Genomic DNA, 41,459 nt, shown 5'->3' on the forward strand with positions numbered 1-41,459 from the left:
AGTATAATGGATGACCAGCGATATGCAAGGGTGGAAAAGGCTTGGGACGGTAGCCTTGCGGAGAGCAGCTCGCGGGTTACAGCAGTTGCAGTCTCGCTCCCTGCGACCACCCGCGCCTTGCCTATGCCACGACCGCGGGATCATATGGCGCCAAACGGAGCCGCCCCATGACTGCCACCACCATCAATGATGCTGAAATCGCCAAATTCACCGCGATGGCCGAGGAATGGTGGGATCCCAAGGGCAAGTTCAAGCCGCTGCACAAGTTCAATCCCGTGCGCCTCGGCTATATCCGCGAGCACCTGCTCGCCCATTTTGATCGCGACGGCACCGCCATGCGCCCGTTTGAGGGGCTCACCATCCTCGATGTCGGCTGCGGCGGCGGATTACTGTGCGAACCTTTGGCTCGGCTCGGCGCGACCGTCACCGGCATTGATGCGGCCGAGCGCAACATCACCATCGCCCGGCTCCATGCCGAACAGTCGGGGCTGAGCATCGATTACCGCGCCACCACCAGCGAGGCTCTCGCCGCCGAGGGCCGCCTCTTCGACATGGTACTCAACATGGAAGTGGTCGAGCATGTCGACAATGTCCCGCTCTACATGAAGAGCTGTGCCGACCTGGTAAAGCCGGGTGGGCTTGCCCTGACCGCCACGCTCAATCGCACGGCGCGCGCCTATGCCTTCGCCATCGTCGGCGCCGAACGCATACTGCGCTGGCTGCCCAAGGGCACGCATGACTGGAACAAGTTCCTGACCCCCGACGAGATCAAGACGCTGCTGACCCGGAATGGCCTGCGCGTGACCGGCGAGACTGGCGTGGTCTTCCATCCCCTGGCCGATGAATGGCGCCAATCGCGCGACATGGCGATCAACTACATGGTGATGGCAGAGCGCCCTGCCGCCGCGCTATAGCTGGCGCACAACCAGCGGAGCGTCCATGTCTTTCAAGCCGTTCGCCGTCGCCCTGTTTGCCGCCATCGTGCTGGCAAGCCCCGCCTTCGCGCAGAGCGAAGAAGACGTCATGAGCCAGATCGAGACCCTGCACGGCAAATCGGTCGAGTTCGGCGAGGCCTTCGGCCTGCTGCAGGACGCCTTCCTGTTCGGCGACCCCACAACCATCGCCGATCTCGGCGCCTATCCGTTCGAAGTGGCCGCCAATGGCGAACTCTACGACATCTTCGGGCCGGAAGACCTGGTCGACAATTTCGATGTCCTGCTGACCCAGGACACCATTGACGCCCTTTCCAGCCAGGATTTTGCCGATCTCATCGTCAACAGCGATGGCGTCGGCTTCGGCGATGGCGTGCTGTGGATGAGTTTGGTCTGTGTCGATGATAGCTGCAGCGACAGCTATTGGGGCATAATCCGCATCAACAACTAGGCCTTGCGCCCGAGCCAATCTGCGCGTTCCTCGGGTGAGAAATGCTCTATGGCATAGCGCAGCATGACCCGCGGCATGCTTGTCGCGTGCCGCTCGAGGAATGCCTCTACCCGCGGCCTGTCATGCATCGCCACTGTCCGCAGCATGCCGCCCACCACTTTGTGGATGAGATCGTGTGCGTCACTCACCAGCATTTCGGCGATCGCCATCACGTCATCGAACTGGCGCGGCTTGATGAAGGCCATGGTCGCGAACATGGCCGTGCGCCTTTCCCATAGATTGTCCGACCGGGCCAGGTCATAGAGCACCGAGCGGTCCCTGTCCCGCAGCCAGGCGCCGAGCACCTGATGCGCGCCTAGGTCGACCAGGTCCCAGTTGTTGATCCGGTCATGCCGTCGCAGATAGAGCTGCGCCAGCGCCTCGCGCCGCTCCGCCGTGGTCTTTTTCAATGCAAACTGCTTGGCCATGATCGAGACGGCCCCGGCCCGGGCCTCGTGGATATCGCTCTCGAGCAGGGCCTCGATCTCATCCGGCTCCATGCCGACGAAGTCCTTGGCCAGCGCAAAGACCGTCCCCATGCGCACGCCGATGAACCGGTCGCCCGCGCCATAGTCGCCCGCACCGGTCTTGAAATAGCGGCCGATCTTGGCCAGTTCCGCGTCGGACTGGTTGGCCCACAGGGCAGCGATGAAAGCAACGGCAGTCGGCGTGGTCATGTCGAGGGCCCAGAGATTCGCATCAACACTAGGCGTCGCGCTCGGCTTCTATGTCACGCGCCAACTCGCCAGCCTCCTCGTCGGACAGGTCCGTCTCGCTCAGGTCGCCCAGTGGTTCATGACTGCGATCCGTACCATCAGGCGCGCCGTTATCGCCTTTGCGCTTCGACTTGTCTTCGGCGACCTTGCCCCGCCGCGGCGGCTTATTGCTGGTCATTGTATCGCCCCTTGTTCCGGCCCACACTGCGGGTCAGGGCGGCGAATTCGGCCGCCTCCTCCCGCGCATTGGCGGCGCGCAACAGTCGGATGGGAAAGGCCACGGCGTCCCTGTTCGCCGGCGTGAGATCCTCAATCGCCCGGTCATCTCCGGTAATGGCCGCCTCGGCCAGGGCCAGAGCCTGCTCGATTTCCTCACGCGAGAGGATTTCCTTGTTCACCAGGCACCGGTTGACTGCGGCTACGGCCATCAGCAGCCCCTCGATCTGCAGGTTTGCAGCATTCATTGCGTCCTCCTCCACTCGCCTACCAACGCCCGGCAATGCAGAGCGATGCACCGCCTGCGCAGAACCGCCATTGCGGCCCGTCCCGCGCTCAGTTCAGCAAGCACAGCCTATCCCCACCTTCCAATCCGCTCCACCCCTCACCCACGCCACCCAGATAGTCTGTACCGTACGGTACGGTACGGTTTTCGATTGATCCCATTCTGGAATGGGTCTAGTAAAGAACGGCCGCGCCATCTCGACCGGCGCACTGAATTCCAAGGACATTTGTCATGCCTGCATACCGTTCACGCACCACCACCCACGGCCGCAACATGGCCGGCGCGCGCGGCCTCTGGCGCGCCACGGGCATGAAGGACGGCGATTTCGGCAAGCCGATCATCGCCGTGGTCAACAGCTTCACCCAGTTCGTGCCGGGCCACGTCCATCTCAAGGATCTGGGCCAGCTCGTCGCCCGCGAAATCGAGGCTGCTGGTGGCGTGGCCAAGGAATTCAACACCATCGCGGTCGATGACGGCATCGCCATGGGTCACGACGGCATGCTCTATTCGCTGCCCAGCCGCGACCTTATCGCCGACAGCGTCGAATACATGGTCAACGCCCATTGCGCCGACGCCATGGTCTGCATTTCCAACTGCGACAAGATCACCCCCGGCATGCTCAATGCCGCCATGCGCATCAACATCCCGGTCGTCTTCGTTTCCGGCGGACCGATGGAAGCCGGCAAGGCCATGCTCAAGGGCAAGCTGCAGGCACTCGACCTGGTCGACGCCATGGTGATGGCCGCCGACGATCACTATACCGACGAGGAAGTTCAAGCCGTCGAAGAAGCCGCCTGCCCCACCTGTGGCTCCTGCTCGGGCATGTTCACCGCCAATTCGATGAACTGCCTGACCGAGGCCCTGGGTCTCTCCCTGCCCGGCAACGGCTCGACCCTGGCGACACACTCCGACCGCAAGCGCCTGTTCCAGGAAGCCGGCCACCTGATCGTCGATCTGGCCAAGCGCTGGTACGAGCAGGACGACGCCTCCGCTCTCCCCCGCACCATCGCCACCAAGGCCGCGTTCGAGAATGCCATGACGCTCGATATCGCCATGGGCGGTTCGACCAACACCGTGCTGCACATCCTGGCCGCGGCCCACGAGGGTGGCGTCGATTTCACCATGGACGACATCGACCAACTCAGCCGCAAGGTTCCCGTGCTCGCCAAGGTCGCGCCGGCAAAGGCCGATGTGCACATGGAAGACGTTCATCGTGCTGGAGGTATCATGGCCATTTTGGGGCAACTCGACCGCGCCGGCCTGATCAACCGCAAGGAACCGACCATCCATGCGCCCACCATGGGCGATGCTTTGGACAAGTGGGACATCTCCCGCACCAATTCGGAAAGCGTGCGCAACTTCTTCATGGCCGCCCCCGGCGGCGTGCGCACCACCCAGGCCTTCTCCCAGTCCAACCGCTGGGCCGAACTCGATCTCGACCGCCAGAACGGCGCCATAAGGTCGCCCGAGAATGCCTTCTCCAAGGATGGCGGCCTCGCCGTGCTCAAGGGCAATATTGCCATCGACGGCTGCATCGTGAAGACGGCGGGCGTCGATGAATCCATCCTCAAATTCACCGGCAAGGCCCGCGTCTTTGAGAGCCAGGACGATACCGTCAAGGCCATTCTCTCCAATGAAATCAAGGAAGGCGACGTGCTCGTCATCCGCTATGAAGGCCCGCGCGGCGGCCCCGGCATGCAGGAAATGCTCTATCCGACGAGCTATCTGAAATCCAAGGGACTCGGCAAAGCCTGTGCCCTGCTGACCGACGGCCGCTTCTCCGGCGGCACCTCAGGCCTCTCCATCGGCCACGTCTCGCCCGAGGCCGCCGAAGGCGGCACCATCGGCCTGGTGCGCGAAGGCGACACCATCGAGATCGACATCCCCAACCGCAGCATAACCCTGCTCGTCTCCGATGACGAACTGGTGCAGCGCCGGCATGAGCAGGACCAACTCGGCTGGAAGCCGGCCCACCCGCGCAAGCGCAACGTCACCACCTCGCTCAAGGCCTATGCGGCTTTTGCCACTTCGGCAGCACGGGGCGCGGTGCGCGATACGCAGGCTATTGATAAGCTCTGGAACTGAAGCGGGCCTAACTGGAATTCCGCTCGCTGAAGGTGCAGTCGACACCCTCCCCCTCGCGGGCTTCGTGCCGTCCCAACGGGCAAATCGCTCCAGTGGAGCGATTTGAGGCAAGAAGGATCAAGGGTGGGGGGCGTTTGGCCCCAATATCCGGGCTCTCGACACCCCCTCCCAGCCTCCCCCGTCGAGGGGGAGGTGCCGCTCCACTCCGCGGCAGGTCGGGGCCACAATCTCCCCGAACCATTCACGACAAACACGTGACAAGCACCTCATCCGGTGCTAAACGCCGCTCAGCCGTCCGGCGGTCTGCCAAGACTGCTGGTCTGGTCAGGTTCGATGGCGGGGATTCCACCCTCCCCATCGAACCGACCCTAATCCCCGAAATTGTTGCTTCTTCAGGCGATGCCCAGCTCGGCGCGCAGCTTCTTGGTGAGTCCGGCGGCCACCAGCGCGTGCGAGCGGCCGATATAGGCCACGAGGTCGCCCTCGCCCAATGGCGAGGACTGCTGCACCGAGACCCATTGCCGCTTGGCGAAATAGGCGGCCTGCGCCACGCCATCGAGCGCGGTAAGGATATCGAAACTGGCTTCGCCGCACTTGAAGACCAGTCGGAGCGGCGCTTGATCAGAGAGCAGGCAGAAGACCTTGCCACCCACCTTGGCGACGCGCGCCTCCCATTGATCGACGAAGGTCACGCCCGGCAGGGCACCCAGCTGAGTGCCGAATCCCGCGCGATCGAACAGGCTCAATTGTGTTCCTCGGGCAGGTCCGGCAGCGGCATGAAATCCACGCCGTCTTCCGCCAGCGCGATGACATCGTCCCGCGTAGCCTCGCCATAGATGCCACGGGCCTCAACTTCCTCGAAGTGGATCTTGCGGGCCTCCTCGGCAAATTTGTCGCCGACATAATCGGCCTCGCTGATCACCTTCTGCCGATAGGCCCGCAGCAGCGCGCGCAGCTGGACCGCGTCCGGTTGTGCCGAGCTGAGCGAGACCTTTTCATTGTCGGTACGCGCCACCGCTGGCGCCATCAGCGCCTTCTCGATTCCCGCATCCCCGCATACTGCACAGGTCACGATGCCACGCGCCTGCTGCTCGTCGAATGCGGCCGCATTCTTGAACCAGGCGTCGTATTGGTGGCCCTTGGAGCAATGGAGCGAATACTGGATCACGGCAACGTCTCATGAGCCGGAGGGCTCTGCTGATTGATCATATAGGACACGGGCTTACGGCTGCAACGTGCCGGGCACTGCAAAGTTTCGTGCATTGGCCAGAGCGGGGATGCGCTCGCGCGCATCGGCGACCAGACTGGCATCAATGTCCGCCACCAATATGCCCGGCTCGTCGTGGTCGAGCTCGGCGATAATGCGCCCCCAGGGGTCGATGACCAGCGAATGACCGTAGGTCGCCCTGCCATTGGCGTGCTGTCCGCCCTGCGCCGCCGCTATGACATAGGACCCGGTCTCGATCGCCCTTGCGCGCAGCAGGACGTGCCAATGCGCCTGCCCCGTCGGCACGGTAAACGCCGCCGGCACTGCGATCAGGTTCGCCCCGGCATTGGCAAGGCTATTGTAGAGCTTGGGAAAGCGCATGTCGTAGCAAATGCTCATGCCCAGCGTGAAATCGCCGAGCGGCGCCGTCACCGCCGCTTCGCCACCGGCATAGGTGGCACTTTCCCGATAGGCGTTGAGCCCGGCAATGGTCGCATCGAACAGGTGGATCTTGTCATAGGTCGCGGCGATTCCGCCGTCCGGCCCGAACAGCACCGAACGATTGGCAAACCGGCCATCCTCCAGCGGCACCGCCAGCGAGCCGATATGGATATGCATGCCATACTGCCGCGCCAGTTCCCCTACCAGCCGCAATTGCGGATGGCCCTCGAACGGCGCCGCCACGCTGGCCAGTTGCTCGCGATTTTCCGGGAAGATCATGGTGACTTCCGGCGTCAGCGCATATTGCGCGCCCGCCGCGGCGGCCTCGGCAAGCATGGGCTCAAGCGCGGCAAGATTGGCATCCGGGTCAAGCCCGGAGCGCATCTGGATGGCGGCGATCTTCATGGGATTATGGCTTTCGCATTAGTCCTGCAGCAGCGGGTCGAGTCCGCCCCGGCGATCCAGCGCCGCCATGTCGTCATAGCCGCCGACATGGGCGTCGTCGATGAAGATCTGCGGCACGGTGCGGCGTCCATGCGCCCGCTGCGTCATCGCCTCGCGTCGCTCGGGATCAAGCACGTTGATCTCGGTATAGTCGGCCCCCTTCTCAGCCAGCAGCGACTTGGCGGCGTGGCAATAGGGGCAGGTCGGCGTGGTGTAGATTTCAATTCTGGCCATCGGCATTTCTCCAAGGGGAGACGGGCGTTTGTTCTTTATATGGGCAAGTCAGCGCCAATGACAACGCGGGCGAAGGTCACGACATCGACAGCCTCTACGCCCGCCTTGAGCAGCGTGCGCGTCACCGCCTTGACCGTGGCCCCTGTCGTATAGACATCGTCCACCAGCACCACGCGTCTGCCCCTGGCGCGCACCAGGATATCGGGATGAACAGCAAAGGCGCCCGCCACATTGCGCTGCCGTCCGTCGCCACTCAGCCCCACCTGCTGCCGGGTCTTGCGAGTGCGCCTCACCAGATCGGTATCCACCTGGAGCCCGGTCGACCGGCCCAGCGCCCTGGCGAGTTCCGCCGACTGGTTATAGCGCCGCTCCCGCTGCCGGGCTGGATGCAGCGGCACCGGCACCAGCAGCGGTTCACCCGCCCAAAGCTCATGCCCGGCGCCCGCCATCAGCCCTGCGCAAAACCGCGCCAGCTCTGGCCGGTCACCATATTTGAGCCGCGAGACCACCGTCCGCGCCACCTCACCATAGATCACCGCGGCCCGCGCCCGGCCGAAGGGCGGCGGATCGGCCAGTGCCTCGGCTGAGAGAGCCTCAGGTCCGAGCGAGACCGCAAAGGGCAGGCCCAGCCGAGGGCAGAGCGGAGCGGTGATCGGCCGCAGCGCAGCAAAGCACTTCGGACAGAGCGTATCGGGTGTCGCCGTCGGCGCATCGCAATTGAGGCAGACCGGGGGATAGGCCAGATCGAGCAACATGCCGCCAAGCCGCCGCACGCCACTACCGAAGCGCCGGTGCCACCCTTGGCTTTTGACAACCCCCTCGGCGCTCTCCATAAGCACGATAGTGCCACGTCCCCAATCGGCCGCAAGTCCCTCATGAGCCAGCCGCAAGCGATTTTCGATACAGCCCTGATCGCGCGCAACCTGGCCCGCCGGCCCGGCAATGGTGATTTCGTCACCGATCTGGTGCTGGCCGATCTCGCCGACCGGCTCGGCACGCTGATCCGCGAATTCCCCAAGGCCCTGATCATCGGCCCCGATGTCGACAAGCTGCCCGCCCTCGGCCAGACGGCCAACGCGAGCTTTCCATTCGAACGGCTGCCGGCCTTTACCGCGGGCGACGAACTGCCCGAGATCGTTGGCAGCGACTATAATCTCATCGTTTCGCTGCTGCATCTGCAGGTCGTCAACGACGTGCCCGGCTATCTGGCGCGGTTGCGCGCCCGCCTCGCCCCCGATGGCCTGCTGATGGTCGCGGCGCTTGGCGGTGAGACGCTGACTGAATTGCGCGAGGCTTTTCTTGCTGCCGATTCAATGGTTTATGGCGGCGCTTCGGCCCGCGTCGCTCCCATGATCCAGGTCCGCGATGCTGGGGCGCTGCTGCAGCGTGTGGGTCTGGCCCTGCCCGTGGCGGATGTGGAAACCCATGTCGTGCGCTATGCGTCGCCCTTTGCCCTGATGGCCGAGCTCAAGGCCCTGGGTGCCGCCAACCCCCTGGTGGATCGGCCCAAACGGCTGGCCACGCCAGCGCTGCTGACGGCCGCCGCCAATGCCTATGTGGCACGGGACGGCGATCCCGACGGCCGCATTCGCGCGACGCTGGAAGTCATCTGGCTGTCCGGCTGGGCGCCGCATGAGAGCCAGCAGCAGCCGCTGCGCCCGGGCAGCGCGACAACGCGCCTGGGCGACGTGCTGGGCAAGGCATAGCCTCCATCCGCCATAGCCGCAACATGGACTTCTGCGCGCCCTTGACCGTGACCACGCCAATGGCACACTGCCAGCACGGGAGCCCAGGGAGATGATAATGGCCGAATGCAAGGTGATCCGGGGCGGCGCCGCGTTTCATGGCAAGCAGGGCATGGACTATTTCGCCGGCATCTCGGCCGAAAGCGCTGGTTCGGCCGGCATCTGCATGCACATGCTGGTTCTACCGCCGGGCGGCAAGGCCAGGCCGCACTACCACGAGAGCCATGAAACGGCGATCTTCCAGCTCCAAGGATCGACCTCATTTTATCATGGGCCAAACCTCGAATTTCTCGATTCCGTCGCCCAGGGCGACTACGTCTACATCCCGGCGGGCGTGCCGCACCAGCCGTTCAACCCCACCGACCAGATCGCCCGCGCACTCATTGCCCGCACCGACCCCAACGAGCAGGAAAGCGTCGTCCTGCTGCCCGACAGCGCCAGCCGGCTTTAGCCCAGAAAAAAGGGCCGGTGTTTCCACCAGCCCTTCGCATTACTTTTGAAACTGTTCGCTTTACGCGGCAGCTTCCTCGTCGCTTTCGGCAGCGTCGCTTTTGACGCGCTTGGGGGACTTGGCCAGGTTCTTTTCGATGAGTTGAACCGCTTCGGTCAGCGTCAGCTTGTTGACGGCACCGATTTCGCGGCTCATGCGGTCCATCGCCTGCTCGAACAGCTGGCGTTCCGAATAGGACTGCTCGGGCTGCTCTTCGGAGCGATAGAGGTCGCGCACGACTTCGGAGATGGCGATCAGATCGCCCGAATTGATCTTGGCTTCATATTCCTGGGCGCGGCGCGACCACATGGTGCGCTTGACACGGGCACGGCCGGTCACGGTGGTCAGTGCCTGGGTGACCATGTCCTCCTCGGCCAGCTTGCGCATGCCGACGGATTTGATCTTGGCGACGGGCACGCGTAGGGTCAGCTTGTCCTGTTCGAAACTCAGCACGAACAGCTCAAGGGTCAGGCCGGCGACTTCTTGTTCCTCGATCGAGACGATCACACCGACGCCATGCGCCGGATAGACAACATACTCGCCAGTCTTGAACCCAAGCCGCTGCTGTGACTTCTTGGCTACCATAGTCATGGAACTCCTTGTTGACGCCCCAAAGTGGACAATTCCTTGCGGGAAGGTCCGTCCACTCCTACTCTTTTTACCAGCGCCCCGATGAAACGCTGCGCAGCAAAAATCCCATAGCCATCCAGGTCCGCTTTCCCCGGAGGTCCATACATCTGGCGATGTTGTCAAAAAAATCGTGCCTTAAGGCACGGGCTGGTGACGGGCTCAACTGCATATGGCAAGACCATAGCACAAAATTTCAGCAAAATCAAAAACTACGAATCAGGTCGCAATTTCGCGTCGCGCGCCGACGCACGCAATTGGGCCATGATGTGGCTGCGAGCCAATTTTCGGCTTGTCCACCGGATGTGCACAGGCCCGGCGGCTCTGTACTCAGTCGCCTTCGCCGGGCGCTTCGGAGAAATACTTCTCCAGCTTGCCCTCTTCGCCGTCCTTGTCCTTGGCCTCGGGCAGCGGATCGCGCCGTTCGGTCAGGTTCGGCCAGAGCGAGGCAAACTTGGTATTGAGGACCAGCCAGTCGTCCAGCCCGCTCTCGGTGTCCGGCTTGATGGCTTCGGCAGGGCATTCCGGCTCGCACACACCGCAATCGATGCACTCGTCCGGATGGATCACGAGCATGTTCTCGCCTTCGTAGAAACAGTCCACCGGACACACTTCCACGCAATCGGTGTACTTACAGGCGATGCAATTATCGGTGACGATATAGGTCATATCGGGCGACAGTCCGGCAGGGTCTCAACGCGTCCGGTGCTAAACCGTTTTCGCCTGCCCCGCAAGGCTGCGGCTGGCAAGCAATTGCCGCAGTCAGCCGCCATACGGGCATAATTTACCAACCGCTACGCTGCAGGCGAATGGCGGAACACCACATCCTCCAGATCCTAGCGCGGTGCATGCTTATCGACCACCGCACCGAGTCGCTCGGCCAGGGCGATGGAGCGGACATTGTTCGGATCGACATAACTCACCAGCGTTGGCAGGCCACGCTCGCCAAAGGCCCAATCGCGCAGGGCGCCCGCGGCCTCGCCCGCATAGCCCTGCCCTTCATGCCCTCCAAACAGCAGCCAGCCCAATTCCTTTTCCGGAAACAGCGGCCCATGATTGATGCCGACCTGTCCGACGCATTCGCCCGTCAGGCGCAGATCGACCATCAGCGCGCCATGATCGAACAGCTGCCAGCAGGCAACGTCGTGGCAGAACAGCCCCCAGGCCGCGAAAGAACTGTATGGCCCGCCCATATATTTCGCTCGTTCCGAGGTGAGCAGTTCTTCCATGGCAGGGAAGTCGGCAAAAACCGGCGGACGCAGGATCAGGCGGGGGGTGGTGAGAGTGGGGATAGAGGTCATGGGCGTCCTTCACCTCTCCCCTGGGGGAGAGGTGAGAAAGGCCCTACTCATCCTCCCCACCCCTTAGCTTGTCCGTCTCCCGCCTCTGCTTCTTGGTCGGGCGGCCGGCGCCGTCGCCACGCGGCGCGATCGCTGCTTCAAAGGGAGATTGCTCGGCTTTCGGCAGGACAGGCGGCGACAGGTCCTCGTAGAGTCCTTGCGCCTCGCTGGCCGGACCGCGCCGTGTGCCGGGATCGACAATGCGCCAGACAACGATGCGGCCATGCAAAGCCATGGTCAGCACATCGCCCGCGCCCACCTTGAGGTCGCTGCGATCCGTCCGTTCCGAATTGACGCGGATGGCGCCGGTCTCGATGACCTTCTGCGCCAGCGTGCGCGATTTGAGGGCGCGCGAGAAAAACAGGAACCTGTCGAGCCGCTCCTTGCGGACCGGTTCGCTTGTCCCTGCCAATCTTTACTCGGCCTTGCGGTCGCGCAGCGCCGCAAGCTTGGCAAAGGGGCTGTCCGGATCGAACGCCTTCTCTTTTCTCTCTTCGCGTGGCCGCTCGAACTTGGCCTTGTCGCCCTGCTGGTCGGCCGGGCGGCGATTGTCATTGCGACCCTTGCCCTCGAATTTCGGCTTCGGATTGAGGTGCTGGGCCTTGGAGAGATCCTGCACCTCGCCCTCGGGGCGGCGCGGGGCCGTGGGGCGCTGATTACGCTCGGGACGCTTGGCCTGCGCCTCGCCTTCCGGCCGGCGACGATGCTCGTGCCGCTTGGCATCGACACGCTTGCCGGCCGGCGACCACACTTCGTCAAATTCCGGTTCGGCCGATGCGGCCGGCACCGACTCGGCCGTTTCGGGCGTCGACTCGACAACCGTCGTGGCCGGAATATCGGCTTCGACCGACGGCGCGACATCAGCCGTCACCGCTTCGACCGGCGCTTCATCGACGGCATCGACACTGGCCGGGTTCTCGGCCAGCACTTCTTCCAGCGCCGGCGCCTCGGCCGTTGCCTCTGCCGCCACGGCTGGTGCCGCGACCTTGGGCGTACGCTTGACGCGATAGCCAAGCGAATTGAGGATCGAGGCAAAGTCTTCGCCCGAGCAACCCAGCAGCGAGGTCATTTCCACGGTAACGCGGAAGCCATTGCCCTCGGCAGCGCCGGGAGGCAGTTCGCCCTGGTGGCGGGTCGGATCGAGCGCGATCAGCGGCCGGATGATGTCGGCCAGGCGTTCGAGGATATCAACGCGCACCGCGCGCTTGCCGGCCACCTTGAAGCCGGCGATCTCATAGAGCCGCGTATCGACTTCAGGATCAACCACAAAGCTGGTGCGGCCACTCAGCACGATATGGGGAATATCGGTGACGCCGGCCTGGCGCACCCCGCCATGCTTGAGGGCAAACAGAATCAGCGCCAGCTCGCGCGGCGCCGGCTTGAGCGAGAGCGGCAGATAGATGTGGTAGGCGCCGAACTTGATGCCCAGCTTGCGCATCTTGCCGCGCACGTCCTGGTCAAGATTCTTGACCTCATCGGCCACCTGGCTGCGCGGGATCAGCCCCAGATGCTCGAACAGCTGGAATGCAATGCCGCGCGCCGCGCCTTCGAGATCGGCCGGTGCTTCCAGCGACATGACGCTTTCCAGCACCGTATTGATGTGGTGACGCAGCCAGAGGCTCAGCCGCTCCTGCACGCGTTCGAGATCGATGCCGGTGAGGGTCTCGTCGGCCAGCATGAGGATGCGCGGCCGATAGAGCGCATCGCCCTCGATCAGCTCGGCGACGATATCGCCCTTCCAGCGCATGCGCCCGTCGGTCGCCAGCACGAATTCCTCGTTCGGCGCGCCGGCAAGCCGGTCGGCACGATTGTGGATTTCCGGCGCCACCACCTGGTCGGCTGCAGCGCGCAACCCTTTGATGTCGGCGTCGCCATCATTGCGCGCCAGGGCGAAGCGGAAGCCTTCAAGCGTGCCGATGAGATGGCCTTCCAGCCGCACTTCGCCACGCTCATTGATCTCGGGAGATGCCATACGTTTGTCTTTCAGGTGACGAAGCAGCACGCTCGTGCGCCGGTCGACGAACCGCTGGGTAAGCCGCTCATGCAGCGCATCACTCAGCCGGTCTTCAATGTCTCGGGTCTTTTCGCGCCAATGTGAAGGGTCTGCAAGCCAGTTTTTGCGGTTGGCGACAAAGGTCCAGGTGCGGACCTGCCTGATCCGGTTGCTCAAAGTATCGATATCGCCGCTCGCATTGTCGCAAAAGCGCACCTGCTCGGCAATCCAGTCCTCGTTGACCTTACCGCGTTTGACTAAGTCCGAGTAAATTCGCGTGACGATTTCGCCGTGATTGGCCGGTGAAATGCCCTGATAATCGGGAATCTGGCAGCATTCCCACAGCAACCGCGCGCCGTCCAGCCCGCGGGCCAACTGCCCGGCTTCGTTGCGGGAAACGAATTCCAGCGCATGCTGATCCTTGGCGACGGGCACCCGGGTCAGGCTGCGGTGCTCGGGTGTCATCTCGAGGCTGTCGCGCAAGGCGTTGATCGATGAAAAATCCAGCTGATTGTTGCGCCATTGCAGCACTTTAATGGGGTCGAAGTCGTGCGTTTCGAGCGCCACGACCATTTCCTCGTCGAATCCCTCGGTGCCACCGGTGACCCCGAACGTGCCGTTTCGCGCATGCCGACCGGCCCGTCCGGCGATCTGGCCGAGCTCGGCCGGGGTCAGCGGGCGGCTGGTATGGCCATCGAACTTGCTGTCATCGGCAAAGGCCACGTGATGGATATCGAGATTGAGTCCCATGCCAATGGCATCGGTGGCGACGAGAAAATCCACGTCGCCATTCTGGTAGAGCTCGACCTGCGCGTTGCGGGTGCGGGGCGAGAGTGCTCCCATTACCACCGCCGCGCCGCCGCGCTCGCGCCGGATCAGTTCTGCAATGGCATAGACCAGCCGCGCCGAGAAGGCGACGATGGCCGAGCGGGTCGGCTGGCGCGAAATCTTCTTGGAGCCGGCATAGGTGAGCTGGGAGAAGCGCGGCCGGTCCACGATCTCGCAATGCGGCAACAGCCGCTTGATCACCGGCGCCATGGTGGCCGAGCCCAGCAGCAGGGTTTCGCTGCTGCCGCGCGCATTGAGAATGCGGTCGGTAAAGACATGGCCGCGGTCAAAATCGGTGGCCACCTGGATTTCGTCGATGGCGACGCAGTCGACGCGAATATCGGTGGGCATGGCCTCGACGGTGCAGACCCAGTAGCGCGGCCGCACCGGCACGATGCGCTCCTCGCCCGTCACCAGCGCCACCGCCCCTTCGCCCACCCGCTCGACGCAGCGCTGATAGACCTCGCGCGCCAGCAAGCGCAGCGGCAGGCCGATCATCCCCGAGGGATGGGCCAGCATGCGCTCGATGGCAAAGTAGGTCTTGCCGGTATTGGTCGGGCCAAGAATCGCCTTGACCGATTGAGGAGGCGCGAAGGTCATTGCGGGCAATGTAGGGGCTCGGATCGACGGATGCGAGGCCTGCCAGACATTGTCCCGGGAAAGGACAGCAATGCGACCCTTTTGTCATGATGGTTAACCATGCGAACAGGACGGGAACGAAACAGCACCGAATCGGCGCGACTCACTGAATCTGGCTTCGTTCACGGCTAGGGCTGGTGGCTACGGGTCGGCAGGGACACAAGCGCCGCACCCGGACCACCAGGACGCAGGCAAAACCGCCAAATCCGTTCAGCTTGCTTGCCAAGGGGTTAATTTGGCGCCGAATCGAGCATTGGTGGCTGAAAGGTAAATTCCTGCGGCTGAAAGATTCTTCGTCGTTCATCAATGCCAGGGCGGCATTGCTGGCCCGCGGGGCATCAGATTGAGGAAGTCGGCTGTTGACCGTGCCGAACTGGAACAGAGGCTGCTGACAGGTTCCGACAGGGCAAGTGTCCAGAACCGCCACCTCCCTGACTGCAATCGGATCCACCCATGTCCCAGTTTGACCTCGCCGCCCTGCCCGCTCCCTTGGGCGACTATTTCACCGCCGGCGACCGCCGCGCCATCATCGGCGCCTTCGCTCCCGACGCCCGCGTTCGCGACGAGGGCGAGAACCATGTCGGCACGGTGGCCATCGCCAATTGGCTAGACCGCGTCGAAACCCGCTACCAGCCGCGCTACGCTATCCAGGATGCCCAAACCTCTGGCGACCAGACCGTGGTCACCTTTGTCGTCTCGGGCACCTTCCCCGGCAGCCCGGCCACATTGCGCCAGCAATTCGTCATCGCCGGGGGCAAGATCACCAGCCTCGCCACGCTCTAGACTGTCCCATTCCGGCACGGCGCAGACGCCGTGGTCCCGCTCCCGTTCACATCTGGTCCAAAGCCGGAACGAACAGGGAGCGAATCGAGCGGAGCGTGCAAATGCGCCTTTGTTCACCGCAAGCAGTGGTGGTCGCCGGCCACCTGGACACAAGTCGTCGACGCGACGCCACCGGATCGTCCGGCATGCGCGAAAACCGCTTCATCTCCATTGCCAAAGGATGAAGATCGGCCGTTTTGGCCCGACTGTGAACGCCCCATTGCCGCAGATTTTCTCTGCGGACCCAGCGTGTTAACGGACGCGCATCCGCCATGCGGGCACTCTATCGGCCAAAATTGAGGAAAAACCCGTTGACCGTCCCATCGCGGGACGCGCGACCTACTGGGTCAGCTTGGTCAGTACCATGGACAGATCGCCCATATTGGTGCCCAGCAGCACGCGATAGGGGATGAAGTAGCCGGTCTCCAGCAGCGGCGCATACCAGATGATGATGCGGTTGCTTTCGGCCAGGTAAGTGGTGATGTCCGAACTGGTGAAATGCCCCGAGATCGGGTCATAATTGACGGTGCACAGCACGACCGGCCCCTGATAGCCGGTGCGCGGCGAGGTCGCCTCGTCGTCGCCGGCATAGCTCATGGCAATGTCGAAGCGCTCGACGCCGGTAAAGATGCGCGCCTGCCGCTGGCACAGGCTCTTGTCGAGCCCGTTGCCCTTGAGCACGAAGGTGGAGAGAAAATCGCTGACCCCGGTCAGGTGCCGGCGCTCCAGCGGCACCCGGTCGTAATTGTCGATGATCGGCGGCTCTACCTGGAATGCCGAGACATCGCGCCCGGCAAAGGAGACATCGACATTGAAGCTCTCCCCATTGGCGCGGGTTTCGAGGTCGAACTTGTCCGCCATCAGGTTCTGCCCCGACGACCGCCCCGCCGAGGTCGCCCTGGCCGTGCCGCTCGCCACCAGGGTGCCCAGGCCCGCGACATTGGCCGACAGATCGAGGCTATAGCGGCTGCCATCATCCTCGAGATCCACCGTCATGGCGGCAATATTGATCCCGCCCAGCGTCAGCACATAGCTGGCCGATGCATTGACCTCGGCCGCATTGACGCTAGTGCTGAGGATCACGGCCAGCGTGGCCAGGCAGGCATGTCGGAGCTGGATCAAGGGACTGAGGTCTCTGCGGTGAATGGCGCGAATCAATAATTGTCTCAAAACTGCCTCCCGCTTGTGGCCCATGCAAGGCGCTCGCAGGCGTTTGAGGCCGCTTTGCCTTGACGGCGGCGCCCGTTTTCTCTAAAGACCCGCCAGATTTCATAACAATCGAGGCCCGTCGCGGACTTCTCCGCCACGCAGGACCTTTACACAAATAGGATATCTTCCAAATGGCACGTCGCTGTGAATTGACTGGCAAGGGTGTGATGGTTGGCAACAACGTCTCCCACGCCCTCAACCGTACCCGTCGCCGGTTCCTGCCGAACCTGGTGAACGTGACCCTGCTGTCCGAGGCGCTGAACCGCCCGATCAAGCTGCGCATCTCGGCTGCGGCCCTGCGCACCGTCGAGCACCGCGGCGGCCTCGACGCCTTCCTGCTCAAGCAGAGCGACGACACGCTGTCGACGCTCGCCCAGGGCATCAAGAAGGAAGTCCGCGCCGCCCTCGCTGCCTGAGCGAACGGCCGGCACATCGAATTTTTGCCGCGTGGGGACAAGTCTCCGCGCGGTTTTGTTTTTGCGTCATGGTGGCGCAATCCCGCCCCGGTCTTTTGCCGGTAGGCGGTCACATAGAGGTGCATTCTGATGCTTGCTCGTTTCCTGGCGGCCGTGGCCGCCATGGTCGTGGTCGTCGCCGCGTCCAACGTTCTCGTTCTCTATCCCCTGCAGGTCCAGCTCGGTTCGGTCAATCTCGCCGACCTGTTGACCTGGGGCGCCTTCACCTTCCCCTTCGCCTTCCTCATCACGGACCTGACCAATCGCTATGACGGGCCGCGCAAGGCGCGCCTCGTCGTGCTGGTGGGCTTTGTCGTCGGCCTGCTTGTCTCGCTCTACCTGAGCTACAATGCCTTGCCCTGGAATACGGGGGGCGCCGCAGCCACGACGCAGCGCATCGCGCTGGCCTCGGCCACCGCCTTTCTCGTGGGGCAGTTGCTCGATATCGCCATCTTTTCGCGCCTGCGCGCCGCCCGCGCCTGGTTCCTGCCGCCGCTGGCCGGTTCGCTGTTCGGTTCGATGATCGATACGGCGATCTTCTTCTCGATCGCCTTCGCCCCGGCTCTGGCCGGCGTGGATGCGCTGTTCGGCCTGGCCGACGGCTCGCTCGGCTTCCCCGCCCCATGGCTCGGCGTTGGTCCGGACGTGCCGCTCTGGTTCTCGCTGGCCTCGGGCGACTTCCTGGTGAAGTTCCTCGCCGCCTTGCTCCTGCTGGCGCCCTACCGGGCCCTGATGGGCAAGCTAAAGCCGCTGCCGCCGCTTGCCGCACAGGCGGCCTAGGCTCTTTCCCTTCTCCCCTCGTGGGAGAGGGACGGCGGGTGAGGGGTTCTGCGCCATCCCATGCTTCTATGCTGATGGATGGCGCAGGACCCCTCATCCGCCCTTCGGGCACCTTCTCCCTCAGAGGGAGAAGGGCGATGGCCCCGACTTCGGGACCTATTCCACCAGGGCGAATTCCAGCAGCAGGCTGCGCTGCCAGTCGTTGAAGTTATTGTCCGAGCCGATGAGGATGCGCAGCTCGCCGTCGGGCGCGGTGTGCACGGTCAGCGATTCCATATTGTCGATCGAGCCGCCGCTGGCCGACAGTAGCAATTCGCCTGCCATCAGATTGTCCGGCCGCACTTCGGCGGCCGGCACGCGGCGCAGCTCCATTACAAAACTCAGCATCGAGACGCCCCGCTCCAGCACCAGCAGGTCCCCATTGGGCAGGAAGGCGCATTCGGTGGGGTTCACCACCGGGCTGTTCTGATAGGCGATCGGCCCCTTGTCGTTCTGCCCCAACAGCCAACCGCGGTGATGGCCGTCTTCGTCGAGATAGTCCTCGGTCAATAGCAGGGTCGAGCCGGCAATGGGGGAGGCCGGCGGCGCGATGCACACGGCTTCGAGGGTTTCATTGGTCCGGCGATCGGTGAGCCAGTCCGGGATTGCGACCTCGCGCGCCGGGCCGCCCGGAACCCCGTTGGTGAGCGCAAAATCGGCCACCCGCGTCAGATGCTCGAAGCTCACCCGCACCGCCACCGGCGCCCCATCGCGCAGCACCGTATCGACGCTTTCGGCATCGCGCGCATATTGGCGCGGCAACACCTCTCCCCTGGAGTTGAGCATCGGTTCGATGGCCACCCCGATAAAGCCGAACAGCCTGTCGGCATTGTCATAGGCCAGCTGTCCGGTAACGAAATTGCCGCGGTCGGTGACGAAGACCACCTGCTGGTCGGGCCCGGTGACGGTGAGCCCGGACAGGCCGCCAAAGGTGTCGTCCGGACTGGTCAGCGCTATGCCGCCTCGAAAGACCAGTCCGTCCACCACCTGGCCGACCGCGCTGTCCTTGAACTGGGTAACCTGCGTTGCCGTCACCGTCGCCTCGACCGCCGCGGCGGGCATTGTCCCCACCAGCAGCGCCGCAGCGATGGCGCCGAGCCGGGTCATCCGCGTCCGCGCCGGCGCGACTGGGCCGGCATTTCCTCGTCGAACAGCGCCGCCAGTTCGTCGGTCAGCGCCCCCGCCAGTTCCTCGGCATCAAGCAGGGTCACGGCGCGACGATAATAGCGGGTCACGTCGTGCCCGATGCCGACGGCGACCAGCTGGATCGGCGAGCGGGTCTCGATGTCTTCGATCACCTGGCGCAGATGGGCCTCAAGATAATTGCCGGCATTGACCGACTGCGTGCTGTCATCAACCGGCGCACCGTCGGAAATCACCATCAGGATGCGGCGGGCCTCGTGGCGGGCCATCAGGCGCTTGCGCGCCCATTCCAGCGCTTCGCCATCGATATTTTCCTTGAGCAGCCCCTCGCGCATCATCAGCCCGAGATTGCGCCGCGCATGGCGCCACGGCTCGTCGGCGGACTTGTAGATGATGTGGCGCACGTCGTTGACGCGGCCCGGATTGGCGGGACGCCCGGCCTCAAGCCAGGCCTCGCGCGACTTGCCGCCCTTCCAGGCGCGGGTGGTGAAGCCCAGGATCTCGACCTTGACCCCGCACCGCTCCAGCGTGCGGGCGAGAATATCGCCGCAGATCGCCGCGATGGTGATCGGCCTACCGCGCATCGAGCCGGAATTGTCGATCAGCAGCGTCACGATGGTATCGCGGAAATCGGTGTCGTTCTCGACCTTGAAGGACAAGGCCTGCATCGGATCGGTCACCACGCGGGTGAGCCGCGCCGTATCGAGCAGGCCTTCCTCGAGATCGAACTGCCAGCTGCGATTCTGCTTGGCCATCAGCCGACGCTGCAGCTTGTTGGCCAGCCGCGCCACGGCGCCGGCCAGGTTTTCAAGCTGCTTGTCGAGGAGGCTCCGCAACTGATCGAGCTCATCGGGCGGGCACAGATCCGCCGCCTTGACGATCTCGTCGAATTTCTGGGTAAACACCTTGTAGTTGAACTGGTTGGAGAGCTGCGTGCCGCCGTCCTTGGCGGGCGGCGGCATGGGCGCGTCTTCGCCGGCCTCGGCGGCGGCGTCCTCGTCGCTATCGGCCATGTCCGATTCCATGCCGTCGACATCGCCGGTCTCTTCGCTGTCGCCGGCCTGCTCGTCCTGCTCGCTATCCTGGCTGTCGTTCTCGCCTTCGCCCTGTTCGGGCGACTTGTCTGAGCTGTCGCCGCTCTCGGGCTCCTGGTCGTCGCCCTCCTCCTCGTCGGAGGAATCGGAATCCATCTCGCTTTCGGGTACGAGATTGAGGTCACGCAGCAGCGCCTTGGCCGCCTTGGAAAACTCGTCCTGGTTTTCGTAGCGTGTCAGCAGCTCATCGAGGGACTTGCCGCCCTTGTCCTCGATCTCCTTGCGCCACAGATCGACCAGCGCATGGCCCGAAGGCGGCACCGGTACGCCGGCCAGCTTCTCGCGCAGCAAGAGCCCCAGGGCTTCGGCAATGGGGGCATCGCCCTTGCTGTCGACTTCGGCGAAATTGGCGCGGAATAGCCGGTCTTCCAGCATTTCGCCGATATTGCCGACCATGCCGGGCATGCGCACGCAGCCCAAAGCCTCGACGCGGGCCTGCTCCAGCGCATCGAAGGCCGCCCTTGCCGTGGGGTCGATAGGCGAGCGCTTGCGGTGGGTATCGGGATCGTGGCTGGCCAGCCGCATTGCCATGGCGTCGCCCTGCCCGCGGGCAATGGCGATGTCGCGCCGGGTCGGCAGGCGCGGCAGGTTGGCCAGCCGCGCCTTGTCCGAAGTCAGCAGCGGCCGGTCGGAGGTGAAGGTGACTTCCAGGTCTGCCTTGGCGCCGATCGCGCGCACCGTCGCACCCATGGCGGATTTGAACACCTGGGTCTGGTCGGGCTTGTTGGCTTTGCTGCGCGGCGGTTGTGCCATGGTCTATCGGTTCACTCTGTGACCGGGAAGGAAGGCCCCCTCACCCGGCCCGTTGGGCCGACCTCTCCCCCGAAGGGAGAGGTGAAGTTGTGGCGCGCTCGGTGCCTCTTACCTCTCCCCCTGGGGGAGAGGTCGCCGCGAAGCGGCGGGTGAGGGGGCCTTACGTCAGGCCGTGACGGCCAGATTCGCCGAGCTCTCCGGCAGGTCCTCGCCAAACACGCGCTGGTAGAACTCTGCAACCACGGGGCGTTCGAGTTCGTCGCATTTATTGAGGAAGGTCAGCCGGAAGGCAAAGCCGATGTCGCCGCCGAAGATGGAGGCATTCTCGGCCCAGGTGATCACGGTGCGCGGGCTCATCACGGTCGAGAGGTCGCCATTGATGAAGGCCGAGCGGGTCAGGTCCGCCAGGCGCACCATGTTGCCGATGAGCTTCTTGCCCTTCTCCGTCTCGCCATAGGCTTTGTTCTTGGCCAGAACGATGCCCACTTCCTTGTCATGCGGCAGGTAATTGAGCGTCGTGACGAGGCTCCAGCGGTCCATCTGGCCCTGGTTGATCTGCTGGGTGCCGTGATAGAGGCCCGACGTATCGCCCAGACCAATGGTATTGGTGGTCGAGAACAGCCGGAAGGCCGGGTGGGGCACGATGACGCGATTCTGGTCGAGCAGGGTCAGGCGACCTTCTACTTCCAGCACGCGCTGGATCACGAACATCACGTCGGGACGACCGGCATCATATTCGTCGAACACCAGCGCAACATTGTTCTGCACCGCCCAGGGCAGGATGCCGTCGCGGAATTCGGTGATCTGCTTGCCATCCTTGAGCACGATCGCGTCCTTGCCGACGAGATCGATACGGCTCACATGGCTGTCCAGATTGACGCGCACCAGCGGCCAGTTGAGCCTGGCGGCCACCTGCTCAATATGCGTGGATTTGCCCGTGCCGTGATAGCCCTGCACCATGACGCGGCGATTGAACTGAAAGCCCGCCAGGATCGCCAGAGTGGTGTTGCGATCAAACAGGTAGTTCGGGTCGATCGGCGGCACGTGGCTGCTGGCTTCCCTGTAACCCATCACCTTCATGTCCGTGTCGATGCCGAACAGCTCCCGGGCCGAAAATTCGGTGTCGGGCAGATTGGAATACTCAGTCATGGCAAAGCTCTTGGCGGGAAAGGATCAAGGCGGGGAGGGCAGAAAAGTCGCGGGCTCTATAGCAGCATTGTGACGGTGGCGGTAGCCACCCCAACCTCAAGGCTACTTTGCAACGAACCCGGTTTTCTTGAGATGGGAATAGGCGGCGATGATGGTGCGCAGGCGCTCCTCGGAGGCCTTGTCGCCGCCATTGGCGTCCGGATGGTGGATTTTGACCAGCGTCTTGTAAGCGCGCTTGATCTCGTCCGACTTGGCCGGCCCGATAATGCCCAGCGTCTCCAGCGCCCGCCGGTCCTGCTCATGCAGCGGCTTGACGCGCTCGGTGGCCGGCTTCTGCGACTGCCGATGACGATATTTGGCAAACACGCCGAACGGGTCGCCAAACCGGTCACCCGGACGCAGACCAGCTGTCTGGGCCGAACGCGAAGTGCGCGTGCCCGGATTGCCGGTGGCAAAGCTGGAGCGACTCTCCGCCTTGGGCGGCGTATGCAGCGCCTCTTCCAGCTCGTCCTTTTCCATACCGGCGAAGAAATTGAACGCCGTATTGTAGTGCCGGACATGCTCGAGGCAGAAGTGGTGATACTGCCCCTCGTTGCGGGCACCCTTGGGCGCGCGGTACTCACCCGCCAGCTCGCAGCCTTCCCAGTCACAGACGTGCTCGATCGGCGCCGGTTTTTCTTCCCGGCGCGGCTTGATGCGAATGGTGTCGAAGAGCTTGGATTGCAGTTTCATTGCGCCTAGTTAAATGCCTGAACCATATAGAGGCCCGACGTCATGAGTGCCAGTGACACTATTACCGCCAAGCTCACCGAGAAGTTTGCCCCCGCTTTCCTCGATGTGATCGACGAATCGATGCAGCACCATGGCCACGCCGGGTGGCGCGAGGGTGGTGAAACCCATTTTCGTGTCAGAATCGCGACCCGTCATTTTGACGGGATGAGCCGCGTCGCGCAACATCGTGCCGTCATGGACGCTCTGGACGCCGAACTCAAGGGCCGTGTCCACGCCCTCGCCATCGAAGTGCTGCCCGCCGAAGGGCCGTTTGAACTGCCCAACCGGGTTTAGCCATGTCTCTAAAAGTCATCCGCCGCCTGCTGCCCGAGTGGGGCACGACCTATGGACCGCCGGGCGACGGGCCGTTTCCCGCGATTATGATTCTGCACGGCTCGGAAGGCGGCTGGGCCGGCTGGAGCCACCGCATGGCGGTAATTCTCGCGGCGCATGGCTATCTCGCCTATCCCCATACCTATTCACGCGACGGCAATGGTTGGAATGCCGGCTCGATCAAAGATGTGCCGCTCGACCGCACGGTTCAAGCCCTTGAAGCATTGCGGGCTTTCCCCTTTGCGGCCCACAGACTGGGGCTTTACGGGGTCTCCCGTGGGGCGGAGCATGCCCTGCTGGTCTCGACGCTGATGGCGGCCGATGGATTGAAGGGCGCTGACGCGATAGCGGTTCTTGCCCCGCCCGATGTCGTCTGCGGCGCTTTTGACGCTGCCTATTGGCGCGATAGTGGCGACCCCGGCTGGCGAGCCTGGGACCCGGCCCAGCGCGCTTGGACCTGGAAGGGCTCGTCGGAGAATCTCCTGCCCTCGACGCCCCTTGCGGTCGAACAGATCATCGCCCCGATCTTCATGGCCCACGGCACGGCCGACACGATTTGGTCGGTCGAAATGACCCGCCGCCTCGAACAGCGTCTCATTGCTGCCGGGCGCAGCCCCGAAGTTCACTATTTCGAGGGCAAGGATCACAACCTCGACAGCGCCAGCGAAAACGACATGCATGAAAAGCTGCTGGGGTTTTTTGAGCGGACTTTGGGGTAGCTCTTCCCTTCTCCCCTCGCGGGAGAAGGGAAGCGGATTCAGCCCCGCATCTCATCCAGGAATGCCGCAACCGCCTTCGGATCGACATTCTTCTCGATGAACGCCTTGCCGATGCCGCGGGTCAGGATGAAGGTCAACGCGCCGCGCGAGACTTTCTTGTCCTGGGCGATGGCCGCCATCAGCGTCTCGGTAGTGCCCAGCGCGCCGGGGATATCGGCCAAAATGGTGGGCAGGCCCGCTTTCTGCAAGTGCGCGGCGATGCGGCCGGTGTCCTGGCTTGGCGCCAGACCCAGCCGCGCCGAAAAGCCATGCGCCAGCACCATGCCCACCGCGACCCCTTCGCCATGCAGCAGCCGGTCGGAGTAGCCGGTATCCTTTTCCAGCGCATGCCCGAAAGTGTGGCCCAGATTGAGCAGCGCCCGCACGCCCAGCTCTTTTTCGTCCTCGATCACCACCCGCGCCTTGTGCGCGCAGCAGCGGGCAATGGCCTCGCCCCGTGCCGGCCCGCCGGCGAAAATTTCGGCCTGGTGCTCTTCGAGCCAGAAGAAGAATTCTTCATCGTCGATCAGGCCGTATTTGACCACTTCGGCATAGCCGGCCGCAAACTGGCGGGGGCTGAGCGTATCGAGGGTCGACAGGTCGGCCAGCACCAGTTTGGGCTGGTGGAAGGCGCCGATCAAATTCTTGCCATGCGGCGAATTGATGCCGGTCTTGCCCCCGACCGAAGAATCCACCTGCGCCAAAAGCGATGTCGGCATCTGCACAAAATCCATGCCCCGCCGGGCAATCGAGGCGGCGAAACCGGCGAGATCGCCGATCACCCCGCCGCCCAGCGCGATAACCAGATCGCCCCGCTCCAGCCGCGCCGCCAGAATGCCCTCGACCGCCTGGCCGAGCAAATTCCAGGACTTGGTGCTCTCGCCCGCCGGCAGTACGATCTCGGTATGGCCGAGCCCCGCTGCATCGAGCGAAGCCAGCAGGCGCGGCAATTGCGCCCGCGCGACCGTCTCGTCGGTGATGATGCCATAGCGACGCCCCGGAAAGCGCTCGGCCAGGATAGAGCCGGCATCATCGAGCAGGCTATCGCCGATCAGGATGTCATAGGCGCGTTCGCCCAAGGCGACGTGAACTGTGTGGGCAATGTCGGCCATGGTTAGTCCTGGCGTTGGAGATAGGCGAGCACGGCATCGATCACGTCGCCCGCGACCACGTCCTGCGGCACGTCGCGTGAAATGACCGTGACATCGGCCTCGGCATAGATGGGATAGCGATCCTCGATCAGCTTTTCGAGGGTCGCGCGCGGATTGCTGGTCTTGAGCAGAGGCCGGTTGGAGCGGCGCGATACCCGCTCGAACAGGATATCCACCTCGGCCTTGAGCCAGACGGTAATCGCCTCGGCTTTCACCAATGCCCGCGTCTCGCCATTGACGAAAGCCCCGCCGCCGGTCGCCAGCACGACGTCCCTGTCCTTGAGCACGCGGGCGATGACCCTGGTCTCTCCGGCGCGGAACTCGGGTTCGCCGCGCTGCTCGAAGATTTCGGGAATGCTCATCTGCGCCGCCTTCTCGATTTCCTCGTCGCTGTCGAGAAAATGGCGCCCCAGGCGATTGGCCAGCCGGCGGCCGACCGTAGTCTTGCCCGCCCCCATCATGCCGATCAGCACCAGCGGCTTACCGGCGAGCCGCTCGGCAAGCTGTTCGGCGCGGGCCTGCCGCAATGCCGCGTCCGGTCGGTTCAAAAGGCGCTCCCCTTACATTGCCGCTATCAAGCCGTCCCGACCTCTCCTGTCAAGAACTTGCGGCCCGACGCCCCACAACGCACTATGCCTACGGAAACGAAACCTTTTGCTGTCAAATTGCTCATAGTTTGACCGTCGGACCGCCATGCCCACCCTGATCCGCCTCATCATCACGCTGCTTTTCCTGGCCGGGCTGGTCTATGCCGGCATGGTCGCGCTGATTGCCTTTGTCGAGCCGACGCCCAAGGAAGTGACCATCCGCATCCCGGCGCGCGACCTGCTTTCGGGCGGTCAACCCGCTTTACCCGGCTCGGCCCCGTCGCCCGCAGAAGCGCCGGCGGCGGCACAAGCCAGCCCATGAGCGGCCATCTCATCGGGGCCTTTCTCGAGATGATGAGCGCCGAGCGCGGCGCAGCAAAAAACACCATCGACGCCTATCGCCGCGATCTTTCCGACTATGCCGGCTATGTCGCCGGCCGGCAGCAGACCCTGCTGACGGTGGGGCGCGAAACGGTCAACGCCTATCTCGACCGCCTGCGCCACGATGGTCTTTCGGCCTCGTCCTCGGCGCGGCGCCTCTCGGCGATCCGCCAGTTTCACCGCTTCCTTTGCGCTGATGGCATGCGCGGCGATGACCCCACCCGCATCGTCGCCAGCCCGAAAAGCCGCCGCGCTTTGCCCAAGGTTCTGTCCATCGCCGAGGTGGACAGGCTGCTCACTACCGCCGAGGCCGAAGCCAATGCCGAGGCCTCGCCGCAAAAGCAGGCGGCGGCATTGCGGCTCTATGTGCTGCTGGAATTGCTTTACGCCACCGGCCTGCGTGTCAGCGAATTGGTGAGCCTGCGCCGCTCGGCGGTGATGCGCGACACCAGCTATCTGACGGTCACTGGCAAGGGCAACAAGGAGCGCGTCGTGCCGCTCAACGATCGGGCCCGCGACGCCATCAAGACCTATGTCGCGACGCTCGAAGCCGGCCCCTTCCTGTTCCCGGCAACGGGCGCCGAAGGTTATCTGTCGCGTCAGGTCTTTGCGCGCGACCTCAAGAGCCTCGCCGGCCGCGCCGGCATCACCGCATCGCGGGTGGCCCCGCATGTCCTCCGCCACGCCTTTGCCAGCCATCTGCTGGCCGGCGGTGCCGACCTGCGCGTCGTGCAGATGCTGCTCGGCCACGCCGACATCTCGACCACGCAGATCTATACCCATGTGCTGGATGAAAAGCTGCGCACCTTGGTGGAGACCCACCATCCGCTCAGCGAGGGTTAACCGCCTCCCAATCGAGTAACAGACTGTTAGCATTGCGCGGTGCACTGCGTTATACGGCCGCCGAAAGCTTGACTCGCTGTTGCGCCATCGCCACTTTCCGGCCACTTTGGGGCGCAACAGCAGCGGCCTTATGATAGGGTCCGTAAAACAGACCCCTAACGGGCGGGTGGGATGCAGTCTTATCTCGATTTTGAAAAGCCGGTAGCCGATCTTGAGGGCAAGATCGCCGAGCTCAAGGCCATGGCCGCGACCGATCAGGCCGTGAGCATCGACGAAGAAGTCAACCGGCTCTCCAGCCGCGCCGACGAGGCGCTGATCGAGATCTACAAGCGCCTGACCCCCTGGCAGAAGACGCAGGTGGCGCGCCACCCGCAGCGCCCGCATTTTTCCGACTATGTCGGCAAGCTGATTACCGAATGGACGCCCCTTGCCGGTGATCGAAAGTATCGCGAAGACGCAGCCCTGCAGGCCGGTTTTGGCCGCTTCAATGGCCAGTCCGTCGCCATTCTGGGCCAGGAAAAGGGCAGCTCGACCGAGACCCGGCTCAAGCATAATTTCGGCATGGCCAGCCCCGAGGGCTACCGCAAGGCCGTCCGCATCATGGACATGGCCGACCGTTTCAACATTCCCCTGATCTCGTTCGTCGATACCGCAGGCGCCTATCCCGGCATCGGCGCCGAAGAGCGCGGCCAGGCCGAGGCGATTGCCCGCTCGACCGAGAAATGCCTCGAACTGGGCGTCGCCAATATCGCCATCGTCATCGGTGAAGGCGGCTCGGGCGGCGCCATTGCCATTGCCGTGGCCAACCGCGTGCTGATGCTGGAAAACGCCATCTATTCTGTGATTTCCCCTGAAGCGGGCGCCTCGATCCTGTTCCGTGACGCCGCCAAGGCGCAGGACATGGCCACTGCCCAGAAGATCACCGCGCAGGACCTGCTCGGCTTCGGCGTCATCGACGGCATCATCCCCGAACCCGCTGGTGGCGCCCATCGCCACCACGAGGCGGTGATGCAGGCCACCAGCGGCGCCATTTCCAGCTTCCTCGCCGACTTCGGCGGCCGCGGGCGCCTGGAAACCCGCGAACACCGTCGCGAAAAGTTCCTGGCGATCGGCAGCGCGCTCTAGAGCCTGAGCGGCACCCCCTCCTAAACCTCCCCCTGAAGGGGGAGGAACCTGGCTGGTGCTCGTCTCCAATTGTCCCCAATTCACCGAACGGCCCCTCCCCCTTCAGGGGGAGGCCGGGAGGGGGTGCTCCTATCCGCCTCCGCTCATGGAGAGGTAATAAACCAACACACTCGCGTGATATGACCCCGCTTCCAGCCGATTTTGCCGCATGGTAATGGTTCGTTCACCAGCAATTCTCATGCTGCGGTAACCACCTGGCCCTATGGGTCACCGCTCCATTGTTCTGCACCGGGCTGACGATCTTGACCGCCACTTTCCTTCGCAAGCTCTCCTCGGCCCTGATCCTGCTCTGGGTGGCTTTTGGCCTGGTCGCCTGTGGCGGCTTTCTGCCCAAGAGCAACGACAATCGCCACAACCAGCCGCTGTCCAGCGTGACCCAGGCCGGCCTGCGCAATATGGGCTCCTCGCCCGGCGAGGCCATGGTCATCCGCATCTTCAAGCAGGAACAGACCCTCGAAGTCTGGAAGCGGACGAGCGCGGGCCAGTTCCGCATGTTCAAGAGCTACGAGATCTGCGCCTATTCGGGCGATCTCGGCCCCAAGGTCAAGGAAGGCGACCGGCAGAGCCCAGAGGGCTTCTATACGATCACGCCGGGCCTGATGAATCCCCGATCGAACTATTATCTTGCCTTCAATACCGGCTTTCCCAACAAGTTCGACCGCGTCCACGGACGTACTGGCAGCGATCTGATGGTGCATGGCGACTGCTCCTCGCGCGGCTGCTACGCCATGACCGACGAGGGTATTGCCGAAATCTATGGTTTGGCCCGGGAAACCTTCAGGGGCGGCAATCCCAGCTTCCAGCTGCAGATCTTTCCGTTCCGTATGACGGCAGCCAATCTGGCCAAGCAGGCTTCGAGCCAGCATCTGAGCTTCTGGAAGGACATCAAGGAAGGCCACGACCTGTTCGAGCTGACCAAGGCGCCGCCAGCCTGGGACGTGTGCGACCGCCAGTATATCTTCAATGCCAGCAGCGGCGGCGCCCTCAACCCCATGGGGCCCTGTCCCGCCGTGGTGCAGATCGCCGCCTTGGCCGAAAAACAGCAGGCCGATGAAATGGCCTTTGCCAGCGCCGTCGAGAGCGAGGCCCAGAAGGCTGCCCGCATCGCCGCCGAGGCCGAGCGGCAGGCCGCAGCCGAGGCGGCAGCCAAGGAGCGCGGCGAAGCCATCAACGGCGCTGTCTCCGGACTGTTCGGCGGCCTCGGCAGCATTTTCGGCGGCAAGGATGCTGATGTCGTGCCGGTGATGAGCGGCAAGCCCGCGCCCAAGCCGATGCCAAGGCTCCAGCGCCCCTAGCGACCACCGGACATCATGCGCCTTGCCATCGCCCGGGAACGGGGATGCAATGGCGGCGAGCGCGCACCATATCTGGGCCGCAATCGCGAGCGATGTCAGCACCTGGGCAGGTTGCCGCAACGGAGAGTTCGCTTTGGAAGAGACACCTGCCGTCCAGAGTGAACCCAAGGCCATGGCGGAACCATCCAGGGCCCCTGCGCTGGGCAAACCCGCTCGCCGCCTGCCGCTGGCCAACATTCTCAGCTTCGTCGTGGGTCTGGTCGGCATTGCCGCTATCGGCGCCGCAGCCTGGGTCTATGTCGAGACGCAGCGCGACATCGCCCGGATCTCCACCGACATCGCCCAGTTCCGCCTGAGCCTGGAACTCTACGGCCAGCGGAACCTGGCCGGCGACACGGCGACGGGCAGCGATGGCGGCCTGCTCGACCTGTCCAACCGCATAGCCATTCTCGAACAGAACTGGCGCAACTCGATCGTCGCGCCTGGCGATGCGACGGACCAGGCCACCCCCACGACAGGGTTCACGCCGCCCCCCGCCCAGCCTGTCGCCTCGGACGGTGACTGTCTGCCTACCGGCACCCGCTTCCTCGTCACCTCCGGCGACAGCTACCCGGTCTGCGGCATTGCCGGCAGCGTCGAGATCGGCGCCGTCGACAACGGCTTCCTCTCGCTGGCCGACGGCACGATCATCGCCTCGGGCGGCAATATCGGCCTGCCCGGCACCGCCTGCATGATCGGCGTCGTATCCGCCGGCGAGGACGGCATGACCGGCTTTGCCGAGATCCGGGTGACCTGCTGATCAAAAACAAAGGCCCGGATCGCTCCGGGCCTTTGTTCATTCCGCTTTCGCGCGCGTCTAGAACGCGCCGTGGCAGTGCTTGAACTTCTTGCCTGAGCCGCAGGGGCACGGGGCATTGCGCGACACGCCGACCAACAGCTGGGGATCGATGGGCTTGAGCGAGGGATCGCCGCCCACGGCGCCCAGCGCCCCGGCAATGGCTTCGCCCCCCGCATCGGCATCATTCTCGCCGGTCAGCGGGTCGATATGGGTTTCCTGCAAGCGGCTGAGATCGGGCGCTGGCGGCGCCAGCGGCCGCGGCTGCAGCTCCACATGGCTGAGCTGGGTGGTCACCAGCTCGCGCAGGTTGTTCAGCAGGCCCTGGAACAGCTCATAGGCCTCCTGCTTGTATTCGGTCAGCGGATCGCGCTGGGCAATGCCCCGCCAGCCGACCACCTTGGAGAGGTGGTCCAGCGTCACCAGATGATCGCGCCACAGCCCGTCGATCGACTGCAACAGGATGGATTTCTCCACCTGCCGCATGATGGTGGGGTTGGCGGCACCATTGGCGGTCATGGCGGCGATGGTGCGCTCTTCCTTGGCCCTGGCATGCTCGTCGGCCGCTGCGATCAGTCGCTCGGTCACGATTTCGGGGTCGATGCCTTCCTCGGCCGCCCATTCCTGCACCGGCACATCGATATTGAGATAGGTCCGCGCGGCCGCCTGCAGCTGCTCGACATTCCACTGCTCGGGATAGGAGCGCGGCGGGATCGCCTTGGCGACGATGTTGTCCACCACGTCATGGCGCATGTCGACGACGGTCTCGCTGACATCCTCGGCATCCATCATCTCGATGCGCTGCTCGAAGATCACCTTGCGCTGATCGTTCATCACGTCGTCGTATTTGAGGATGTTCTTGCGGATGTCGAAGTTGCGCGCCTCGACCTTGCCCTGGGCCCGCTCGATGGCCTTGGTGACCCACGGATGGGTGATGCTCTCGCCCTGTTCCAGCCCCAGCTTGCCCAGCATGGAATCCATGCTCTCGACCGGGAAGATGCGCATCAGGTCGTCCTGCAGGCTCAGGAAGAAGGCCGAATGGCCCGGATCGCCCTGGCGGCCCGAACGACCGCGCAGCTGGTTGTCGATGCGACGGCTCTCATGCCGCTCGGTGCCGATGACCATCAGCCCGCCCGCGGCCAGCGCCTTGGCCTTGTCGGCGGCGATGGTGGACTTGATCTCGGCGATTTTCTGCTCGCGCGCTTCCCCTTCGAGACCCTCGGTCTCACGCTGGATGCGCATTTCGAGATTGCCGCCCAGCTGAATATCGGTGCCGCGACCCGCCATATTGGTGGCGATGGTGATGGCCCCCGGCAGGCCCGCATCGGCGACGATGAAGGCTTCCTGCTCGTGGTGGCGTGCGTTCAGCACATTCATCTGCCCGACATTCTTCTGGCGCAGAATCTCGGCCAGCATTTCCGACTTCTCGATCGAGGTCGTACCCACCAGCACCGGCTGGCCACGATCCTGGCACTGCTTGATCAAGTCGGCGATGGCGTCGAACTTCTCGGCCGCCGTGCGGAAAATGGCGTCTTCGTCGTCCACGCGCGCCACCGGCACATTGGTCGGCACAGTGACCACGTCGAGCTTGTAGATATCGGCGAATTCTTCCGCTTCCGTCGCCGCCGTGCCGGTCATGCCGGCCAGCTTCTTGTAAAGACGGAAATAGTTCTGGAAGGTGATCGAGGCCAGCGTCTGGTTTTCCGGCTGGATCTTGACGCGTTCCTTGGCTTCCAGTGCCTGATGCAGGCCTTCCGAATAGCGGCGACCCGGCATCATGCGGCCGGAAAACTCGTCGATGATCACCACTTCGTCATTGCGGACGATATAGTCCTTGTCCTTGCGGAACAGCTTGTGCGCCCGCAGCGCCGAATTGGCGTGGTGCACCAGGGCGACGTTTTCCACGTCATAGAGCGAGCCGGTCTTGAGCAGGCCAACCTCGGCCAGCTTGGCCTCGAGCTTTTCGATGCCCTGGTCGGTGAAGGTGGCGGCACGATGCTTTTCTTCGAGCTCGAAATCCTCCTCCTCGATGATCGGCATCAGCTCGTCGAGCTTGAGATAAAGTTCGCTCCGGTCATCGGACGGACCCGAAATGATCAGCGGCGTACGCGCCTCATCGATCAGGATCGAGTCCACTTCATCGACGATGCCATATGCATGGCCGCGCTGCACCATCTGGGCGCGCGTATACTTCATGTTGTCGCGCAGATAGTCGAAGCCGAATTCGTTGTTGGTACCGTAGGTGATATCAGCAGCGTAAGCCGCCTTGCGCTCTGCATCGGTCAGGCCATGCACGATGATGCCATAGGTGAGGCCGAGGAAATTGTAGATCTGGCCCATCCAGGCGGCGTCGCGGCGGGCCAGGTAGTCGTTGACCGTCACCACATGCACGCCCTCGCCCTTGAGGGCGTTGAGATAGACCGCCAGGGTCGCCACCAGCGTCTTGCCTTCACCGGTTCGCATCTCGGCGATGGCACGGTCATTGAGCACCATGCCGCCGACCAGCTGCACGTCGAAATGGCGCATGCCGAGCACGCGTTTGCTTGCCTCGCGCACGGTGGCGAAGGCCGGCACGATCAGATCGTCGAGATCGGCACCCTTTTCGAGCTGCGCCTTGAACGCAATGGTGCGGGCACGCAACTCGTCGTCGCTGAGCTTTTCCAGCTCCGGCTCGAGCGCGTTGATCGCTGCCACCTTGCCGTGGAAGCGCTTGACGTGCCGATCTGACGGAGAACCGAAGATCCGCCGGGCGAGCGAGGCAAGTGCCATATGTTAGGTCCTTTTATGACTCATCGGGGTGCGGCGAGTGAGCTGCGCATTAGGCCCGTTAGGCCGCGTCGACGCGATGAGAAAGCCTTTCCGGCTTTTGAATTTCTGGTATCCCGCCAGGCGGCGGAAAAAGCGGCTGAGATGTAAGAGCGGGTCCTTGTCTTGTCAACGTCGCCGAAATGGGCCACACCTCCGTGGCCCTGCCGGAAATCCCGGCAGAAACGGGTTTTTCGGCCATTGGTTGCTCATCGGCGCGGCGCGGCACATTTTGGCCCCGTTGGTGTGTGAGGGCAGGCCCGGAACCCGCGCCAGGCATCGCCAGCGCGCGCCTTGCCGATTATCAACGAGCCAGGACGCACAGTAAAAGCGCCGGCCCAGGAGACCGATCCATGATTTCTTCCTCGTTGCGCCTTGCCCGGACAAGCGTCCTTGCGCTGATCCTTGCCGCTGGCGCACTGGCCCCGGCAATCGCACAGGATGCCGCTCCCGCCGCCGAAGCGCCGGCGGCTGAAGCTGCCCCTGTTTCGCCCGACACCGTGGTCGCCACCGTCGGCGGCGAGCCGATCACCGAGGCCGATCTGGGCTTTGCCGCTGAGGACCTGACCCAGGAGCTCAGCCAGATGCCCCCGGAACAGCGCAAGCCGTTCCTGCTGCGCGTGCTCATCGACATGAAGGTGATGGCCAAGGCTGGCCAGGATGCGGGCATGGCCGACACCCCCTTGTTCCAGCAGCGCCTCGCCTATCTTGAGGACCGCGCCCTGCGTCGCGCCTATTTTGCCGAGACCATCGCCAATTCGGTGACCGAAGAAGCCGTGCGCGCCGACTATGATGCCTTCGTCGCCGAATTCGTGCCGGCTGACGAAATCCGCGCCAGCCACGTCCTGGTCCCCACCGAGGAAGAGGCCAATGCGGTCAAGGCCGAGCTCGATGGCGGCGCCGATTTTGCCACCGTCGCCAAGGAAAAGTCGATCGATCCAGGCGCAGCCAATGGCGGCGATCTGGGCTTTTTCGGCAAGGGCATGATGGTCGCGCCCTTCGAGGCTGCGGCTTTCGCGCTCACCGATATCGGCCAGGTCTCGGCCCCGGTAGAGTCCCAGTTCGGCTGGCACGTCATCCGTCTTGAGGAAAAGCGCCAGTCCGCGCCGCCGGCCTTCGAGCAGGTCGCCGCCCAGCTGCAGCAGCAGCGGCTGATGACCACTTTCGATGAAACCGTCGCCAGGCTGATGGAAGGCGTCGCCATCGACATCCCCGATGCCGCGCTCAAGGCGGCGGTCGACGCCCAGACTGAAACCGACGCCGCCGAAGAAACCCCGGCGCAGTAAGTCGTGCCCTAACCCTTCTCACCTCTTCTCTTGGGGAGAGGTCGACCCTCCTGGGTCGGGTGAGGGGGCTTTTCCTGGGCGTAGAGCTCGTGGAAGGCCCCTCACCCGACGCTACGCGCCAACCTCTCCTCCAGGGGAGAGGTCAACAATGCAATATTCGATCAGTCCCTATCCCGCCGCCAGCAGCCCCCGCACCACCTGACGCGCTATCTTGCGGGCCTCGTCCAGCGTGATCGCGGTTCGTCCCGTCAGCAGCCTCTGCCAGGCCACGGCCGAGATCACTTCGGCAGCCAGTTCCGGATCGACATCCTCCCGCAATTCGCCACGTGCCTGTCCCCGCGCAAACAGGGCGCCAGTCTGCTTCCGCCGCGCCGCCGCATATTCGCTGAGGGTTTCGGCGGTTCGCGCATTGCTCTGCGCGTCGGCCACCAGATAGCGGAACACTTCGCCCGCTCCCGTGCCGCCCCAGTGGCCCAGCAGATGCACGAAGAACTGCGCCACATCCTCCTCGATCGAACCGCTATCGGCATGCACCACTGCCGGCTTTTGCCGGTGATAGACCGCCAGCAGCAGCGCGGTCTTGTCCGGCCACCAGCGATAGATGGTCGGCTTGCCCGCCCGCGCCCGCCGCGCCACCGCTTCTATGGAAAACCCGGCTAGGCCCGATTCATCCAGAATCGCCTCGGCCGCCGCCAGGATGGCTTCCTCGGTGTCGGGATTGCGGCGCGATCCAATGGACCGGCGGCGCGCGTCGATATCGGTCTTGTCTTCGCTCATGCACTCTTATGGCCGAAAAGAATCTTCCCGCAAAGGACTTGAACGATACGTGCCGTTCCGTTATATAACGAAACGTACCGTTTCAATAGAGTTTGCAAATGCAACCCTCCCTCGCCTCCCGTCTCCGCATGGCCCTCGTGATGACGGTCTTCGTCTATCCCGTGGTGACGCTTTATCTCTATATCCTGATGCCGCTGACCCCCGGCTGGGAAATGTGGCAGCGCAGCCTGGTACTGGTGCCATTCATGGCGACCACCATCGTCCTGCTGATCGTCCCCTTCATCGGCAAGCACTTCGGCACGTTCATTGCCGGCCAGAAGAAGTCGGTTGCGGCCTAGAAGTCGCCATCGCGGGCCACCCGGCTGAGCTGTTTGAAAACCTGAACAGGGCCTTCCCCACCTCGATGTCCCAGTCGTCTCCCTCCCCCTTGAGGGGAGGGGCCAAGCCTCCACTCCCGCTGGCCTTTCCGGCGCCACCACAAGCTTATCCCCGCTCCAAAAACCTCAGGCACAATAATCCCATCTTCACGCCAGAGCCGGTCATGACGAGTGATGCACGGGCAGACAGCCGGGGATGGGAGGTCGCTCCCATTGGGCAGGGGAAATTCGGCAGCTGCGCTTGCAAGACAGCGCGCCTGGCCAGGACCCGCGAAAATCCCGGCTTGGTGGCGAGGCAATTGCCTCACTATCAAACAATGATCGAGGCAAGCGCCTCGCCACCATTGCTCGACCAGCGACAACCGCATCACAGGCGGCGCTTTGGCACGTCTTGCGAATGCCGTGTCTTTGAGGCACACCGGGGGCCGAAATTCGCTTCCACCAGAAAGCACACGCAGATGGCCCACCCGGTTTCCCCGCTCGCTCCCAAATCCTATCCGGACCTGCCGGTGATCGCGGGTGTGCGCTTTGCCACCGCGGAAGCCGGCATCAAATACAAGAACCGCACCGACGTGCTGCTGATGGCCTTCGATGCCGGCACCACCGCGGCGGGCGTGCTGACCCGGTCCAAATGTTCCTCGGCCGCGGTCGACTGGTGCAAGGCCAACCTGCCCAGCGGCATAGCGCGTGGGCTCGTGGTCAATTCGGGCAATGCCAATGCCTTTACCGGCAGCAAGGGCCAGCAGAGCGTCGCGCTCACCGCCGACTATGCCGCCAAGGCGCTGGGCTGCGCCCCGTCCGAAATCTTTCTCGCCTCGACCGGGGTCATCGGCGAACCGCTCGATGCATCCAAGTTTGCCGGCGTGCTCGACACCATGGCGACAAGGCTCGGCGACGGCCCCTGGATGGACCCTGCCAAGGCCATCATGACCACCGACACCTTCCCCAAGCTCTATGGCGCGACGCTCGACATCGATGGCGTCGAGGTCAGGATCAACGGCATCGCCAAGGGCAGCGGCATGATAGCCCCCGACATGGCCACCATGCTGAGCTTCGTCGTCACCGACATGCCCATCGCCGCTCCGGTGCTGCAGGCCCTCCTCGCCAAGCATACCCAGACCAGCTTCAACGCCATCACCGTCGACAGCGACACCTCGACCTCGGATACCTTGCTGGCCTTTGCCACCGGCAAAGCCAGCGTCGACCCGATCGAGAGCATTGACGATCCACGCGCCGAAATCTTCGGCGAGGCGCTCAAGGACGTGCTGTTCGACCTCGCCATCCAGGTGGTGCGCGACGGCGAAGGCGCCACCAAGCAGGTCTCCATCCATGTCGAGGGCGCCACTTCGGATGCCAGCGCCTTCCGCATCGCCAAGTCCATTGCAGACTCGCCGCTGGTCAAGACCGCCATTGCCGGCGGGGACGCCAATTGGGGCCGCGTCGTCATGGCCGTGGGCAAGGCGGGCGAGCCAGCCGACCGCGACAAGCTCGCCATCCGCTTCGGCGATCTGCTGGTCGCCAGGGATGGCGAACGCGCCGCCGTCTACGACGAGGCCGCGACCAGCGCCTATATGAAGGGCGAGGATCTCGAACTGACCGTGAGCCTCGGCCTCGGCGAGGGGCGGGCCACCGTCTATACCTGTGACCTGACCCATGGCTACATCACCATCAACGGCGACTACCGGAGCTGACATGATCCTGCCCACGGTCGAGGCCTTTGAGCGGGCAGGCCTTGAGGCCTGGCCCGGCATCGAAGTCAAATGGGACGGCAGCTGGGTGCGTCGCGCCGCTGGCGGCTATACCAAGCGCGCAAATTCGGTTCAGTGCTTTGACCCGGACGATGGGGAGGACGCCGATCTGCGCGTCATCTCGGCCAGCACATGGATGGTCATCCGCGGCATCAAACCGGTATTCCGGATCACCCCGCTGGCGGCCCCTGAGCTCATCGAGACCCTCGATGAGGCCGGCTGGCAGAGCATCGACCGGAGCCATCTGTTCGCCATGGAACTCCGCGAGCAGCAGCCCGATCCCAATGCAAGGCTGTTTCCCGTGCTCGACCCGGCCTTCCTGGCGGCGCAGCAGCACCTGCAGGGCTACAGCGACGCCACCGTTGACCGGATGCGCAGTCTGCTGGCGGCCTTTGTCGTGCCCTCGACCGGCATCGTGGTCTATCGCGACGGCGAACCCGTAGCCGCCGGACTGATGGCCGTCGCCGGCGGCATCGTCATCACCGGCAATGTCGTCACCGACGCCCTCAGGCGCCGCCAAGGCCTGGGCGCCGCCATGATGCGCACCGGTCTGCACTGGGCCCGCGCGCATGGTGCCACAGTCGCCGCCCTCAATGTCCAGGCCGACAACCCGGCCGGGCAAGCGCTCTACTCCTCGCTCGGCTATCAGTACCAATACGACTATACCTACCGCATTCCGGGGGCGGCATGAGCGATCCAAAACTCCTGCTGGTGGTGGCCTGCGCCCTGGTCGATGTCGACCGCCGCGTGCTGATTGCCCAGCGCCCCGAGGGCAAATCGCTGGCCGGCCTCTGGGAATTTCCCGGCGGCAAGGTCGAGTCTGGCGAAAGCCCCGAAGCTGCGCTGATCCGTGAGCTGGAGGAGGAACTGGGTATTTCCACCAAGACCGCCTGCCTGGCGCCGGTGACCTTTGCCAGCCACTCTTACGAGAATTTTCACCTGTTAATGCCACTTTACGCCTGCCGGAAGTGGCAGGGTGTGCCAGAGCCGCGGGAACACACGGCCCTTAAATGGGTCCGCCCGCAGCAGCTGCGCAACTACCCCATGCCCCCGGCCGACGAACCGCTGATCGCCGCGCTCTGCGATCTGCTCTGACCAGGCTTGGGGGCAAGCATGTTGAAATCCTTCATCGCCGACGAGACCGGCGCCACGGCCATCGAATATGGCCTCATCGTGGCTCTGATCGCCGTTGCCGCCATCGTCAGCTTCATGGCCCTCGGCAACGGCCTGCTGAACCTGATGGGTGCCGGCCCGGGCGCCGCCGGCAATGTCATCGCCGCTCAGGCCGCCAAGATCGACTAGCTACTGCAACACCACGACCTTGTATTTCTCCCCCGGCACCACCGCATCGCCCGGATAGAGGTCGTTGATGATATAGAACAGCTCACTGCCGCGACTGAGCCCGGCCATCTGATGCGCCAGCGAATCGGCGCTGTCGCCGGCCTTGGCTGTAACCACGCGCACCGCCACCTTGCGCACCTGGTTAAGATCGCTCGCCTCGGTGCGGCGGAAACTCTGCAGCGTCGCTTCGGCCCCCTGAGCGAAGCGGGCGCTGTCGGCCTTGGCGGCGAAGATGAAACGATAGACCTGGCCGTCGAGCCGCATCACCGAAACCCGGAAGAACCACTGGTCGGTCTGCGCCAGGCCCGAAGCCATGTCGATGCCGTTAAAGCTCTGCGTGGCGACGCTGTCGGCCTTGAGCCCGGCAATCCAGCCGGACTTGAGATAATCGGACAGTGGCACATTGGCCTGCACATCGGCGCTGTCGAAGCGCACTGCCTCGCCATCGCCCGCGACGCCCACCACCGCGCTCTGCGAATTCTGCAGCGTATAGCCGGCCGGCACGGTGAAGGTGAATTTGGACGACGTATGGATGAAGCGCCGGCCCACAATGGAGCCCTGCGCCGGGCTGTCGCCGAAGGTGAGGCCGGCAATCGAGGCGAGATAGCCGGCGCGGTCGGTCTCGAGCGCGGCCTGGCCGAACATGGTGCGGGCGGTATCGACCGCCTTCTGGATGCGCGCCGGGGTCGAGGGATGCGAGGACAGAAACCCGTCGGCGCCGGCCTCGCCTGCCGAAAAGCTGGCAAAACGGCTCATCACGCCGAGGAACCGGGCAGCGGCCTGGGGGTCATAGCCCGCCTTGCCGGAAAACTTGATGCCCTCGCGATCCGCGTCCAGCTCCTGATTCTGGCTGAAGGCCGCCATCGATTCGCGCGTGCGATTGGCCGTCGCGTCGGTCGAGGTATCGCCGCCAAAAACGCCAGTAATCACCCGGTCGACGATTTCGGTGGTGCGGGTGCGGTCGGTGCGGGCCCGCGCATGGCGCAGCGTCACATGGGCGATTTCATGCGCCAGGACGGCGGCGAGCTCGCTGGTATCGCTGGCCAGCGCCAGGATGCCGCGCGTCACATAGATATAGCCGCCCGGCAGCGCGAAGGCATTGACCTCGGAACTATCGAGAATGGTGACCTGGAACTGCGCATTGGGCTGGTTGGCAGCGGCGAGGAGCCGGCTGACGATGCGCGCCACCATGATCTCGGCCGGCCGGTCGGAATAGACCCCGCCATAGGCCGCGATTATGCGCGGATGCTCGCGGCGGCCGATCACCACATCTTCGGGATCGGTGCCCTCGGGCACGACGGTGGGCGCAGGATTGTCGCCCGTCTGGCGGACAGCGACATTGGGCCCGGTCAGGACAGTGCAGCCGCTCAGCGCCAGCAGCGACACGGCCAAAAGGCCATTGCGGAATCCCCTGGAGATCTGCCCCATACCCGTCATCGTAGCGCCAGAACCTCGATCTGTTCGGGATGAGTGACTTCGATGCGCGGACCATCCCGATCGTCCACCCATCCGCGCACGCGCAGCAGCGCCCCTTCAAGCACCAGCGGATCCATGCCCGCGCTGGCGAAAATCCGCAGCGCCGGCGCCTCGATCACGACGGTGAAGTCTTCCTTCCAGAACCGGCCGAAATTGAGATAGACCCGCCCGCCCTTCTGTTCGGCGAGCAGGACCCTGCCTTCGACAAGTTCATATTGGCCGGCCCGGGCGAGCAAGTCGCCGGGCGCGTCCGCCGCACGAGTGCTGTAATAGGGATCGGCCCAGATGCCAAGCCCGCCCAGCCGCGCCCGGCCTTCGGCCGCAAACAACAATTCGAGACAGGCCCGATTGTCGGGAAAGGAATAGACCCGCGCCAGCCCCTGCCCCACCATGGCGCGCTGCGCCCAGACTTCGCCCTCGGGCCCATCGACAAAGACATGGGCCAGGACCCGCCCATAGCGGTCGATTGCCTCGCCGCCAAAACCCAGCCGCACCGGCCGGTTGAGCGCGATCTCTTCCAGCGCCGCCTTGGCCTCGGGCGCCAGCGGCCAGGTCTCGAACCCGTCACGCCCCAGCGGCAGCTTGGGCGCCTGGGTGCCGATCATGCGCACCACCCGCCCGTCATCGAGCACCACGGTATCGCCATCGGTCACCGTGGTGACGATGCCGCCCGCTTCCATGCGCAGGCTCTCGCAGGCAAGCGCCGCGACCGAAACGGAGGACAGGGCCGCCAGCGCAGCAAGACGAACTAGACTGAGATTGAGCAAATCAGGCCCCGGAAAGAGTTCGTTCACCTTGCACGCAATTGCGGCAAAAAAAGATGAACAGTCGCAAAGCTGTGATCGAAAAGCGACGTGCCGAAGCGCCGCCTGCAGCGCGGTTGTCATGTACGAGCGGACCCCGAGGCGGCTATCGCCTCTGGTAAATTTAGAAAATGAGACGATGGTCGCCTCGGGGTGCCGGTTTTTGGGACAGGACCGGTTGTCGCGCAGCATGAACGCTCGCCATGATGCAGCCGGCTCTCGAACCTGCGCGGCAGGCAAAGACCACGCCCGGCTCACCCCGCCACTGTTCGCCTGCAGGCCGCCCATGCGGAGTGATGGGAGGATTGTGCCACGGGTTTTGGGCAGGGGGATAAGTTGGTGCTGGCCGCCGCACACCCCAGCAAACGCGGTCGTCACCCTCGGGCCTGACCCGAGGGGACTGCACCTATCCAACGTTCGGCAAGTGAAGAGCCCTCGGGTCAGGCCCGAGGGTGACGATCTTGGGTGTGGGAGACTCTGTGCTCGATGGTGCAGTCGACACCCTCCCCCTTGTGGGCTTCGAGCTGGCCGAAGGCAAAATCGCTCCGGT

At 64.0% G+C, this 41,459-nt stretch carries 45 protein-coding genes; 21 read left to right on the forward strand and 24 right to left on the reverse strand.

Annotation, left to right across the window (positions count from 1 at the left end; genetic code table 11):
- Positions 1 to 167: 167 nt before the first annotated feature.
- Both ubiG and V6M52_RS13485 read left to right on the forward strand, forming a co-directional pair.
- Positions 168 to 914, forward strand: coding sequence for a bifunctional 2-polyprenyl-6-hydroxyphenol methylase/3-demethylubiquinol 3-O-methyltransferase UbiG (ubiG, locus tag V6M52_RS13480; RefSeq protein ID WP_332701390.1), 747 nt, complete (start codon positions 168 to 170; stop codon positions 912 to 914).
- A gap of 25 nt (positions 915 to 939) precedes the next feature.
- Positions 940 to 1,383, forward strand: coding sequence for a hypothetical protein (locus tag V6M52_RS13485; protein ID WP_332701391.1), 444 nt, complete (start codon positions 940 to 942; stop codon positions 1,381 to 1,383).
- On the opposite strand, the gene V6M52_RS13490 is transcribed toward V6M52_RS13485, so the two are convergent.
- The 3 genes from V6M52_RS13490 to V6M52_RS13500 are packed head-to-tail and all read right to left on the reverse strand — an operon-like array spanning position 1,380 to position 2,602.
- On the reverse strand, positions 1,380 to 2,099 hold the full coding sequence (locus tag V6M52_RS13490; RefSeq protein WP_332701392.1) for a DNA alkylation repair protein: 720 nt from the start codon (positions 2,097 to 2,099) through the stop codon (positions 1,380 to 1,382). The genes V6M52_RS13485 and V6M52_RS13490 overlap by 4 nt on opposite strands.
- Positions 2,100 to 2,127: 28 nt before the next feature.
- Positions 2,128 to 2,316: a hypothetical protein gene (locus tag V6M52_RS13495; protein ID WP_332701393.1), complete on the reverse strand. Its 189-nt coding sequence runs from the start codon at positions 2,314 to 2,316 to the stop codon at positions 2,128 to 2,130.
- On the reverse strand, positions 2,303 to 2,602 hold the full coding sequence (locus V6M52_RS13500; RefSeq protein ID WP_332701394.1) for a hypothetical protein: 300 nt from the start codon (positions 2,600 to 2,602) through the stop codon (positions 2,303 to 2,305). Before V6M52_RS13500 ends, V6M52_RS13495 begins: the two co-directional genes overlap by 14 nt.
- Positions 2,603 to 2,871: 269 nt before the next feature.
- On the opposite strand from V6M52_RS13500, the gene ilvD reads away from it, so the two are divergent.
- Positions 2,872 to 4,725, forward strand: coding sequence for a dihydroxy-acid dehydratase (gene ilvD / locus V6M52_RS13505; RefSeq protein ID WP_332701395.1), 1,854 nt, complete (start codon positions 2,872 to 2,874; stop codon positions 4,723 to 4,725).
- A gap of 392 nt (positions 4,726 to 5,117) precedes the next feature.
- Here the strand turns inward: ilvD and V6M52_RS13510 are convergent, their stop codons facing one another.
- Genes V6M52_RS13510 through V6M52_RS13530 form a run of 5 tightly spaced genes read right to left on the reverse strand, consistent with a single transcriptional unit; the run spans position 5,118 to position 7,806 of the window.
- Positions 5,118 to 5,471, reverse strand: coding sequence for an MmcQ/YjbR family DNA-binding protein (locus V6M52_RS13510; protein WP_332701396.1), 354 nt, complete (start codon positions 5,469 to 5,471; stop codon positions 5,118 to 5,120).
- Complete coding sequence (locus V6M52_RS13515) at positions 5,468 to 5,893, reverse strand: DUF1178 family protein (RefSeq protein WP_332701397.1); 426 nt, start codon at positions 5,891 to 5,893, stop codon at positions 5,468 to 5,470. Before V6M52_RS13515 ends, V6M52_RS13510 begins: the two co-directional genes overlap by 4 nt.
- Before the next feature lie 54 nt (positions 5,894 to 5,947).
- Positions 5,948 to 6,778: a carbon-nitrogen hydrolase family protein gene (locus tag V6M52_RS13520; RefSeq protein ID WP_332701398.1), complete on the reverse strand. Its 831-nt coding sequence runs from the start codon at positions 6,776 to 6,778 to the stop codon at positions 5,948 to 5,950.
- An 18-nt stretch (positions 6,779 to 6,796) separates the two neighbouring features.
- Positions 6,797 to 7,051 (reverse strand): glutaredoxin 3, encoded by a 255-nt coding sequence (gene grxC, locus V6M52_RS13525; RefSeq protein WP_332701399.1) that lies wholly within the window; start codon positions 7,049 to 7,051, stop codon positions 6,797 to 6,799.
- Between the two features lie 35 nt (positions 7,052 to 7,086).
- Positions 7,087 to 7,806, reverse strand: a complete 720-nt coding sequence (locus V6M52_RS13530; protein ID WP_332691152.1) for a ComF family protein — start codon at positions 7,804 to 7,806, stop codon at positions 7,087 to 7,089.
- A gap of 120 nt (positions 7,807 to 7,926) precedes the next feature.
- Here V6M52_RS13530 and V6M52_RS13535 point away from each other — a divergent pair, with 120 nt between their 5' ends.
- Positions 7,927 to 8,757 (forward strand): SAM-dependent methyltransferase, encoded by an 831-nt coding sequence (locus tag V6M52_RS13535; RefSeq protein WP_332701400.1) that lies wholly within the window; start codon positions 7,927 to 7,929, stop codon positions 8,755 to 8,757.
- A 97-nt stretch (positions 8,758 to 8,854) separates the two neighbouring features.
- Positions 8,855 to 9,247, forward strand: coding sequence for a cupin domain-containing protein (locus V6M52_RS13540; protein ID WP_442881864.1), 393 nt, complete (start codon positions 8,855 to 8,857; stop codon positions 9,245 to 9,247).
- Positions 9,248 to 9,307: 60 nt separating this feature from the next.
- On the opposite strand, the gene V6M52_RS13545 is transcribed toward V6M52_RS13540, so the two are convergent.
- The 5 genes from V6M52_RS13545 to V6M52_RS13565 form a co-directional block, all read right to left on the reverse strand.
- On the reverse strand, positions 9,308 to 9,877 hold the full coding sequence (locus tag V6M52_RS13545) for a CarD family transcriptional regulator (protein ID WP_332701402.1): 570 nt from the start codon (positions 9,875 to 9,877) through the stop codon (positions 9,308 to 9,310).
- Positions 9,878 to 10,243: 366 nt separating this feature from the next.
- Positions 10,244 to 10,582 (reverse strand): ferredoxin FdxA, encoded by a 339-nt coding sequence (fdxA, locus tag V6M52_RS13550; RefSeq protein WP_332701403.1) that lies wholly within the window; start codon positions 10,580 to 10,582, stop codon positions 10,244 to 10,246.
- Between the two features lie 167 nt (positions 10,583 to 10,749).
- Complete coding sequence (locus V6M52_RS13555; protein ID WP_332701404.1) at positions 10,750 to 11,214, reverse strand: GNAT family N-acetyltransferase; 465 nt, start codon at positions 11,212 to 11,214, stop codon at positions 10,750 to 10,752.
- A 43-nt stretch (positions 11,215 to 11,257) separates the two neighbouring features.
- Positions 11,258 to 11,665 carry an RNA-binding S4 domain-containing protein gene (locus tag V6M52_RS13560; protein ID WP_332701405.1) on the reverse strand — a complete coding sequence of 136 codons (408 nt, stop codon included), beginning with the start codon at positions 11,663 to 11,665 and terminating at the stop codon, positions 11,258 to 11,260.
- A gap of 3 nt (positions 11,666 to 11,668) precedes the next feature.
- Positions 11,669 to 14,674: a helicase-related protein gene (locus V6M52_RS13565; protein ID WP_332701406.1), complete on the reverse strand. Its 3,006-nt coding sequence runs from the start codon at positions 14,672 to 14,674 to the stop codon at positions 11,669 to 11,671.
- A gap of 492 nt (positions 14,675 to 15,166) precedes the next feature.
- Between V6M52_RS13565 and V6M52_RS13570 the strand changes: the two genes are divergently transcribed.
- Positions 15,167 to 15,496: a nuclear transport factor 2 family protein gene (locus V6M52_RS13570; protein WP_332691132.1), complete on the forward strand. Its 330-nt coding sequence runs from the start codon at positions 15,167 to 15,169 to the stop codon at positions 15,494 to 15,496.
- A 378-nt stretch (positions 15,497 to 15,874) separates the two neighbouring features.
- Here V6M52_RS13570 and V6M52_RS13575 read toward each other — a convergent pair whose 3' ends face one another.
- The gene (locus tag V6M52_RS13575) at positions 15,875 to 16,657 is read right to left on the reverse strand and encodes a DUF3108 domain-containing protein (RefSeq protein ID WP_332701407.1); all 783 of its coding nucleotides are present in this window, start codon (positions 16,655 to 16,657) and stop codon (positions 15,875 to 15,877) included.
- Between the two features lie 218 nt (positions 16,658 to 16,875).
- Between V6M52_RS13575 and rpmB the strand changes: the two genes are divergently transcribed.
- Both rpmB and V6M52_RS13585 read left to right on the forward strand, forming a co-directional pair.
- Complete coding sequence (gene rpmB / locus V6M52_RS13580) at positions 16,876 to 17,160, forward strand: 50S ribosomal protein L28 (RefSeq protein WP_332691127.1); 285 nt, start codon at positions 16,876 to 16,878, stop codon at positions 17,158 to 17,160.
- A gap of 129 nt (positions 17,161 to 17,289) precedes the next feature.
- Positions 17,290 to 17,979: a queuosine precursor transporter gene (locus V6M52_RS13585; protein ID WP_332701408.1), complete on the forward strand. Its 690-nt coding sequence runs from the start codon at positions 17,290 to 17,292 to the stop codon at positions 17,977 to 17,979.
- A gap of 156 nt (positions 17,980 to 18,135) precedes the next feature.
- Here the strand turns inward: V6M52_RS13585 and V6M52_RS13590 are convergent, their stop codons facing one another.
- The 4 genes from V6M52_RS13590 to V6M52_RS13605 all read right to left on the reverse strand — a co-directional run bounded on the left by V6M52_RS13590 (position 18,136) and on the right by V6M52_RS13605 (position 22,889).
- Positions 18,136 to 19,125, reverse strand: coding sequence for an esterase-like activity of phytase family protein (locus tag V6M52_RS13590; RefSeq protein ID WP_332701409.1), 990 nt, complete (start codon positions 19,123 to 19,125; stop codon positions 18,136 to 18,138).
- A complete protein-coding gene (cobT, locus tag V6M52_RS13595; RefSeq protein ID WP_332701410.1) occupies positions 19,122 to 21,008 on the reverse strand; it encodes a cobaltochelatase subunit CobT in 1,887 nt (628 codons plus the stop codon). The genes V6M52_RS13590 and cobT overlap by 4 nt, the downstream gene beginning before the upstream one ends.
- A gap of 165 nt (positions 21,009 to 21,173) precedes the next feature.
- A complete protein-coding gene (cobS, locus tag V6M52_RS13600; RefSeq protein ID WP_332691115.1) occupies positions 21,174 to 22,157 on the reverse strand; it encodes a cobaltochelatase subunit CobS in 984 nt (327 codons plus the stop codon).
- Between the two features lie 102 nt (positions 22,158 to 22,259).
- Positions 22,260 to 22,889 (reverse strand): J domain-containing protein, encoded by a 630-nt coding sequence (locus tag V6M52_RS13605; RefSeq protein ID WP_332701411.1) that lies wholly within the window; start codon positions 22,887 to 22,889, stop codon positions 22,260 to 22,262.
- A 42-nt stretch (positions 22,890 to 22,931) separates the two neighbouring features.
- Between V6M52_RS13605 and V6M52_RS13610 the strand changes: the two genes are divergently transcribed.
- Positions 22,932 to 23,222 (forward strand): BolA family protein, encoded by a 291-nt coding sequence (locus V6M52_RS13610; protein ID WP_332691109.1) that lies wholly within the window; start codon positions 22,932 to 22,934, stop codon positions 23,220 to 23,222.
- A 2-nt stretch (positions 23,223 to 23,224) separates the two neighbouring features.
- Positions 23,225 to 23,980, forward strand: a complete 756-nt coding sequence (locus V6M52_RS13615; protein WP_332691106.1) for an alpha/beta hydrolase family protein — start codon at positions 23,225 to 23,227, stop codon at positions 23,978 to 23,980.
- Positions 23,981 to 24,018: 38 nt separating this feature from the next.
- Here V6M52_RS13615 and aroB read toward each other — a convergent pair whose 3' ends face one another.
- Together aroB and V6M52_RS13625 are read right to left on the reverse strand one after the other, a co-directional pair.
- Entirely contained in the window at positions 24,019 to 25,131 is a 1,113-nt protein-coding gene (gene aroB / locus V6M52_RS13620; protein WP_332701412.1) for a 3-dehydroquinate synthase, read from the reverse strand.
- Between the two features lie 2 nt (positions 25,132 to 25,133).
- Positions 25,134 to 25,718 carry a shikimate kinase gene (locus V6M52_RS13625; protein ID WP_332701413.1) on the reverse strand — a complete coding sequence of 195 codons (585 nt, stop codon included), beginning with the start codon at positions 25,716 to 25,718 and terminating at the stop codon, positions 25,134 to 25,136.
- Between the two features lie 145 nt (positions 25,719 to 25,863).
- Between V6M52_RS13625 and V6M52_RS20005 the strand changes: the two genes are divergently transcribed.
- The 5 genes from V6M52_RS20005 (at position 25,864) to V6M52_RS13650 (ending at position 30,260) form a co-directional block, all read left to right on the forward strand.
- Positions 25,864 to 26,079: a histidine kinase gene (locus V6M52_RS20005; protein ID WP_442881865.1), complete on the forward strand. Its 216-nt coding sequence runs from the start codon at positions 25,864 to 25,866 to the stop codon at positions 26,077 to 26,079.
- Complete coding sequence (xerD, locus tag V6M52_RS13635; protein ID WP_332691097.1) at positions 26,076 to 26,981, forward strand: site-specific tyrosine recombinase XerD; 906 nt, start codon at positions 26,076 to 26,078, stop codon at positions 26,979 to 26,981. The genes V6M52_RS20005 and xerD overlap by 4 nt, the downstream gene beginning before the upstream one ends.
- A 171-nt stretch (positions 26,982 to 27,152) precedes the next feature.
- Entirely contained in the window at positions 27,153 to 28,106 is a 954-nt protein-coding gene (locus V6M52_RS13640; RefSeq protein WP_332691094.1) for an acetyl-CoA carboxylase carboxyltransferase subunit alpha, read from the forward strand.
- A gap of 302 nt (positions 28,107 to 28,408) precedes the next feature.
- Positions 28,409 to 29,461, forward strand: a complete 1,053-nt coding sequence (locus V6M52_RS13645) for a murein L,D-transpeptidase family protein (RefSeq protein ID WP_332701414.1) — start codon at positions 28,409 to 28,411, stop codon at positions 29,459 to 29,461.
- Between the two features lie 172 nt (positions 29,462 to 29,633).
- Entirely contained in the window at positions 29,634 to 30,260 is a 627-nt protein-coding gene (locus V6M52_RS13650) for a hypothetical protein (protein ID WP_332701415.1), read from the forward strand.
- Positions 30,261 to 30,317: 57 nt separating this feature from the next.
- Here V6M52_RS13650 and secA read toward each other — a convergent pair whose 3' ends face one another.
- Positions 30,318 to 33,065 carry a preprotein translocase subunit SecA gene (gene secA, locus V6M52_RS13655; protein WP_332691085.1) on the reverse strand — a complete coding sequence of 916 codons (2,748 nt, stop codon included), beginning with the start codon at positions 33,063 to 33,065 and terminating at the stop codon, positions 30,318 to 30,320.
- Between the two features lie 389 nt (positions 33,066 to 33,454).
- Here secA and V6M52_RS13660 point away from each other — a divergent pair, with 389 nt between their 5' ends.
- Positions 33,455 to 34,387, forward strand: a complete 933-nt coding sequence (locus V6M52_RS13660) for a peptidylprolyl isomerase (protein WP_332701416.1) — start codon at positions 33,455 to 33,457, stop codon at positions 34,385 to 34,387.
- A 168-nt stretch (positions 34,388 to 34,555) separates the two neighbouring features.
- On the opposite strand, the gene V6M52_RS13665 is transcribed toward V6M52_RS13660, so the two are convergent.
- Positions 34,556 to 35,164: a TetR/AcrR family transcriptional regulator gene (locus V6M52_RS13665; RefSeq protein ID WP_332691079.1), complete on the reverse strand. Its 609-nt coding sequence runs from the start codon at positions 35,162 to 35,164 to the stop codon at positions 34,556 to 34,558.
- Between the two features lie 98 nt (positions 35,165 to 35,262).
- Between V6M52_RS13665 and V6M52_RS13670 the strand changes: the two genes are divergently transcribed.
- From V6M52_RS13670 to V6M52_RS13690, 5 genes are all read left to right on the forward strand, one after another.
- Positions 35,263 to 35,502, forward strand: a complete 240-nt coding sequence (locus tag V6M52_RS13670) for a hypothetical protein (protein ID WP_332691076.1) — start codon at positions 35,263 to 35,265, stop codon at positions 35,500 to 35,502.
- A 497-nt stretch (positions 35,503 to 35,999) separates the two neighbouring features.
- Complete coding sequence (gene argJ, locus V6M52_RS13675) at positions 36,000 to 37,232, forward strand: bifunctional glutamate N-acetyltransferase/amino-acid acetyltransferase ArgJ (RefSeq protein ID WP_332691073.1); 1,233 nt, start codon at positions 36,000 to 36,002, stop codon at positions 37,230 to 37,232.
- Position 37,233: 1 nt separating this feature from the next.
- Entirely contained in the window at positions 37,234 to 37,980 is a 747-nt protein-coding gene (locus V6M52_RS13680) for a GNAT family N-acetyltransferase (protein ID WP_332701417.1), read from the forward strand.
- A complete protein-coding gene (locus V6M52_RS13685; RefSeq protein WP_332691067.1) occupies positions 37,977 to 38,384 on the forward strand; it encodes a (deoxy)nucleoside triphosphate pyrophosphohydrolase in 408 nt (135 codons plus the stop codon). Before V6M52_RS13680 ends, V6M52_RS13685 begins: the two co-directional genes overlap by 4 nt.
- Positions 38,385 to 38,402: 18 nt before the next feature.
- Positions 38,403 to 38,591 (forward strand): Flp family type IVb pilin, encoded by a 189-nt coding sequence (locus tag V6M52_RS13690; protein WP_332701418.1) that lies wholly within the window; start codon positions 38,403 to 38,405, stop codon positions 38,589 to 38,591.
- On the opposite strand, the gene V6M52_RS13695 is transcribed toward V6M52_RS13690, so the two are convergent.
- Entirely contained in the window at positions 38,592 to 40,058 is a 1,467-nt protein-coding gene (locus tag V6M52_RS13695) for a M48 family metalloprotease (RefSeq protein ID WP_332701419.1), read from the reverse strand.
- A 5-nt stretch (positions 40,059 to 40,063) separates the two neighbouring features.
- The gene (locus tag V6M52_RS13700; RefSeq protein ID WP_332701420.1) at positions 40,064 to 40,900 is read right to left on the reverse strand and encodes a thermonuclease family protein; all 837 of its coding nucleotides are present in this window, start codon (positions 40,898 to 40,900) and stop codon (positions 40,064 to 40,066) included.
- Positions 40,901 to 41,459: the final 559 nt, after the last annotated feature.

This window comes from Devosia sp., from assembly GCF_036676215.1.
GTDB lineage: Bacteria > Pseudomonadota > Alphaproteobacteria > Rhizobiales > Devosiaceae > Devosia.

Coding starts and splice junctions, on each gene's coding strand:
- ubiG (WP_332701390.1), top strand. CDS start 168: ATGACTGCCACCACCATCAATGATGCTGAAATCGCCAAATTCACCGCG.
- V6M52_RS13485 (WP_332701391.1), top strand. CDS start 940: ATGTCTTTCAAGCCGTTCGCCGTCGCCCTGTTTGCCGCCATCGTGCTG.
- V6M52_RS13490 (WP_332701392.1), bottom strand. CDS start 2,099: ATGACCACGCCGACTGCCGTTGCTTTCATCGCTGCCCTGTGGGCCAAC.
- V6M52_RS13495 (WP_332701393.1), bottom strand. CDS start 2,316: ATGACCAGCAATAAGCCGCCGCGGCGGGGCAAGGTCGCCGAAGACAAG.
- V6M52_RS13500 (WP_332701394.1), bottom strand. CDS start 2,602: ATGAATGCTGCAAACCTGCAGATCGAGGGGCTGCTGATGGCCGTAGCC.
- ilvD (WP_332701395.1), top strand. CDS start 2,872: ATGCCTGCATACCGTTCACGCACCACCACCCACGGCCGCAACATGGCC.
- V6M52_RS13520 (WP_332701398.1), bottom strand. CDS start 6,778: ATGAAGATCGCCGCCATCCAGATGCGCTCCGGGCTTGACCCGGATGCC.
- grxC (WP_332701399.1), bottom strand. CDS start 7,051: ATGGCCAGAATTGAAATCTACACCACGCCGACCTGCCCCTATTGCCAC.
- V6M52_RS13530 (WP_332691152.1), bottom strand. CDS start 7,806: ATGTTGCTCGATCTGGCCTATCCCCCGGTCTGCCTCAATTGCGATGCG.
- V6M52_RS13535 (WP_332701400.1), top strand. CDS start 7,927: ATGAGCCAGCCGCAAGCGATTTTCGATACAGCCCTGATCGCGCGCAAC.
- V6M52_RS13540 (WP_442881864.1), top strand. CDS start 8,855: ATGGCCGAATGCAAGGTGATCCGGGGCGGCGCCGCGTTTCATGGCAAG.
- V6M52_RS13545 (WP_332701402.1), bottom strand. CDS start 9,877: ATGACTATGGTAGCCAAGAAGTCACAGCAGCGGCTTGGGTTCAAGACT.
- fdxA (WP_332701403.1), bottom strand. CDS start 10,582: ATGACCTATATCGTCACCGATAATTGCATCGCCTGTAAGTACACCGAT.
- V6M52_RS13555 (WP_332701404.1), bottom strand. CDS start 11,214: ATGACCTCTATCCCCACTCTCACCACCCCCCGCCTGATCCTGCGTCCG.
- V6M52_RS13565 (WP_332701406.1), bottom strand. CDS start 14,674: ATGACCTTCGCGCCTCCTCAATCGGTCAAGGCGATTCTTGGCCCGACC.
- V6M52_RS13570 (WP_332691132.1), top strand. CDS start 15,167: ATGTCCCAGTTTGACCTCGCCGCCCTGCCCGCTCCCTTGGGCGACTAT.
- rpmB (WP_332691127.1), top strand. CDS start 16,876: ATGGCACGTCGCTGTGAATTGACTGGCAAGGGTGTGATGGTTGGCAAC.
- V6M52_RS13585 (WP_332701408.1), top strand. CDS start 17,290: ATGCTTGCTCGTTTCCTGGCGGCCGTGGCCGCCATGGTCGTGGTCGTC.
- V6M52_RS13590 (WP_332701409.1), bottom strand. CDS start 19,125: ATGACCCGGCTCGGCGCCATCGCTGCGGCGCTGCTGGTGGGGACAATG.
- cobT (WP_332701410.1), bottom strand. CDS start 21,008: ATGGCACAACCGCCGCGCAGCAAAGCCAACAAGCCCGACCAGACCCAG.
- cobS (WP_332691115.1), bottom strand. CDS start 22,157: ATGACTGAGTATTCCAATCTGCCCGACACCGAATTTTCGGCCCGGGAG.
- V6M52_RS13605 (WP_332701411.1), bottom strand. CDS start 22,889: ATGAAACTGCAATCCAAGCTCTTCGACACCATTCGCATCAAGCCGCGC.
- V6M52_RS13610 (WP_332691109.1), top strand. CDS start 22,932: ATGAGTGCCAGTGACACTATTACCGCCAAGCTCACCGAGAAGTTTGCC.
- V6M52_RS13615 (WP_332691106.1), top strand. CDS start 23,225: ATGTCTCTAAAAGTCATCCGCCGCCTGCTGCCCGAGTGGGGCACGACC.
- aroB (WP_332701412.1), bottom strand. CDS start 25,131: ATGGCCGACATTGCCCACACAGTTCACGTCGCCTTGGGCGAACGCGCC.
- V6M52_RS20005 (WP_442881865.1), top strand. CDS start 25,864: ATGCCCACCCTGATCCGCCTCATCATCACGCTGCTTTTCCTGGCCGGG.
- xerD (WP_332691097.1), top strand. CDS start 26,076: ATGAGCGGCCATCTCATCGGGGCCTTTCTCGAGATGATGAGCGCCGAG.
- V6M52_RS13640 (WP_332691094.1), top strand. CDS start 27,153: ATGCAGTCTTATCTCGATTTTGAAAAGCCGGTAGCCGATCTTGAGGGC.
- V6M52_RS13650 (WP_332701415.1), top strand. CDS start 29,634: ATGGCGGAACCATCCAGGGCCCCTGCGCTGGGCAAACCCGCTCGCCGC.
- secA (WP_332691085.1), bottom strand. CDS start 33,065: ATGGCACTTGCCTCGCTCGCCCGGCGGATCTTCGGTTCTCCGTCAGAT.
- V6M52_RS13660 (WP_332701416.1), top strand. CDS start 33,455: ATGATTTCTTCCTCGTTGCGCCTTGCCCGGACAAGCGTCCTTGCGCTG.
- V6M52_RS13665 (WP_332691079.1), bottom strand. CDS start 35,164: ATGAGCGAAGACAAGACCGATATCGACGCGCGCCGCCGGTCCATTGGA.
- V6M52_RS13670 (WP_332691076.1), top strand. CDS start 35,263: ATGCAACCCTCCCTCGCCTCCCGTCTCCGCATGGCCCTCGTGATGACG.
- argJ (WP_332691073.1), top strand. CDS start 36,000: ATGGCCCACCCGGTTTCCCCGCTCGCTCCCAAATCCTATCCGGACCTG.
- V6M52_RS13680 (WP_332701417.1), top strand. CDS start 37,234: ATGATCCTGCCCACGGTCGAGGCCTTTGAGCGGGCAGGCCTTGAGGCC.
- V6M52_RS13685 (WP_332691067.1), top strand. CDS start 37,977: ATGAGCGATCCAAAACTCCTGCTGGTGGTGGCCTGCGCCCTGGTCGAT.
- V6M52_RS13690 (WP_332701418.1), top strand. CDS start 38,403: ATGTTGAAATCCTTCATCGCCGACGAGACCGGCGCCACGGCCATCGAA.
- V6M52_RS13695 (WP_332701419.1), bottom strand. CDS start 40,058: ATGGGGCAGATCTCCAGGGGATTCCGCAATGGCCTTTTGGCCGTGTCG.